This is a genomic window from Psychrobacillus soli (assembly GCF_006861775.1).
Taxonomy (GTDB): domain Bacteria; phylum Bacillota; class Bacilli; order Bacillales_A; family Planococcaceae; genus Psychrobacillus; species Psychrobacillus soli.
Map to the genome: position 1 here is coordinate 1 of NZ_VDGG01000027.1, position 51,622 is coordinate 51,622.

Genomic DNA, 51,622 nt, shown 5'->3' on the forward strand with positions numbered 1-51,622 from the left:
ACATCGTGTGGAGGTTATTCACATGGAGGGAGACAGCTATCGCATGAAAAACAGGCAGCACGTATTTTAAGCAAAAGTGTTCATTTCAAACGAGCAAAAACTGTATGTTTTCACTTGACGGTTACAAGATGATGGCACTGGCAGTTGCACCCTTCATTGATTGGGCAAATAGCCATGCTTTTCTACCCATCACGAATGGTTTAATGGAGCGCTCTGCTCTGTTATTATCGAGTTCAAGTCGCCCGTCTTTCATAAAGGCAATGAGCTTTGGCCATTGGTTTAAACTATAATTGATGGCGTCACCTAATTTGCTTTTAGGTGGGACTTGAGGACGTTTGGATTTTAGCCATACTAAATAAGCATCCAACACGGGTTGACTGCGTTTTTGACGTTGTTCTTTCCTTTGTTCTGGGCTACAATTTTCATATTCCTCTTCTATCTGTTTTTCAATTTTAAATAATTGCGTACAGAATTGAAGACCTTCAGCCGCGAGAGTCGTAGATTTGTCTATATTGGTAGGTAACGATTTGAGCGTTTCGTCATATTTTCTTCTAGCATGTGCCCAACAACCAACCAACTCCACGTCCTTCAAATCATGGTACCCCGCATAGCCATCGACATGAAGGTATCCCGCAAATCCCCTAAGAAATGCTTTCGGGTGCTTACTGTGGCGCGAAGTTTGATAGTCATATAAGACAATCGGCGCTACATCTCGACTAGATCGGTACAGCCACATATAGGATTTGGAATTTGCCGATTTTCCAGGTTCTGTTAAAATTTGAACTGTTGTTTCGTCTGCGTGCAGACGATCAAGTTGAAGTAGTAACTCGTGCAAGCGATTGTAAAGCGGTGAGAGCCACTTCGTTGCACCATATATTACCCAGTTGGCAACCGTTTGGCGTGATAGAAAGACACCAAGCCGTTCAAATTGTTTTTCAATTCGGTACAATGGCATCCCTTCTACGTATTTTTGATTCATTATATATGCCATTGAAGAAGGCGAAGCGAGACTTTTTGGAAAAACTGCCGCAGGCATTTTAGCTGTAATAATTGGCGTTTCTATACCTTCCCGTTCACATTGACGGCAACTGAAAATATGTTGAACATGTTCAATGACTGTCACTTGAGCGGGAACGATTTTTAATTCGCGTCTCTTTTCTGTGCTCATTTCGTGAACGGCTTCGCCGCAACACAAACAGACCTGCTCTTTATCAGGTAAACGATAATGGATCGTTTCCGTAGGCAGGTTTTCAAGTTTCGCATCTCGTTGTCCGACATACTTTTTTCGCTGGTAAGTAATCGATTCAAGTGTGGGTTCTTCGACCTTTTCATCCACTGATAGTTCAGCTTCATTAAAAAGGAGAAGTTCGATTTGATTTGGATTTGATTTTTCACTGGAAGCCCCAAATTTCTTTTGTTGGCTAAGTCGGAACTGTTCTTCCAACCATTTAATTTTTGCCTCTAGGACTTCTTTTTGTTTTTCTAAATCCGCATTTTTCGCTGCGAGTTCTTCAATTGTTTCTTGTAGTTGAGTCGTATTTTTTTCCATGAGAATATAGTACCATAAAGAGAGAAGACATGGGATGTCAATTCTCTCTAAATTATAAATTTTGCATCAATTTTTGGGTGGGCTTGTTTTTGTTCCATTGGAAGCCCATCGAGTAACCAATTTAATTGCCGTTGGCTAATTTTTAGTGGACTTGACGTTTGTGATTCAGGCCAATGGAACAGCCCTTCATCCAAACGGCGATAGTACAGCCAAAATCCATTGTGATCCCAGTGTAAGATTTTTAATTTATCCCGTTTGCGATTGCAGAACACAAAGAGATTAGATGAAAAGGGATCTAGTTGAAAACTCAATTGAACAATTGCCGCTAATCCATCAACCGACTTTCTCAAATCCGTTGGACCGCAAGCCAAGTAAACCTGATCAATTGGGGCTTTACTTAACATGATGTTGAAGGATTTCAAGCACTTCTTGGAAAAGTGCGCGATTAAAATCGTCTTGAATCTCAATAGAAACATTGCCTATTTGGATGCGAAGGGATGAGTTTGAATCGGAGTGTGAGTCAGACTCACTTAGTGCCATCCATTGTGTTGCAGATTGAACATCGATACTTGATTCTGAATTAAGTCTTTTCATCCATTGATACATACTTTGAAGACCAATTTGGTTGTGTTGACACCAGGCTTTTACATTGGGTTCATCACTTGCCTTGTAGGCATCGATCCGTTGCTGCCATAGTTGTTTTCGTTCCTCTGGGGACATGGAAAAATAAAACCTCCTAACATTTGATGTTATTGTGATTATCACAAAACATCGGAGATGTTAGAAGGTGTGGGTTATTTGACGCTTACGTAGAAACAGCATGGAAATCGCATTCAAGCCGTATATAATAATAAGTCGTTCTAGTTCAATTAACTGGAATGGCTTATTTTTTTCTATATCAAATTGGTGGATGTAGAATAATTAAATTAATAATGAAAATAAATTGAAAATAATAGTAAGTAGTCCACATTTTTGTAATGTTATTTTGTATAATTAAGTATAAGTCAAAGGGTATTGAAAAAAAGGGGGAGAATTTTCATGAACAATAAAACAACTAAGATAATCATAGCTTCAGCAATAGCTACATCAGCATTTGTTGCAACAATACCAAATCAAAAAGCAGATGCTTCAACAAATATTGAAAAATTAGTAAGTGATGCACAAAAAGCAGGAACTGTTTTGAAATGGGCAATTTCAATTGAGGGGTCTGCAGATGGAATAACGCAGCCATGGACTGAATTTAATGCGGCAAAAACGGCTATTGCAAAAGTCAAAGAAGCTATGAATGGAGTAAGTTATTCGGATAAATTAAAGTTTGAAGCTCAATTAATTGAGCCAAAAACTCAGCTACAACGAGCACAAGGGTATCTCGATGCAATTACGGCAAGTACTAAGATAGAAGAAAAGAAGACTGCACTTTCACAAGCTGTTGTTACAAATAATTTAGAACAGGTTGAAAGTGCATATCATGAAATGACTGCGGAATTCCGTAAGCAAACGATTTTATTGGATCGTGTATATGGTCAATCAACACGGGATAAAATTCGAAATGTAGTAAAAGGACCAGCAGAACAATTAATCAATTATGTAAAGAACGATGTCACTGTACATATGTATACGAAGGCTGCTGCTGCAGACATCCGAGCTGGTAAGTATGAAGAAGCTGCAAAAAAAGTTGCCGAAAGTCAAGTGATCCTTAACTCCAATATCATGGTTTGGGAAAATATTTTGAAAAATAATCTCGACGTTGTAACTAATTCTCTACCTGTTCAAATTGTTTCTATTTCTAGAGTGGATAACAATACTGTATCAATAAAATTGACTAAAGCAGTTTCTACAATTCATCTTTCAGAGTTTTCATTTGATAATTCTTTGACAGTTACGAATGCATCCTTAAGTAAAGATGGAACAGTGGTTACGTTAACGACAACTACCCAAAGTCCAGGGATAAAATATACGGCTAAGTATAAAGGGAATTCTGCTAGTTTTACAGCTCCAGGTAGCGTAGTACCAATTCAAGTAGGAAACCAAACGACTCAACATAGAGAGACATCCGAAGTGCTTACTATGGCAGCAAACTTTACAGAGTCAAATAGCCAGCCTTCTAAATCTACAGTTCGGATCGATATTCCAGCAGGGATCAAGTTAGTTTCAATAAATGGTATTGAGAATAATATTGTAGGAGCGAAAAGTATCAATGTAACGCCAGATAAAAATGGCACGGTAACAATTGCTTTTACTGCAAAAGATGTTAACGTTGCTGCAATTGATAATGTCATTACATTTAACAAAATGGAGAGCAATAAAGTAGCAGAAACGAAAACTTCAGCAAAATTAAACTTTTATGCTCCTGCTAAAGCTGGCTCTTTCTCCAATAAGAAAATATTTTATGTAGACATTTATAATAATTACTTCGTTACTACGGATGGATTGAAATACAATGTAAAAACTTCTGGTGACGTTTATAAGAATGAAGGAATCGCAGTCTCTTACGATTCATTTAAATCAGCGCTGGACATCGAAGATACAGTAAATGGAACATACCAACCAACAGCAACTTCGACGTTTGAAATTACGACAAATTTCTATTTTGTCGATCTTTTACTCGACTCTAAATTTGCATATAAACCTGGAACTGCTGGATACCGTATGGTTGGAAGCCGAATTGATCTAATCGGTACAGCGCAACCAAACTATGAAATATTCCTTTTCAAAAACTCGGGCACATACGTTGGAAAAACAAGAGTGAATGCAAACGGAGCATGGAGTTATTCAACAAACGTGGACCAAAATGCAATAACAGATTATTCATTTGTTCAACAGGTAGCTGGTAAAGCGACGCCTACAAGCGTTGGATGGGATGCTAAAACATTGAGAGTGGTAGAAGGAACTTTTGATCTTTTATCTATCAGCAATGGAACATCACTAGACAATGATTTGTCTAACGAAGAATTGACATTTACAATAGCTCCATTAAGTAATAAAAGTGGCTTAGTCTTAGCTCAAGATCAAGCAGTTACCGCATCCAATGCGACAATCATCGTTCAGGATGCAGATGGCACAAAAGTTAAATTCGCAAACAATCAGGATAACACCAGATTCAACCCAGTCAACAATGGCTTCCAAGTTAAATTCGGCACAATCGATACGACGAAAGGAACTGCTGTTATTATGACTAAAGGAAATGATGGATTATTAACAGGCGATTTAAAAGTTATTTCCATTGAAGGTGTTACTAATGCTTATGGATTGAATCTGAAAGTAAATGCAGGATTTGAGATTAAAGGATACTAATTTTAGAAAAAGTGATAGCCGTTAAAGTGAGACTCTTTAACGGCTTTTAGTACATATTGATGAAGGAGTTAAAAATGTTTACAAAAATATCTAAAATAAGTCTACCAATACTAATAACCTTAGGATTATTGATTACGATTCCAATAAATACGGCAGCAGCAACTAAAGTAATGTGGGGCAAAACCGAATTAAAGATTGGGCAAATTGGAAAGGTAACGATTCTACAAGACACACCACTTGTGAAAATAGAAAGCAATGGTTCTTTAACGATCGTTCGTATGTTAAAAAAAGACGAGGAGTTCCGTGTATATAGTTATAAAGGGCAAAATAGTGGGCTATATGGTGTAGGTGGGGGGAGTTTCATTCAAAAAAATACCGCTAAAGTAAAATATGAAACACCTTCAAAAGCAAAATTAGCGCTTGTATCTGGAATAAAGGATAATACAGCACTAGAGGTAGTGGATATACAATAGATTATGCCGCTGTTTCCAAAAACAAAAGCAGTTAAAGAGAAAACTCTTTAACTGCTTACTATTGTATTACAAAGTTTGAGGAATCATTTCAATTTTCCAAGAACTAAAATCTGGATTTTCTTTCATGAACACTTCTTTAGAGAACGATAAGCTAAGTGGGCGCGCTTGTTTGGAAGCAATTTCGAATTGGCCAATTGGGAATCCAAGTTTACATACCATATCACCAGTTGCATCAAACAATTGAATCGGAAGGTTTTCAATTGTTAATGATTCAGAAAATGCATTACGAATGATCACATAAACATTGACTGCTTCTTCTGATTCATGGAAATGGAATCCGACAACCGAGAGTTCGTTTTCTTTAATAGGTTCCAATGAAGCAACCAAATTGTGCACATATCCCTGTTGATCTTCTGTAAGACCATTCGACCAATTTTCATCTAAATATAGTTCGAAATCTTTTACTACTTTTTCGTAATATTCGAATGCCATTTCGAAATCCATTTCGTTTACTATCTCTTCGTAAGGAACTAGTAGATCATCGGTTTCAAATAGGAAGTTCCATGGTCTTGCGGTACATGGCTCTAACACTCCGAACAATTCCATATCAAATTGTTTTTTTGCTATTTCCTTACCTTCTTTATCTTTCACGATTAGCACTACTTGTTCAAGAAGTAATTTCTTCGGTAAAGAGTGTCTAATAATAGCCGTAACAATGATTCCAGTATCTACAGTATATAATTTTACTCCATGTACATGCAGTTTGTTGGCTTCTAAATCTTCTAATTGTTGATGGAAATATTGAAAAATATATTTCTCCTGTGCAGGTATTTCCCAGTCCGTAGAAAAATCTATTTCTGTTTTATATGTTTTAGGTGTATTTGTCATCATCTAATTCCTTTCGTTTCAAAATACCTTACCGATAGTATAGCACATTTATTTATAACTTATCTTGCTGTGAAGGATATACAAACTGGATGAATTTAGAAGGGCAACTTCTTTTGGGAATCGTTTATAGAAAAAATCGACTCGATTTTAGAAAACATAGATACATAGTAGTTTTAGACAATATTCATGATGTAGCAGTAAAAAGTAATATTATTGAATTTTTAGTAGATATGGACGGATAATGTTTTTTGTTTTCTCGTTATAAGACAAAACTCATCTCTTCAAATATTACAATAGTATTACTGGTACCTGGCACCAGTAATACTATTGTAATATTTCCTTTTTAGTAATGAATACATTTAGTGCAATAAATTTGAAGTTGTATAGTTTCCAGTTAAATAGTATTATTAAATTGTTGAAATATATTGGAAATTAATCAACAAATTATCCCAATAATGAGGAGGAGAAAAATGAACAAACGTTTATTAAAACAAACAGCAGCTGCGGTATTATTAACGTCATCAGTACTAGCGTTTTCACCGGTAGCGCTAGGGGCAACAACAGTTGACCAATCATTTGACAAGGTGAAGGCAGAGTTGAATAAAGCTACAACTCTTTATGTCTATCCATCACTGGAAGGGGAACTTGTTCCAAGTAGTTCACTTTATGCAACTTTAAACAGTGCTAAGAAAAGCTATAACGAAGTGACTAAAGCTATTAAAGCATCTAAACTTTCAGAAAAAGAAAAACAAGCAAAACTGAAGGAACTGGATGCATTGTACACGGAGAAAATTACAAAGGGTCTTGTTCCATATATTGATGCGTATAACTATGCAACGAAATATCTTGATCCAATCATGAAAGAAATTAAAGAAGCAGAAGCGAAAAATGATTTAGCAGCAGTTGAGAAAGCGTATCATAAATTATCTGTTCAACTAAAATCTAGAACTTCTATACTTTATCGTTTTTCTGGTAAGGCATCTCGTGACCTACTACTAGAAAAGTATAAATTACCAGCAGATGATAAACGAGAAGAATTAATGGTACCAGTTACGATTTATATGAAAGTAACAGAGGCTGCAAAGTTAACGGCTGAAGGAAAGACAGAAGCAGCACAAAAAGTATTAGATAGTATTCCCGCTTTAATCGAAAGACTTCCAAATCCAGATAAAAGCTCTTTCCTTAAAGAACTTATAAAAGAAGTTGAGAAAGTAGTAGCAGAAGTTAAACCAACTACACCACCAGTAGCTGGCGGAGGCGGTGGCGGTGGAAGCAGTGAAAATACACCAACACCTCAACAAACGTTAAATACGAAAATTACAGGTTTAGCAACTGAAGTTAACAAAATTTCAAGTAACATTGCTACAGCTGAAAGAACTGCTTCTAATACTTTAACTGTTACAGTAGTTAATGCAAATGCAACAATTGCAGAATTTTTAGGACAAGGGTTCTATCCAATGTTTACTAATCAACTAGGAGTTACTAAAGTGGATGGTCATGATGCATTATCGGCAGAGGCAGTAGCTTATATTGCATCTACAATCTCTTCTGATGCAACTACGCTTGCTGATTTGAAAGGTAAAACAATTAACCTACCTATCACAGTAAATAATGGTTCAGAACTAGCTGTAACCTTCTCACTTATATTTAAATAAGCAAAAATCCCTTCACATCGACAACATGTGAAGGGATTTTCTGCATTATCTGACTATATTCTCTACTCTTCTATTATTCTTCGTGCTAAACTAATGATATATATTGGTAAAGGAGAATTTTATGAAGAAACTTAAAATCTTTTTAATAGTAGCTTTAGTAATAATACTTGGAGCGGGGGGGTACTTGCTCTATATGTTTAAATTTAAAGAATATGATGTGGCAGATAAAGAAGTGAGTGAGATTGTTGGGGATCCATATAAAGTGGAACTGCCAGATGGAAGCACGCTTGTCATCGATGAAAAAGGAGAGATTGTCGAAGAGACTGCAACCTCTGAAGTAAATACAGTTGCGACAAGTGGCGAAAAGTTAGATGGAAAGACTGCTGAACCTGGCACCGATTCCACAACAAACACATCCTCTACTGAAAAACCAACAGTTGCATCGATAAAAGACAAATATAGACCGGCACTTGAAGGACTAGAAGCCCAAGCAGATTCCAAAATCAATGCTCTCATTGGACGAGCAGTAAGCGAATATAGCGGAAAGAAAGCAGATGGAGAAAAAGTAGATTTCGGCTATTTTTACAATAAATATACGGCGGCAGCAGGAGATTTGGAAGCGAGCACGGATACAGTTTTCCACGCAGTGCTTAAAGCGGTAGAAAAAGATCTTGCTGTAAATGGCTATGATAAGACGTACGCACAAAGCTTCAAAGATGAATATGAAGCGACCAAAAAAGCACGACGTGACGGTATACTAAAAAAAGCACTTGACAATAGATGATCAACTTAAAATCCCCACAGCTACACGTAGTAGTGAGGGGATTTTGTATTATTTGCCCGTAAAATAAGTAATCAGTGAGGAAGCCCAAGCTTTAGCTCCTTCACTATTCGGACTGTTGTCTTCAGTTAGAAAATTATCCAGTGCAGGGTCAGTGGTAGCTGGCCAAGCAGTCCAATGATTAATATAAGGATATCCTCTACGTGCGGCAAATTTCTCCAGTGAGTCAATCTGTATTAAGTAAAAATTGGCCTGGAAAAAAGGGTGTGAAGGTTGAAGAATCACAATTGCATCTGGCACTTCCTCTAACACTTTCTGTTCAAAAGCTTGGATATGTCTATGTTCATCTTCAATGATCACTTTCCCATTATTATGAAGCGTGAATGGTTCTAAAAGGACGAGATCGTATCCAATTGTCCAATCGATGTCTAGCATCTTTTCCTCTATAAATTGTTTGGATGTACCGTCAAACGGTAAAGCATCCGTTTCGATAAAGTCACCATATGTATCTGTTAAAGCATTTGTAAGTAATGTCGCGTAACCTGGTGCTCCGTCTTCCATCGAATTAGAGCCAACGATGAGAAGCTGAACTTTTTGTTTTGAATAAAATCGATTCAATACTAAGTTTTGTACATTTTCATCTGCGTTTTTTAGTGCACCCTCGACAGTTGTTCTACTTAATGAATCAGATCTATCTTTTGTAGGTGATACAATATCCTTTGTTTCTACTAGTTCATTTTGGGTAGAATCGATTATTTTTGCCCCTGCTTTGACATTATCTATTTTTGATTTCCACGTTAAAAAACTGAAAATAAGCAAAATAATACAAATAACGGAAATAACTATTGCGATAATTCGCTTATAATTCACTTAAACCCCTCCTTAACACCTATTTTGCTAATCTTACAAATCTTGTGGTTATATTATACTTCTCCTATGATAGAATAATAAAGGTAAAGGCGCAAAATGCCAATGTATGCTATACTATGTCGAAAGTAATAGAATTGATATTAAAGGAGTTTTAAATTTAATGGAAGAGACAATAAGCCTCCAAGATCTGTTTAAAACGTTGAAAAAAAGATTACTATTAATCATACTGACAACCGTAGTCGCAATTACGGCAAGTGGGGTAGTTAGCTTTCTTTTCTTAACACCGATTTACCAGTCTTCTACACAAATATTAGTCAATCAAGAAAAAACAGATATTAGTACATTCAACGCACAAGACATACAAACAAACTTGCAACTTATCAATACATACAATGTAATTATTAAGAGTCCTGCTATATTAAGTAAAGTAATTGAACAATTAGATCTAAACACAACACCAGCTGCATTAACCAATCAAATTACAGTAAAAAATGAACAAAACTCACAGGTAGTCAATATAACTGTACATGATGCAAACCCTAATGTAGCAGTTGATATTGCCAACACAACAGCTACTGTTTTCCAAAATGAAATTATAAAATTAATGAAGGTAGACAATGTAAGCATATTAACACCAGCTCTAATTGGAGAAAATCCATCACCAGTCAAACCGGATCCTATGCTCAATATGGCTATCGCAGCTGTTATCGGTTTAATGCTCGGAGTAGGGATCGCATTTCTATTAGAGTATTTAGATACGACAGTGAAAAACGAACAAGACGTGGAAGAACTTTTAAATCTACCTATTATAGGTTTAATCAGTCCAATTTCGGATCAAGAAATTCTAGATACAAAAGTACAAGTGACACAAAGAAGAAAGAGGTAATAATATGGCAAGAAAAAAAAGCAAAAAACATATTATTCAAAATGCTGCACGTAAACTTGTAACTAGTGCAAATACAAAATCTATTGTCTCGGAGCAATTCCGAACGCTACGGACGAACATTAACTTTTCTATGCCAGATAAAGAATTGAAAACATTTCTTATTACTTCTTCTTCTCCAGGAGAAGGGAAGTCAACCGTTTCAGCCAATACGGCTGTTGTATTTGCACAGCAAGGAAAACGTGTCCTCTTAGTGGATTCAGACATGCGTAAACCAACCGTTCACTATACGTTTCATCTGACAAATACATTAGGTTTATCCAATCTCCTAACACGGCAAGCTACTGTAGCGGAAGTAGTAAAAACGAGTGAGATTGAAAATTTACATATCATTACATGTGGTCCGATTCCTCCTAACCCAGCAGAATTACTAAGTTCTCAAACAATGAACAAAGTAATAGAGGAAATGAAAGAAAGTTACGACATTATCATTTTTGATGCACCACCACTACTCTCGGTAACAGATGCTCAAATACTTTCCAATAAATGTGATGGTACAATATTAATTCTAAGTGCGGGAGAAACAGAAAAAGAAGGGATACTAAGAGCGAAAGAAGCTCTGGTTTCTTCTAAAGCAAACATTATTGGGGTAGTCATGAATAACTTCCAATTACATAAGGACCATTATTACTATCAATATTACGGAAGTGCTGAATGAATAGGTAGTTATGCCTATTCGTTCTTTTTTTTGATTAACCTATAGGAAAAAGGGGTAATAATAATGATTGATATACATGCACATATTCTCCCAGGAGTAGATGATGGAGCCCAAACGTTAGCAGAATCGATGAAGCTATTGGAGCAGGCCGTAAAGGAGGGTATTACGGATATTATTGCCACACCGCATGCTTATAACCCTCACTTTGATGTACCGCAAAGTATCGTTTTAGAAAAAGTAGAATTATTAAATGCAGAGATAAAAAAACAAAATTTACCGATCAACATCCATTCAGGACAAGAAATAAGAGTACAAGACTCCACTATAGAAAAGTTAGCATCCGGAGAAGCACTTACGCTTGCAGATTCGAAATATGTCTTACTCGAGTTGCCAACTGCGAATATACCAGCTTACACGGTTCAAATCATTCAAGGTATCTTAAATTTAGATAAAGTGCCAATAATTGCTCACCCCGAAAGAAATCGAGCAATTGCAGAAAAACCAAGTAGACTATTGAAACTAATAAACCACGGGGCACTAGCTCAAATCACTGCCGGTAGTTTAGCGGGTCATTTCGGTAGAAATATTCAAAAACAATCACTTCAACTGGTAGATGCTAATTTGGTGCATACATATGGTTCTGACGTTCATCATGCGAAAACACGTCCCTTTCTATTTGACGCTGGACTCCGTTATTTGGAAAAGCATAAAAGACTCGATGCTGTCGACATTTTTCTAGAAAACAATGCAAGAATAGTAGAAAACATTGAAGTAATAATTTTAGAGCCAAAAGAACTAGAAAAGGCTAAATGGTGGAGATTATTTGCGTAATTTTATAAGAATTAATAGATTTATCTGATATTGATAAAAAATAGATAAGGTTAAATCAATACAAAACGTGAAAGAAGTTACAACGAAGATACTTTTGAACTATTCAATTTCCATTTTTAAATAATGCACTAAATAAAATAAACCAACCAATTTTAAAAGTGCTATAATCATTTATGGAAACTAATATACAAATTGTATAAAGAATAGGTGGGTGTTAGATGTCGTTGAGAAAAAGAATGTCGATGTTAGTATTGGTCGATTCTTGTATAGTATTATTTTCTATTTATATAGGATACTTTTTACTGCATCCAATAGACAATCCTTTTACGGATACTTTTTTGTTGATAAGTTCACTTACTATATTTTTAGCACATCATGGTTTTGCAATGCATTATGGACTTTATCGAAAAGTATGGGAATATGCATCAGTAAGAGAGTTAGTATCGATTTTTAAAGCAGTATCATTATCTATCATAGCAGTTGCACTTATTCAATTTATCGTAAAAGGGGACATCCTGTATCGTGCATTATCCATTACATGGATGCTTCATATTCTACTTATTGGTGGCACAAGGCTTTCATGGAGAGTTTTCCGTGATACATATATATCTAGCGATCAATTCGACAAGAAACAAAAGCGAACCCTCATCATAGGAGCGGGTTCAGCAGGAACAATGATTGCCCGCCAGTTGTTGAAAAATATCGAATCTCCACTAAAACCAATCGCTTTTTTAGATGATGATGCACAGAAAAAAGGATTAGAAATCTTTAATATGCGCGTATTAGGTGGAGCAGATATTATGGCAGATGCAGTAAAAGACTTAAGTATAGAACACATCATCATAGCAATCCCCTCACTCGATAAACAAACAAGTGCAATGCTCATGCAACAATGCATAGACACTGGCATTCGAACACAAATAATGCCACTTATAGAAGACTTACTGACGGGCAAAGTATCTATCAATGAAATCAGAGATGTAAGAATAGAAGATTTACTCGGAAGGGAAGAAGTGGAACTAGATTTGGAGTCGATTTCTATAAAACTGACAAATAAAAAGATTCTTATAACAGGAGCTGGCGGCTCAATTGGTTCAGAGATTTGTCGCCAAGTAGCAAGATTCGACCCAAAACAGCTTATTCTACTCGGTCACGGTGAAAATTCTATCTATACTATAGACATGGAATTGCGCCAAAAGGTTTCACAAAGTACAGAAATAATTCCAATTATCGCGGATATCCAGGATCGTAACCGCATTTTCGATATCGTATCCGAATTTAAACCAGACGTGATTTATCACGCTGCAGCACACAAACATGTACCATTAATGGAATACAATCCAATGGAAGCAGTCAAAAATAATATCTTCGGTACAAAAAATGTTGCAGAAGCAGCTGATATGTTTGGGATTGGCTACTTCGTTATGATTTCAACCGACAAAGCAGTGAATCCACCGAACGTGATGGGTGCGACGAAGCGTTTTGCTGAGATGATTGTTCAGAATCTTGCGAGAAAAAGTGAAACGAAGTTTGCAGCAGTACGTTTTGGTAATGTACTAGGATCTAGGGGTAGTGTTGTACCACTATTTAAGAAACAAATAATGGCTGGTGGGCCAGTGACAATAACGGATGAGCGTATGACAAGATACTTCATGACCATCCCGGAAGCTTCAAGACTAGTTATTCAAGCTGGAACACTTGCAAATGGAGGGGAAGTATTCGTCCTCGATATGGGAGAACCAGTGAAAATTGTCGATTTAGCTAATAATCTGATTCGATTGTCTGGTTACGCAAAAGGCGAGATTGAAGTGAAAGAAACAGGAATTAGACCAGGTGAAAAATTATACGAAGAATTGATGAATGAAAATGAAAGACAGAGTGAGGTTGTGTTTCCGAAGATTTATATCGGGAAGGCTACGCCGATTACGAATATAGAATTAGATCATCTATTAGATACGATTCCTACACTTTCAATAGATGAGTTAAAGGATACTTTAGTAGGTATAGCTAATAAGAAAAACCTTGAAGTAAATAAACAAAGGGTAGTAAGTATGTAACATATAACTGCATGTTAATTCGGTACTGAAAACCTGTATTTTAGATTGGAGAATAAGATGAGTACATTAAAGTTACAAACAAACTATTTAAAGTCTTATATTCAACAGGATGAATTACTGTTATTAAATGAGTCAGTTAAAAGTATTCATGATGACATGCATAATAAAAGCTCCATAGGAAACGAGTTTTTAGGGTGGTTAGATTACCCGCTAGAAAACCATGAATCTCCAATAGAAGAGATGTTGGAAATAGCTAAAGAAGTGCGAAATAATGCGAAAGTATTTGTAGTCATTGGAATTGGCGGATCTTATTTAGGGTCTAAAGCAATTCAAGACGCACTAAGTCCTTACTTCCCAGTGGATGATACGTTCCCAGAAGTAATTTATGCAGGCCAAAATTTGAGCGGTCGCTATTTGAATCAATTATTACAGTTTCTCCAATATAAAGATGTGTATATAAATGTTATTTCCAAATCAGGTACTACGACTGAACCTGCAATTGCTTTTCGTATTTTAAGAAAATACATGGAAGAAAAGTACGGAGAAAAAGCAAATGAACGAATCATTGTCACGACGGATAGTGAAAAAGGAGCCCTTCGCGAATTAGCGAATGAAAAAGGCTATCGCTCATTTATCATCGAAGAGACAATCGGTGGCCGCTATTCTGTTTTTACTCCAGCGGGATTATTACCACTTGCGGTCCAAGGATATGATATTCAAGCATTAATGAGTGGAGCAAAAAAAGCAGCGATTGATTTACAAGCAAATGATATTTTTACAAACCAAGCTTATCGATACGCGGCAACTCGTCAACTACTGCTTTCAAAAGGGTATGAAGTGGAAGTTTTAGCTTCATTTGAACCAGCATTGAAAAACCTTCACGAGTGGTGGAAACAATTATTTGGAGAAAGTGAAGGGAAAGGGCATGACGGAATATTCCCCGCAGCGGTCTCCTTTTCCACAGATCTTCACTCGATTGGACAATATATTCAAGATGGAAAACGTTTCTTATTTGAAACATTATTACACTTCCACGAGGTAGAGGAAGATTGTGAAGTTCCATATGACAGTCAAAATAAAGATCAGTTGAACTATTTAAGTGATAAAACACTAAATACCATCAACGATATTGCAACTCAAGGTACAGCAATGGCCCATGTAGAGGGCGGTGTACCTGTCATTAGTATCGAAGTTGAAAGATTGGACGAGTACCATCTAGGTTATCTCATGTTCTTTTTCATGAAAGCCTGCGCAATGAGTGCTTACTTACAAGGTGTTAATCCATTTGACCAACCTGGTGTAGAAGCGTATAAATCGAAGATGTTTGAATTACTTGGGAAGAATATTAAAATAGTAAAATAAATCGGGCAATAGGTGATGACAAATGAAAAAAGTGAGAAAAGCTATTATTCCAGCTGCTGGATTAGGAACACGCTTCCTTCCTGCGACAAAAGCAATGCCGAAAGAGATGCTGCCGATTGTGGATAGACCTACTATTGAATATATTGTGGAAGAAGCAATCGCATCTGGCATAGAAGATATTATTATTGTTACGGGAAAAGGAAAACGTGCGATAGAAGATCATTTTGATCGTAATTTAGAGTTGGAAGAAAACTTGATGGAAAAAGGCAAGTTTGACCTACTAGAAAAAGTAAATCAATCTTCTAAAGTTGAAATCCACTACATACGCCAAAAAGAACCTAAAGGATTAGGACATGCCGTATGGTGTGCACGTAACTTTATCGGGGATGAGCCATTTGCTGTATTACTAGGTGATGATATCGTACAAGCTGAAAAACCTTGTCTTAAACAATTGATCGAACAATATGATGAAACTGGATCATCCGTAATTGGTGTTCAAACAGTTGCGAATGAAAATACGCATCGATATGGGATTATTGATCCGAGTTCAAAAGAAGGTAGACGTTATCAAGTTAGTAATTTTGTGGAGAAACCGGAACAGGGTACTGCACCTTCTAATTTGGCTATTATGGGTCGGTATATTTTGACTCCTGAGATTTTTGAGTTTCTGGAAAAGCAGGAAACGGGTGCTGGTGGAGAGATTCAGTTGACGGATGCAATTCAACATCTTAACCAAGTGCAGGATGTGTATGCTTTTGATTTTGAGGGTAAGCGGTATGATGTTGGAGAGAAGTTAGGATTTATACAGACTACTATTGAGATGGCTTTGCAGGATGAAGGGTTGAGAGATGAGTTGTTGGTTTATTTGGATGAGCTGATGACTGGGCGGTTGGTCGTTTAGGGGATAGAAAATCTGGGCCAATTGATTAGGCTTAGTGGTTTTAATATAGGATGAATGTCTTGGTTATTTATTACTAAATTGGATTAATTGGAATCGAATTATGGAGTAAATTACTAAAGAAACCAAGGAGTGAAACAAAGATGTATATGAAAATTAAAAGATTGATAGATATTATTCTTTCATTAATTGGTCTTATTATTCTATCGCCAGTATTCTTAATTGTAATTATAGCAATCAAATTGGAATCCAGAGGTCCAGTGCTTTTTAAACAAAAAAGAATTGGCATCTATAAAACGCATTTCAATATATTAAAGTTTCGTACTATGAGAATAGATACGCCAATGGACACTCCTACACATTTACTTACTAACCCGGAGCAATACATAACAAAAACAGGCAAGTTTTTAAGGAAAACTAGTTTAGATGAGTTGCCTCAAATATGGAATATCATTGTTGGACAGATGAGTATTATCGGACCAAGACCAGCTCTTTGGAACCAGTATGATTTAATAAAAGAAAGAGATAAATATGATGCGAATGATGTGCTGCCGGGACTGACAGGATGGGCTCAGATTAATGGTCGGGATGAGTTGCCTATTGATGTTAAGGCTAAGTTAGATGGGGAGTATGTTAAGAAAATCAGTTTTTGGATGGATGTTAAGTGCTTCTTTGGGACAATTGTAAGTGTTGTTAAGAGTGATGGGGTTATTGAAGGCGGGATTGGAGATCAGAAGAAGGTTTCGGGTACTAAGGAGAGTATTTTAAAATGAAAAAAATACTAATAACAGGAGCAAGTAGTTATGTAGGCACAAGCCTAGAGAAATGGCTGGAAAATTCTCCAGAACAATATTCTGTAGATTCCATTAGTTTAAGGCACGAATCCTGGAAAGGAAAAAACTTTTCGTTGTACGATGCTGTAGTACATGTGGCTGGAATAGCGCACATTAAGGAAACAAAAGACAATGCAAAATTTTATTATAGTGTGAATCGTGATTTGGCATATGAAACTGCTAATAAGGCAAAAAACGATGGTGTTAAGCAATTTATATTCTTAAGTTCGATGAGTGTTTATGGGGTAGAAAACGGAGTTATAAGTAAGGATACTCCACTTAAGCCCAAAAGTAATTATGGAAAGTCAAAGTTTCAAGCAGAAGAATTAATTTGTACTTTGAGAGATGATTCATTTAAAGTAGCTGTTCTTCGACCGCCGATGATTTACGGTAATGACTGTAAAGGAAATTATACTAGATTGGCAGGTCTGGCTCTCAAAACACCGGTGTTTCCTAATATAGAGAATAGAAGAAGCATGATTTATATAGATAATCTAACTGAATTTATTAAACTTCTAATTGATGATTGTAGAAACGGCTTATTCTTCCCGCAAAATAGTGAGTATTTAAAAACAAGTGAGATGGTTAGGCTGATTGCTGAAGAACATGGGAAAAAGATTAAGATGATAAAGTTTTTTAATCCCTTATTAAGATTGCTCAAAATTGGTACGGTTAATAAAGTGTTTGGTGACTTAGTGTACGATAAATATATGTCTGAATACAGGATTTCATATGATGTATGCGATTTTAAGTCTTCGATTCTTTTAACTGAAAGGGGACGTTAATATGAAATATTTAAATAAAGAAGAGACTTTAGTAAGTATTATAATGCCTGCATATAACTGTGAAATGTATATAGAAGAAGCAATTAATTCTGTTATCGAGCAGACATATCAATTATGGGAACTAATAGTAATAGATGACGAGTCAAGTGATAAAACGGTAGAAATTTTAGAAAAACTGTCAATCAAAGATGAACGTATACAGTTTTATATTAATGAGAAGAATCAAGGTGTATCAGCTACTAGAAATAGAGGAATATCGCTTGCTAATGGTGACTGGATCGCATTTTTAGATAGTGATGACATGTGGGATAAAACTAAATTACATAAACAGATAGCACATGCAGAAATAAGAGCTGCTGAATTTATATTTACAGGTTCATCTTATATAAATGAAAATGGGATAGATTATCAAGGCGTTTTTGAAGTTCCTAATAAGGTAACTTATAAGAACTTGAGAACACATAATGTTATTTCGTGTTCATCAGTACTGATAAAGAAGGAATTTTTCAGAAATATAAAAATGGAAAATGATGATATGCATGAAGACTATGCTGTTTGGTTAAGAGTTTTAAATACTGGAGTTTGTGCTTATGGTATAAATGAACCTCTGCTTATATATAGAATTTCACGAAATTCTAAGTCGGGAAATAAAGTAAAGACGATTAAAATGACGTACAAAGTGTTTAGATTTATTGGTTTGAATCCGATTAGTTCAATATATTTTATGACAAGTCATATACTGAAATCAGTAAAAAAGTATAGAAAGATAAAGTTTGTAAACTAGTTACTTTTGGAGATATAAGGGGAGGCTATTATGAACCTACAAGTTTTAGTATCAACTATGTATCAAGATGATCATAGTTTACTTGAAAAAATGAATATTCAATCGGATGCCATATTTATTAATCAATGCAATAAGAACGATTTTCAAAATTTTGTATATAAAGGAAATGAAATAAAATTTTTATCTTTTGCTGAGCGTGGAATTGGCTTAAGTAGAAATAATGCGCTTATGAGAGCTACAGCTGATATATGTTTATTTGCGGATGATGATGTTACTTATGTCGACAATTATAAAGATATAATAATAAATGCCTTCAAAAGTAACCCTAAAGCAAACATTATTGTTTTTAATGTCCAAAGTACGAATCCTGAGCGAGAAGAATATATTATACATGATGAAAAAAGATTAAGATTTTATAATTGTTTAAGATATGGAACTTTTAGGGTAGCAATAAGAACGGAAAGTCTACGAAAGAAGAATATATATTTTTCACTTCTATTTGGTGGAGGAGCAAAATATGGAAGTGGGGAAGATAGTATATTAATAATGGATAGCTTAAAAAAAGGATTGAAAATTTATGCATCCCCTGAAAAAATAGGTACTGTAACCCATAAGGAATCTACTTGGTTTAATGGCTATACAGATAAGTTTTTTATAGATAAAGGCGCTTTGTTTTATAACATTTCGAGAAGGTGGGCAAGTCTGCTATCTTTACAATTTGTTATTAGAAAACGCAGTCTTTTTAAAGATGATAAGAAAATATTAGAAGCATTTAAATTACTAATTAAAGGTATTAGAAACTATTAGAGTTGAATATTAACATGTATATTATGTACTAAATTAGGTTCTATTGAGCAACAAAACATTGATTCTAAGTGGAGTAACAAGAAATATAGCATAAATTAGTAATATAATAAGGCAAAGAAAGAGTAATAATTCATTTTTAAAAGGATGCTAACAAAAGAAGAAGTTCTACCGATTGTTTAAAAGCTATAGAGGTCTATTTAAAATAGTGCCAAAGGTTTTAAATTAAAAAAGAATTAGGGGGCAAGTAGTGAAACGTTTACATTTTTTCTTTTATTCACAATTGATTGAAGGGTTTGGAGGCGTTGAAACTTGGGCTGATTATTTCTTTCCAATTCTTTCTGAGAATAAAAATATAGAAATTAATATTTACTATGTTCATGACGATAATAACGTGAATAAAAAATTAGTTACAAAGTGGTCAAACGACAAGATTAGAGCGAAATTAAAACCAATAAAAATTAATAGTCCTGAAAAGAGATTCTTTTTATTAAACTATATTGCATACTCTGAACAAGTAGAAAAATACATATCAAATAAAGATATATCAAATGATTATTTTATATTTATTGGATCTATAATGGGATCTTTTTGTAATAGTTATCTTAGTTGGAAAAATATAAATTATAAAAGTTCGAAAAAAATAGTATGGATTAGAAGTAAGAGTGTTGGTGAAGTAGGAAACGCGTTATTTGGGATTAAAAAAAGAATAGCGGGATTCTTAGAAAAGAGCTTATTGAAAAAGAGTACTAAAATTATAACCAATGGTTATGACACCAAACAATTTTATGAAATGATGTATCCAGAGATTGCTAATAAAATATTATGTATTCCTAATGCAATTCCACATAATTTTAATTATCTAGCTATTAATACTGATCGACTAAAAAAACAGTATACAATTGTATATGCAGGGAGACTTCATGAAAGTAAGGGCTTTTCTTATTTTGAAAGAGTTTCTCAGCAAAGTAGTATAAATAAAAAGTTTATTGCATACGGGGATGATACGCATTTACAGAAAAGATTACCTACAATTAATTATCAGGGAAAGTATAAATTTACCGATCTAGAATCGATATTTCAAACAGGAGATATCTTCTTGTTTTTAAATATCTCTTCTATGGCTGGAGGCTTATCACATAGTTTATTAGAAGCGATGTCAGCTGGAAAAATCATAGTTGCTTGGAACAATGACGTACATAAACAAGTATTAAATGACTCGAATTCTTGGTTAGTAGAAGAAGGTAATAGTAAGAAATTAATTGAAGTGATAGAAAAAATATGCGTTTACTCACATGAAGGAAATGGAATTATAGACGACAAAAGGAGACAAGCGAGAAATAACAGCTTAGAATTTAATCCAAACTTTCACGTGGATAAATTTATCGAAATATTATAATTTTAAATTAGAAAAGAAATGAATTCTTGATTGGGGGAAACATAATTTAGATAGTCTATAAATAAAGGAGATTTTAATGCAAGTGAAAAGTATACAAAAGTTTTTTATCTATTTATTTTTTTTCACAGGACCCTTTGTAGTGTCTTCTATATATCAAAATGTTTCAGTAATACCTACTAGTTTACTTGTATCAATACTTCTAATAATAACCAGTAGTATTGTAATTTTTAAAAAAGGCCATTTGAAAATTGATTCATTATCAAAGTCTGTTATAGTTCTCTTTTTTTTACCAATATTTTTATCTACTATTACTATTATTTTGAATATCTTTTTTATAGAGGATCTCGATTATAAGTCCTTTTTAGAGACAGATTTTGTGAATAGATTAATAAATGTATTGGTTTATTTCTTTGTAACTTTTTTATTAGTAGACTATATAAATAATGAAAATAAAAACAAAATATTTAAAATGATTAGTCTATATCTATTTGGTTGTATTTTTATGCTAGCGTTTGGGGTTTGGCAATTACTTCATTTCGTCTTTGGAATTCCATTCTTAGAGTTAGATACACGCTCCTTACTGCATAGTGTTGATGTTTCGATAGCACAGTTTAATTTTCGATTAACATCTTTAGCTAATGAGCCTAGTTTTTTCGCACCTTTTATCATCGATTCCATTATTTTGAGTTTCTTATTTATCAAGAAAAGTTTATATAGAATATTATTTATTTTATTTGCAACTATGGTTCTCTTTTTCACTTTTTCAGGAGGTGGTTATGTAAATCTATTGTTAGTAGTTGTTAGTCTTTTAGTTATTCTAAATATAGGTATTTATAATAAATTTAAATATAAAACTGTTTTACTTGCCTCATTCCTGACCATTTTATTCTCTATATTAGGTGTTTTTATATTTAATATTTTTAATGTTGGAAAAATTTTATACCCTGTATTAGGTAGATTTGATACAATGTTTGATTCAACTGGGTCTGCAAGAACTTATATGGTAACCCAACCCTTTAAGTGGATATTTGAATATAAAGTATGGAATATACTATTTGGTTTGGGACCTAATTCTTTTGAATACTTAAAGTATGTAAAAAAATTACCGTCAGGGGAACCTATACATAGTACCTCTAACAACCTATTTACTGACTTTACATTTGAAAATGGATTTGTAGGTTTAATATGTGTAATCTCTATATTTATTATTATCATGAGACGAGTTTTAATAAATTTAAAAATAGAAGTTAATAAATACTCAGTAGTCACATATATGCTTTTAGTACATTTATTTATAACTAGTATGTATAGAGCTGATTATCTTTCACCAAGATTTTGGATTATTATTCTTATAATTATATACCTAGTAAAAAATTTCAAGGAGTTAAAGTATTTTGAAGATAAATAATTAAATAAATAACACATCAATACTTAGTATTATTATCGGCCCTTCTATCATTAGTGAAAAAATATAAGGCGAAAGATAGTTTCAATTTTTGGTTGCTGTATTAAAAGTTATAAAAAAAGGATGGATATTTTTGGGAATGAAAAATAACCTTAAAGATATTACTGATTTTATTAAGGATATTGAATTAAAATACAATCTTTTTGAGCATGAAATAGATGGAATATATTTTTGGAAAATACTTAGATTCCAAGTATACACTATTTTAACTAAAAAACTTGGACTTTATGGCGATCCACATCCAAGTAATAATATTAGTAATCTAAAAAAAATTATTGAAGTTACAAAAAAAGAAATTGATATCTATAAATATAATGCTTTAAGATCCAAAGAGAAAAAGGGTATTCTTGTTTTTCAAAGTCCTAGAAAAGGAAATTATAATGGGAAAAAAACAGATATTTACACATATTTTTTGAGAGATGCGTTTAATGAACTTGACTTTTATGATTACGAATTTCTTGAAGTTGGAACTAATAATAAAGAATACTATGATTCTAATTCTACAAAAATTGCCCTTAATTCATTATACAAAATGAAAGTATCCAGTTTTTTTGTCAAAATACGTTTTGGAGAGCAAGATAAGCAATTAATAGAAAGAATAAAAAGAGAAATATATGAGAGTTTTAATTTGGAAATAGATATATTATTGATGACAAAAAAGAATATTCATAATTTTAAGCAAACATATAAATACTATTGCAAATTGTTTGATAGCTGGAAACCCAAAAAAATTATTTTGATTTGTTCTTACGGACAAGAGCCATTGATTGCTGCTGCCCAAGATAAAGAAATTACAGTAATTGAATTACAACATGGTATAATGACGAATTACCATTTGGGTTATAGCTTTCCTGTAAAGAAAAAGATACCTTATTTTCCAGATAAAATATTAATTTTCGGAAAGTATTGGAAGGATTCTACTGCTATACCTTTAAAAGAAAAAAATATTAACATTATGGGATATCCATATTTATCAACCCAGTTGGATAAACTTAAAGATACAAAGAAATCACAAAAGACTATTGCTTTTATTTCGCAAGGAACAATTGCAAAGGAATTAATTCATATTGCATATGAATTTGCAAGGGATAATATAGATTACAAAGTAAAATATAAGCTGCACCCCAGTGAATATAAACTATGGAGAGAAATATATCCTGAATTAATACAAGCAGATGGTTTGGAAAATTTCACAATTATTGATAACAACAAAAGAAACTTATATCAAATATTAGCGGAATCAGAATTTCAAGTTGGTGTATACTCTACTGCCATTTATGAGGGAATAGTATTGAATTGTAAAACTGTATTAATTAATTTCTCTGGGATAGAAGAAATGGAATTTTTAATAGAAAAAGGTGTTGTCATGTTAGCAAAAAATGTCGAAGAATTAGAAGATTGTATAAAGAACTTTAAAACTATTTCATATTCTACTAGCGATTTTTTTGCAGATAATGTTAACAGAATAGAAATAATTACGCCTTTGCTAAATTAAGCAAAGTTAGAGATAATATAAAAATTTATAATAAAATGTATCAGAAAAAATGAAAATTCAAATATTCACAATGCCCCCACTGTTAGGATAGAAGAAGTTGTAAGAGGCTAACATCCTTAACTCGTTGTAAATGACTTGTATAAAGTGTTTTTTTTACATAAAATATAAGTTTTATGGAATATGATTTTATATATAAATAACTACAAAAAAAGGGTAGTAAAATACCTATAGTAAGTTGGTATAATATTGAATAAAATGCTAAATAATAAAATACTAATAAATATTGCATCACTTGGAACTGCAACATTAATTAATGCGGTATTGGCTTTTGTACTTGGAATTGTAACCAGGAATATATTAGGTCCAGAACAATTCGGTTACTGGTTAACAGTATCACTGATTTTTACTTTTATTCCCTTATTTCAACTTGGAACTTTTAATGCAATGAATAGGGAAATTCCTTTTTTTTTAGTGAGAAAAGACTATAAAAGAGTCATAGAAATAAGAGAAACTGTATTTTCCTTTATTTTTACTATCCCTCTTTTATTAGTGTTATTGCTGATAGTTAGTAGTTTAATTACTTTTTTTACACAAATAAAAATTGAATATAAAATGGGATTATTATTAGGGTCGATTATTAGTGGATTTACATATTTATCTGGTTATGTGGATATGTATTATAAATCTGAACAAAACTTCAAGAGAGCTTCAACTTTAATTTCTATCAAAAGTATGTCTCAGACAATTATTACAGTAATCTTGGTCTTTTTTTATGGATATATTGGTCTTTATTTAGGAATGCTATTTTCCTTATTAATACATACTTTCATGGGTAAAAAGGTATTTCCTAAAATTAAAAGTTTGCATACTATTTACGAGTATAAGCGATTGGTGAAAATTGGATTTCCTATCCTGATTGTTGGAATTATTTGGAGTATAATGATTGCAATTGATCGAATAATTATTTCAATTTTTATGACACCAAAGGATTTAGGGAATTATGGTGTAGGGATGATGGTTTTCAGTACAATGATGCTTTTTCCACAGGTTATTAGTCAAGTTATGTATCCAAAAATAGTGGAGTTAGTAAGTATTGGAGATTATTCTAAAATCAAAAGATTATATTGGAAAGTCAATACTATATTAGCTATTAGCATGATTTTTGTGATGATAATAGGGTACATATTATTACCATACTTCATTACTTGGTATATGCCAGAATATAATGATGGAATTAGGGCTGCCCAACTATTATTAATGGGGTTATATCCTTTAACTTTAGTAAATTTAGCTGCTGCTTATTTTAATTCAACAGATAATCAAAAAGTATATATGGCAATTCAGGTAGTGAGTATTCTTATTAATATTGCACTAAGTATAGTTTTTTTGTATTTTAATAAGTCAATTACATCAGTTGCAATTGCAACTTCGATAAGTTTTATCATATATTCGATATTGATGAATACTGTCTTTTTATTAAAAATTAAAGGTAAGTAAGGATAATTAGAAATATTAGTAGTATGAATACTAGAAGACTAGCATTAAATATATTACATTAATAAAAAAATCATAATAACGATTAAAAATGGATGGTGACTAGTTAATTGGACATATTAGTAATTATACCTGCTCGAGGTGGGTCAAAAGGGATTCCAAGAAAGAATATTAGGCTAATGTGTGGAAAGCCTTTAATTAGCTATAGTATAGAAAATGCCTTGAATAGTTCATTTAAATTAGATGTCGCTGTATCTACTGATGACGAAGAAATTGAGGGAATTGCTGAATTGTATGGCGCAATAGTAATTAAAAGATCTGCTGAGTTGGCAACTGATAAAGTTACATTAGATCCTGTAATCCATCATACTTTATTAGAAATGGAAGAAGAGAAGGGTTTTAATTATGATTATGTTATTACGATGCAACCTACTTCACCATTATTAACAACAGCGACGTTAGACGCTGCTATCTCTTATTTCTCTAATAATGATTTTGATACAGTAATTAGTGGTATTAATCGTCCACATCTTTCTTGGACTGAAAAAGACGGGGAAATTATACCACTTTATAAAGAAAGACTTAATCGTCAATACCTTCCTAAAAACTTACATGAAACCGGAGCATTTGTTATTACTAAAAGGGAATTTGTAAATGAACAAAGTAGACTTGGTCCTAATGTGTCAATCTATGAAGTTCCAGAAAAGGAATGTATTGATATCGACAACCCACAAGATTGGTGGGTAGCCGAAAAGGAACTATCTAAGAAAAGTATTTTAATAAGAACTGATGGGTATGCAGAGATTGGATTAGGGCATATTTATAGATGTTTACTTCTAGCATATAATCTAATTGATCATGATGTGAGATTTGTTTTATCAAGTCGTTCAAACATGGGAATAAAAAAAATTCAAGATAGTCATTTCAAATATGACATCATAGAAGATAATTTTGATATTGATGGGCTAGTAGAAGAATATAAATGCGATATTCTAATAAACGACATTCTCGATACAACAAAAGAATATGTAAATAATTGTAAGGGATTAGGAGTTCGTGTTGTAAACTTTGAAGATCTTGGAACAGGGGCACCTTACGCAGATGCAGTTATTAATGACCTTTATGATAAGAGGAATGAATATCAAAATCATTTTTGGGGAAGCAGTTATTATTGTATAAGAGATGAGTTTCTACTTGCAAAACCAGCTGTATTTAATGAAGATGTTAAAGAAATATTGATTATATTTGGAGGAACCGACCCATGTAATCTTACATCTAGAATATTTGAGGCTATAAATTTAATACCTAATAATTATATTCATTACACTTTTATCTTAGGTATGGGTTATAAACACAGTGAGGAATTAATTTCTGCAGCTAACGATTCAGATTTAAATATTGATATTGTAAGAGATGTAAAACGTATGACAGAATATATGAGTAAAGCTGATATTGCATTATCGTCTCAAGGAAGAACAATGCTTGAGCTCGCATCGATGGCAGTCCCTACAATACTTTTAGCCCAAAATGAAAGAGAATTACACCATGAATTTGGATATTTAGAAAATGGGTTTATTAATTTAGGGCTTGGTAAAAAAGTAGAAGATCGTACAATTAAAGAAACTTTACTTTGGTTAATTAATAGCCCACAAATAAGAAAACAGATGAAAGAGCAAATGTTAAAAAGAGACCTAAAGAGTGGGGTTCAAAGAGTTATTAATTTAGTACTTGATCGAAATTTGTAATGGAGGGTTAAAATGAAGAGTCGAATTTTAGAAAGAGCAATGGCAGGGAAATTTGTACTGATTGCAGAAATTGGTGTCAATTATTATGACATCGCTAAAAAATTGAATATAACAACTATGGAAGCCGCAAAATTAATGATTAAAGAAGCAAAGGAAGCAGGCATCCATGCTGTTAAATTCCAATCGTATAAGGCAGATACATTAGCAGCTAAAGAGTCACCATCTTATTGGGATACAAATGAAGAGTCTACAACTTCACAATATGAGCTATTCAAAAAATTTGATAGTTTTTCATATAAGGAATATAAAGAGTTGTTCGAATATTGCGATTACTTAGGTGTGGAATTTTTATCTACGGCATTTGACATTGAATCTGCTGATTACCTCTCTGATTTGATGGTGGTTTATAAAATTTCTTCATCAGATTTAAATAACCTTCCATTTGTTGAATATCAAGCAAAAAAGGGGAAACCTATTTTACTTTCTGTTGGAGCTTCAAACGAAGACGAAATCGAAAGAACCCTGCGAGTGATCAGAGCACATAATAATGAACCAATTGTTTTACTCCATTGTGTTCTGGAGTATCCTACTCCATTCGAACATGCCAACTTAAATAAAATCGTTACACTAAAGAATAATTATCCTGATGTTATTATTGGGTATTCCGATCATACAAAACCTGATGTGCACGCAGATATTATTAAAACAGCATATAACTTAGGTGCAATCGTGATAGAAAAACATTTCACTTTGGATAAAACTTTACCAGGTAATGATCATTACCATGCAATGGATCCAAATGATGCGAGCAAAATCATTAGTGGTATAAGCTTTATTGAAACAATAAGAGGATCTTACGATATAAAGTGCTTAGATTCAGAAATAGTATCAAGACAAAATGCACGAAGATCTTTAGTAGCAAATTGCGATATTGAAAAAGGAGATACGATTACCAAAGAGATGCTTACTTTTAAAAGACCAGGTACTGGAATTTCACCATCGGAGATTGATAAAGTACTCGGAAAAGTTGCGAAAGAAGCTATTACTGAAGATTCTATTTTACAATATGAAATGATTAAAGGATAAAATTTCCTTATTGGTGGCTATGCTGTAAAAATAACCGAGGATGCAGCTTAAATAAATTAAAAAGCGTCTCTCTGCAAGAAGTAATTCCAAGCTATTCTGACAACTAACTATAATTTATGTTTGATACTGACACTTAATGAAATGGAGGTCATCTAGTGAATATTCTAGTAACAGGTGGTGCAGGATATATTGGCTCACATACATGTGTAGCTTTGCTAGAGGCTGGCCATTCTGTGATTATTGCAGATAATTTATGTAATAGTAGGCGTGAGGCTGTTGAGATAGTTAAGCAAATTGTAGATAAAGAAGTTACCTTTCGTGAGATTGATGTAACGGATGCTGAAGCAGTTGATACTTTATTTAAGTCTCACAAGATTGATGGCGTCATTCATTTTGCGGGTTTGAAAGCAGTGGGTGAGTCTGTAGAGAAACCAGATGCTTATTATTTTAATAATCTTGTCAGTACTATAATTGTTGCCAAGGCTTGTTTAAAGTATGGTGTTGAGCGATTTGTGTTTAGTTCATCGGCAACCGTGTATGGGGATAATACGGTACCGTTTATGGAGACAATGGATTTATTACCTACGACGAATCCCTATGGTGAAACGAAAGCAATGTGCGAACGAATATTAACTGATATTGCAAAAGTGAATCCGGGTTTTGGTGTTTCACTACTCCGGTATTTTAATCCAGTAGGTGCTCATGAAAGTGGCTTAATCGGTGAAGCACCTAATGGGATTCCAAATAACTTAATGCCTTATATTACACAAGTGGCAACAGGTAAGCTTTCGAAGTTGAGAGTGTTTGGTGATGATTATCATACTGTGGATGGCACGGGAGTACGTGATTATATTCATGTCGTTGATGTGGCTGAAGGACATGTAGCGGCCCTAGATCATCTAAAAGAAGGTTTACATATTTATAATCTTGGTACGGGTCGAGGAACGAGTGTACTAGAGTTAGTACATGCTTTCGAAGAAGCGAATGATATTGAAGTACCTTATGATATTGTGGAGCGACGTTCTGGTGATATTGCTTCTTGTTACGCGGATGTTTCAAAGGCAGAGCGAGAGTTAGGGTGGGGAGCTAAGCGTGATATTGTGGAGATGTGTCGTGATGCTTGGCGGTTTGAGACGAATTATAGACAGAAAGAAGAACTTAATAAAACTGTAAAGAGTTCTATCTAGGGCATTGAATCTTAATTTTTGGTTTAAGGTGCTAGTTATTTACACAAATCGCTTTAAGAAAGATAAGCTCATTCATAGTTTGACTGAATACTATGAATGGGCTTTCCTTGCGGAAATGAATTTTTTTGTCTTTAATTGACTAAATATTCGTTTCATTTAACTGGAATGCTAGAATCCGACTCAGCCCCCAATCAAACAACGCATATAAATCACGTAGCACCTCCTGGTACGATACATGTATCAATCTAAGGAGATGCTTTTTTTATGCCACATCAAAAATTAACAATCGTCCCCGTTAAGCTTCATCCAGTTAGTGAAAATTCTTTACCGTTTACTCCCTTGGACTCCCTTTTCCCGAGCATTTGCACGATTAAAACGGCACATGCAGAAATTTCCTTCTATAGTGGCGTAGATGAACGCATCATCCAAACCGTTATGAGGGAGTTGAGACATCTATGAAACAGGATTATACAAGCGTGAAAAACATCTGCATCGTTTTTGGAAAAACGGATATGCGAAAAGGAATTGATGGATTAGCCACACTAATCCAGGATTCTTTTAAAAACGCGTCCCTGTGTTAGGAACTATTCTGACAATTTACTACAATTCACTATTAAACAGTAATTAGTAATCATATGTAAGCAAAGGAAAAGCAGTCGAAATTGAAATCTTGTGCTTCATTTTTTGGGCGATGGTCAATCGAAAGCCCAGTAGTAGTCGGACAGCGAGACCCGAAAAACTCGCCCCTACAATGTGTTAGAAACAAATGAAAAAAAGCGAGGTATTCGAGGATTGAATCGTCGAATACCTTGATAAGTTAAACTATCTGGACTTTTTCAGTGCCCTCGGCTTAATAGGATAATTACTGAAAATCTCTTTCTAGTTGACTTAACCACTCTTCTAACATTCGATATCCAAAGCTTCATAGTTACTGGATAATAGCTTGAATGCACATAATAAATCATCTCCTAATTTGAGATGGACACCGCCTCGTAATCTATTTCTAACTCTGATTTTGTTTCTGTTTTCTTTTTGAGATTCGTTTCACAGCATCTTCGGATTTCTTCGCATTGGTTTCAACTCTTTTTTCAAGTTGTTTCAGTGTGATTGTCGGCATGTGCTCATCACCTTTTTTCCGTTTTTTCATATCCTCAGACCCCATGTTCTTTTTGTAGACAGTATATGTATCTTGTAGTTTTATTTTCTGAAAACAATTTTCCAACTATGCAATGTCGTGTACGAGGTTCTCGAACAATTCAGAATTCAATATGAAGCTGGTACCTTTCGCCATAGCATGAACAATTTTGATCAATATATATGTCAAATTTATCATCAGAAAAGTGTACAGTGCACTTTTACTGATGATTTTTTGTTTTATATATTCAGAATAAAAGGAATTATATAAAAATAATATTGAACTGGGATACAGTATGTCATATAATTAAAAAAAGGAGATAATGTTATGAAAATATTAGATAATCCACTCATAAGAGAAAGCGCTTTCAATCAATTACGTAAAATGATCCTTTCGCAAGAAATAAAGCCGGGGGAAAAGCTAAATGAAAAGGAGGTGGCTGAACAGTTAGGTGTAAGTAGAACTCCTGTTAGAGAAGCGTTACATAAGTTGGAGTTAGAAGGTCTCGTTGAAATTTTTCCCAGAAGATATTGTCTTGTTAAAGGCGTAACACATGAGTGTATAAGAGAAATTCATTTAATAAGGTCACAATTAGAGCCAATTGCTGCATCCATCGCGGTGAATAACCTGACGAATGAAGATTTGGAACGTCTGGATAACCTGATAAAACTTTCGGTGGAATTTGCATCTAAGGGTAATGTAGAAAAGATCATGGAAGCAAATGATGAATTTCACCAGATTATTAATAGAGCATCCAATCTATCAAGAATCATAGCAATTCTTGAAAACATGCATGATTATGTTGAGGCATTCAGGTATTCATTTATGTCACGAACTGATTTGGTCAAGAGATCGATTGAAGAGCACCAAGAAATTTTGGCTGCATTGCAGACAAGAGATAAAGAATTAGTCAAAAAAATTGTAACCAAGCATTTGGAAGGCATTACTGAATACGAGGAAGTCATTTTGGAAGATATGAAACAATCACTGAAAGTCTTTGACGATGAGCTTCATAATAAATAGGTAAGGGAGTAGATAATATGAAAAAGAAGAGTATAAGTTTGCTAGTTCTTATTCTATTTTTAAGTAGTATTTTGTTGAGTGCCTGTAGTGAAGACAGTAAAGCATCAGGTGGTAGTAAAAGCATAACAACCTTAAGTTTTGCCTATGAGTTGCCAGACGACCACCCTTGGGGAGAAGGAGCTAAAAAGTTCAAGGAAGTCGTTGAAGAAAAAACAAATGGTGAAGTGAAAATTGAAATATACGGTAACGGTTCACTGGCTGGTTCAGGTAGAGAAATTCAAGAAGGAGCCAAAATTGGAACAATAGATATCGGCATATCATCTACACCAATGTCCTTGATGAATCCGTACCAAGATCTATTTTCACTGCCATATATTTTTAGTAGCCGAGAAAATGCTTGGGAAGTGCTCGATGGACCAATCGGGGATAAGGTAGGTGAAAAGTTAAGCGCTCATAATTTGACCCATCTAGCATATTGGGAAGATGGATTCAGACAAATTACCAATAGTACCCGTCCAATCACGAAAATCGAGGACTTTAAGGGATTAAGGATTCGTGTGCCGGAAAGTGAAGTTAGAATAGAATCTTTTAAAGCATTAGGTTCTAGTCCACTTCCAATGGCATGGTCTGAAGTGTTTACAGCCCTTCAACAAGGAACCATTGATGGACAGGAAAATCCGTTGTCTGTTATCAATAGCTCATCCTTTTATGATGTACAAAAATACTTAACCATTTCAAACCATGTGTATTCACCTGCCACATTGTTTATCAATACTTCGAAATGGGATTCATTAAGTAAGGAACAGAAGGAAATCGTATTAGAGGCGGCTAAAGCAGGTAGGGATTTAAATCGTCAGTTGAATGAAGAACAAGACTCTGAATTGGTAAAAGGACTTGAAGAAAAAGGGATGGAAGTTACAGTGATTGACGAGAATAAGCCATTCCAAGAAGCTACAAAGTCCGTGTGGGAAAGTGTAGTAAATGACATTGGCGGTGATGCACAGGAAATCGTTGATGAAATAAATAAGTCACAGTAAAAGGTTGAGATTAAATGGAGAAAATTAGGACTTTCATTCATTCAACTATTAAGCGTTTAAATATTTCAGTCATATTTTTAATGTTTTTGGTTTTAATTATTCAAGTTATAACAAGAAAATTATTTAATGATCCATTACCATGGCCAGAAGAATTGTCATTAATCGCAATGATTTGGATTACCTTTTTTGGAGCGTATCAATGCACAATTGAAGAAAATCATCTGAAAATGGATTTCTTACAAAGCAAAATTTCTGAAAAGATGAAGCCTTTTTTATCCATTGTTGCAAAAGGATTCGTCGTTTGGTTTTTAATTGTCACCTGTTATATGGGATTTTCGTTTATTCAGCAAGCAGGAAATATTAAAATGCCGGTTTCAGGACTCCCTATGTGGATTCCATATTGGATTATTTGGTCCAGTTTCTTTCTAATGCTGATTGAATTTATTGCCCAAATTATTTTGCATATTAGGGAAATAGTCAGTCCGTCAAAGCAAAAAGGGGGGGATGAAGAATGCTCCCAATCTTGATGCTCTTGGTTATACTAGTTCTTCTAGCAATTGGGGTGCCTATTGCATTCACTTTAGGAATCACAGCTACAGTTTTCTTAATCATATATGCGGATATTCCGATGGTTGTAATTATTCAACAACTTTATTTGGGTACAAACAGTTTTCCTTTGTTGGCAATTCCGTTATTCATGTTAGCGGGATCATTAATGAACTATGGAGGTATTTCTGTACGTCTTATCAATTTTGCCCTATCCATTATAGGGATGGTAAAAGGCGGTTTAGGCATGGTCAATGTGGTGGCATCTGTATTTTTCGGAGCCATAACTGGAACTTCAGCAGGTGCTAGTGCTGCTGTAGGTCAAATCATGATACCTGCAATGAAGGAAAAGGGGTATTCTGCGAGCTTTTCAGCAGCCGTCACCTCTGCTGGTTCATCGCTCGGAATCATCATACCGCCTAGTGTGCCGATGATTCTTTACGGATCGATATCGGGGCTTTCGGTAGCAACCTTATTTTTTGCGGGAATCCCGATAGGTATTGGCATAGCAATTGGTTTTATGATTGTTGTATATATTATTTCTGTCAAAAAGAAATATGATTTTAAAGAACAACCATTCTCTTGGAGACTAGTACTTAAAACGTTTGTTAGCGCAGTGCCGGCTCTTTTAGTACCAGTCGCAATTATGGGTGGAATTGTAACAGGATTCGCTACACCAACCGAGTCTGCTGCAATTGCCGTTATTTGCGGCATCATTGCAGGAATTATTTATAAACAGTTAACCTGGAGCGGATTTAAGAAGGCGTTGAATGAAAGCGTCGTGAATACAGCACTGGTAATGTTAATTGTTGCGACAGCCAAAATTCTAGGCTTCTCATTTTCAGCACTTGGAATCGGAAGAATGATAATGGAACCGTTAATGGCATATGCTGAAAACCCTATTATCTTGATGCTTTTGGCAAGTTTGATTCTATTTATTGGAGGTTTCATATTTGACGGTACCGTAATGGTTCTAGTAATCGTGCCATTGTTTCTCCCATTGGTTGAAGCTACCGCGATTGATCCCCTACAATTTGCAATGGTAGTCATAATTGTTTGGGCAATCGGTCAGCAAACGCCACCAGTAGCAAGCGGACTTTACATAACAACCGCTATTGCACAAGTAAGTATGCTTCAAGTAAGCAGATACAATATTTGGTTTATATTAGTGTTCTTTGTGGCTTTAATGGGGATGATTTTCATTCCTGATGTCATGCTTTATATTCCAAGAATTATTATTCCATAATATAACGAGAAGAGGAGAATGAAAAAATGAACTTTACAAACGTTATTCAAACTATTGAGACACACACATTCGGGGAACCGACTAGAGTTATAAACGGAGGATTATTGAAATTAAAAGGTAACACAGTAGCAGAACAGCGTGATTATATGAACGAGCACTATCAGTGGTTCCGCAATTCTCTTATCCAGGAGCCAAGAGGCCACCGAGATATGTTCGGGGCAGTTCTTTTACCGCCATTACAAGAAGGGGTCGATTTTGGGGTTATTTATATGGATAATGCGAATTTTTTGAATATGTGTGGACATGCGACAATTGGTGTAGCTACTGCAATTGTAGAAACTGGGCTTGTTCCAATTACGGGTGAAGTAACAGAGCTAGTCTTAGAGACTCCCGCTGGACTTGTGTATCCACGAGTGAAAGTTGAAAATGGAAGAGTTTCATCAGTCACCTTTAAAAATGTTCCTGGATTCCTTGAGAAAAGAGATGTAGTAATTAACGCAGGTGAACTAGGAGAAATCAAAGTGGACATTAGCTTTGGTGGGAATTATTTTGCTTGGGTAGACATTGAACAACTGAATGAAATTATTCATGTTTCGAATGGTTCAAAACTGAAAGCAATGGCAAAAGTTATTAAAGAAGAAGTCAATAAAGTAGTAAAGGTTCAACATCCTACAAAGCCTTATATTAATCACATTGATATCGTCACTTTTTACGGTAAACCATCCATTTACCCTGAAGCGACGTATAAAAACGTTCATATATTCAGTGAAAATCAAGCGGATCGCTCACCAGGCGGTACAGGAACAACAGCTATGGTTTCAAGAATGGTAGGTAGAGGAGAACTTGAAATTGGTGAAGAAGTTATTTGCGAAGGATTTGTAGGTGGCAGATTCTACGGGAAAGCCATCGAAAAAACACAGCTTGGAGACAAAGAAGCATATGTAACAGAGGTTACAGGCTCTGCTTTTATTACAGGATTCAGTAACATACTAATAGATCCAAATGATCCATTCAAACATGGCTTTATGGTTGACTAATATCAAAACGCGTCCCTGTGTTATGAACTATTCTGACAATTTACTGCAATTCACTTGAAAAAGGCAAGCATGAAATAACGCCCACTTAATTAACAAGTGGGCGTTACTTTGCGTTGAAACAAATAATTCATAACTTTATTTACTTTCTTTAAAATCGCGTCCCTGTGTTAGAAATTTAATGGTCATGTCCGTACGTGAGAGGACACGCGAAATTGGCATTCGAAAAGCGCTGGGTGCAACAACAGTTGAAATAATGGGTCAGTTTTTCTTTGAAACATTGCTGTTATGTGTCATAGGAGGCGCAGTTGGCATCGGGCTCGGCTATGCATTTATAGAAGTATGGAACAGCAACATCGACATATTTGCGCTCGTCTTGCCGATATGGGCAGTGAAGTTAGCTTTATACACATCAATTGGAATTGGAAGCTTGTTTGGGATATACCCAGCATTGAAGGCAGCAAGGATGAATCCGAGTAAGGCACTACGGTTTGAATAGTTAGGATACGACTCGGACTAGCGTAGTGTCACGTCGCTTTGTTAGAAGCAATTCTATACTAATCTGATAATCAACTAGAATTTATAGAGAAAAGTTAACCATGCAATTATTAGTGGTTTTCTATCTGTCGTAAAGTTTCCAATAAATAGCACATGCATCACTCTCTCATGTTCTAATTCTGTTCAAGTCCTTTTGATGTCAAATATTTTAATAAATTTATAGATTGCGACTAATTTCGATATTATATTTAATGAGTCTTTGTTACAATAACTGGAGATTCTATTATTTATTAATGGATATAACATGTTGTGAAAAACATAGGAGGTATTGTTGCATGACAACGGCAGAATTACAAGAAGAATTCAAGCGCATTTTAGAATATGGCTATCTTCGAGGTAATGAGAATGATTCGATTAAAACGGATGATATTATTAGAGAGTTATCCGAGCAGCTGAGAAACTTGCTGGATAAGAATAAAGTTTAATAAGGATGAAATAGAAGAACTAAATCAAGAATGTGTTATAAGATAAAACTTTTAGAAATAGTGATATCAATGTGTTTAAACCTAAAAGATGGTGGGCGGAAAAGTCTAAACCGGATATTACGTTTAGAGAAGTTGGATTTGTAAGATGTTAAAAACGTGTACTTTTTAGTGCAGTCGCTATTTTATGGACAATATAAAATTATCCATTAGCTAGCTGAATTTTTTAACTTGAAGTAACCTGTAGGAGTAAAAAGCCCCAGTCTTTTTGACAAGGATTTACTTTAAAATATGTGATGTATAAGAGAAAATCTTGCGATAGCTATCGCCATTCATGTGAATTATCTCCACACGATGTAAAAGACGTTCAAAAAATCGCGGTAGTGATTTAACAGGTATCTGTGTAAAAAACTATTCGGATTATGTACTGCAATTTCCAATAAATTTATTGGAATCCTCAACTAAGAAAGTGTTGGATTCTTTTTGTATAAAGATGAAATGTTTAAGTTGTCCTAAATATAAGGATGCCACTCACCTTAGGCATAAAAAAAAGCAAGCTTCGAAATCACATGACTTCGAAGCTTGCTTTTTTTAAGATAGAGTCCTTTTCTTTTAGATAATGTTTCATCGTATGGATAAACGTGTTTGTAATGGGTGTGGTAGTGTTTTTGTTCCAGGTAATGTACAAATCCATTTCTTGCGGGCTACCTTTTAAAGGTTTATAGACAACACCTTTTTTGGGATATTCTTGCTTGGCGGCTTCCGTCACGAGCGTTACGCCGATTCCTGCGGAAACTAGTGAAAGGATATGGGTAACTCCTTCAGCTTCCTGATAGATCACAGGGCTCATACCTCCGTTTAGGCATATAGAAATAATCATGTCATAATAGCCGGGTTCCAATCTCCGAGGTGCCATAATAAACGGTTCATTCTTTAATTCTTTGATTTCAATAGGTCCTGACCTGGAAGCTAAAGGATGATTTATTGGTAAAGCCGCCACAAACCGAGCGCTGTATATATGCTGAAAACCTAAAGAAGGATTGGTGATAGGCGGACAGAGAAATCCGAAATGGATTTCTTTATTAGTAAGGGCCTTTAATTGATCTGTGCTTGACATAGGATGCAAAGTCACTTTGACGTCGGGATAGCTTTCGCGATGCAGGTTGATTATCTGAATCAGGTATGAGTTCAAGGAGCCAGTAAAAGCAACTTTCAAGGTTCCAGCCTCTCCCATGTATATTTTTTGAGTATCCTCCACGCTTGATTTGACTTTTGCGAGTATTTCATAAACTTCCTCTAAAAAATACTTGCCCGCCTGCGTTAACTGGACTGATCGGTTTGTTCGTTGAAAAAGTTTGACGCCCATTTCTTTTTCCAAGTGAATGATCTGCTGGCTAAGAGGTGGTTGGCTAATATTCAAGCGGTTCGCTGCTTTTCCGAAATGCAGTTCTTCTGCCACTGCTACAAAGTAATGAAAATGTCGAAGTTCCATTACAATTCCTCCTCAAATGGATTAAGACGTTAAAGATCTCAATCGGTTTCTTTTATATATTAGACTAAATTAAGTTCCGTTGATAGTATTTTCTTAATAATTAGATTAATTTGAAATAATGAAAGAAAGCGCATTCATAAAATGGAGGATTAGATATGAATTTAACTTCACTTGTATTAAATGAACTGGTTAAAAACAGTTTAAAGAATAATGCTGGCAAAAAAGCACTGCATGTCAACGGGTCTAGTTTTACTTATAAAGAATTGCATACTGCTGCGAACCATACGGCACAGGCTTTAAGAAAAAAAGGTATTGTTCAACAATCACGCGTCGCATTATTACTTCCCAATTGTTACGAGTATGTGGTAAGTGAAATAGCGATTTATTATCTAGGAGCGACGAAAATCGCTCTTAACTCGATGGTCAGTGAATCGGATGTCCGCTATATCCTAGAAGATGCAGAAGCGGAGTTATTAATCGTAGAAAATCGCTTCCTGCCAATGATTAAAAAAATTAAATCTCAGTTGCCCAAACTCCATACGGTTATCGTGCTCGGTGCAGAAGAGACTGAGTTCGATGAATTGATATGTTGGGAAGATTTTCAAGAGGGTGGTTCAGATGAAGAAGTTTATGTTAAAAGTGCGCCATCAGATTTTTCTTTTATCTTATATACGGGTGGAACCACAGGCAAGCCAAAAGGTGTCGTTCATACCTATGAAACTACTAGCTTGACGTTCATCTCAATCATCATCGAAGCGAATATTCAAAGCGATGAGAAAATTCTTGTGACTACTCCTTTGCCTCATGCAGCTGGCCTGTATTTGTTTGCTGGATTAATAAAAGGTGCTGAAATCTTTATTGAAGACAAGTTTGAAATAGAAACGGTGGTTAGGCATATTGAAGAAAACCGTATCACTTACTTGAGCTTGGTGCCAACAATTTTATACAGAATGCTAGATTACTTAGAACGAAAAGAGGTGGACGTTACTTCGATCCGGACAATTCAATACGGAACAGCTCCTATAACTGCTGAGCGCTTGAAACAAGGCTTGTCAATTTTCGGACAGGTGTTTTTACAAATTTATGGACTGACAGAAACACAAAGTGCAGCAACTTGGATGAAGAAAGAGTTTCATAGTATCGAAGAAGGATCCTTACATTTATTGAAGAGCTGTGGAAGGTCTACGATTTTCTCTCAAGTAAAAGTTGTAGATGCCAACGGAAAGGAAGTTGCTGTTGGTATGGAAGGAGAGGTTGTGGTAAAGGCGTTTACAAATATGATTTGCTACCTTAATCAGCCAGAAAAGACAGCGGAGGCACTGAAAGACGGTTGGCTGTACACGGGAGACATTGGCACGATGGACGAACAGGGATTCCTGTATCTTCTCGACAGAGCCAAAGATATGATTATCAGCGGAGGAATGAACGTTTATTCGTCAGAAGTCGAAAATGTTATTCAAGAACATCCTGGAGTAGGACAGGTGGCGGTTATAGGCGTGCCTGATCCCGACTGGGGAGAAGCCGTCACAGCATTTTTAACAACGAAAGTTGAAAACTTGGAAATTGCCGAAGTAATGGCTATTTGCAAATCGAAACTTTCTAAATATAAGAACCCAAAAGAGATTCATATTGTAGAAGCTCTTCCGTTGACGTCTTACGGAAAAGTAGACAAGAAAAAGCTGCGTGAACCTTTTTGGGAATTGGCTGAACGACAAATTTGACAGCATGATAGAGAGAAAGGAGTGCGCTATATGAAGAAGTATGAAACCTTGATTGTCGAATATGTAGAACCAACACTTTCTATTACATTTAACCGTCTCGACAAAGCAAATGCGATGAACTATCAAATGGATCAAGAATTAAATGAATTAATTTCAGAAGTCAGTTCAGATAAAAAATATAAATTTATTATTTTCACAGGAGCAGGAAAGGTTTTTTCGGCGGGAGCAGATATCAAAGAAGTTGGAAAAAGTATAGAAGAAAATGAGGAAGATTCTTCTTGGATACGAAAAGATCAAATTAGCCGACAGGAATTTCTAAGAAAGTTAGATGCTCTTGACCAAATTACCATCGCCGCTATCAATGGACCCGCTTTCGGCGCCGGACTGGCCCTTGCGATGTCTTGCGATTTTCGAATCATTGCCGACGATGCGACACTGAGCTTGCCTGAGATTGACCGGGGTATGTTTTTTTCCGGAGGGGGAACCCCACGTTTAGTGAATTTGATTGGTGCTTCGAAAGCGAAAGAGCTTATCATGCTAGGCGATATCATTACGGCAAAAGAAGCGAAAGATATTGGGTTGGTAACGAAAGTGGTGGCAAGGGAAGAACTTTCCACTACGGTGGATGAGTTCCTAAAGAAACTAATAAAGAAGCCATTTGATCCTTTACGAATTACCAAGAAAATCGTCCATGCCTCTGTTCCAAGATTTGAAAATCTGCTCTATTATGAAGCAGAATTGCAAGAGCAAATGCTGCTTGGGGGCGGAACGCTTGAAAAGATAAAGGAGTTTGTCGGTAAGACAAAAGAAGGCTGAATAGAAGAATGAATTTGGAAGGTTTACGTAGCCAGCTAGATAAGATGAAAAGGGGATGAGTCGTATGAAGAAAAGAAAAATGGTGAAATGGTCCTTATTAGCGGGAGTTACATTGTTGTTGACAGCCTGCGGTAGCGGTGAAGCGACAAATAAAGATAGCGTATACGAACTGAGTTTTAATATCCAAGTACCATCGACTCACAAATTCCATACGGAAGTAGTGGAGCCCTGGGCAAAGCTTGTCGAGGAAGAGACAGAAGGAAAAGTGAAAGTGAATATTTATAATAGTGGAGCCCTTGGAACCTTGAGTACAGCTTACGAAGATATACAGGGGGGCGTTTACGATATTGGATATGTTAGTCCGAGCTTGCATCCAGATACAGAGTTATTCCCATTATCAATCGGAGACTTGCCTTTTGGAATATCGGATCCATTCGACAGCACAGCTGTCTTGAAGCCTTTTATGGAAAAGTATATGGCTGAGTCTCTCGAAGAAGTGATTCCGGTCGGGATATCTGGGACTGATTCATACCAGTTATATAGTGAAGATCCTGTTGAAACGATTCATGACGTGAAAAACAAAAAAATCATTGCTTCTGGTTACCAACGTGTAGATTTAATTGAATTATGGGGAGGGGTTCCGGTTTCCTTGGGGCTAGAAGAAATCTATACTTCGCTCGACCGTAATACCGTAAACCAAGCTACTTACACATCGATTGGTGCAGTGGGATTGAAATTATATGAAGTGTCTCCTTACCTAACAAAAATCGATATGGGAAATACGGCACTTCTTTTCTTAATGAACAAAAATTCGTTTAAATCTCTACCAGCAGATCTTCAAAAACTGTTTGAAGATGAACTAGGACCGAAATTCGAAACTATGAACAGTGAGTTGTACAGCAGTGCATCAGAAAATGCGATAAATGAATTTGATAAAGCCGTGTCAGAAGACGGTGGACGTGTTATTACTCTAAGTGAAAAAGATCTGCAGTCATTTAAAGAGCCTGCGAAGGTAGTTTGGGATGATTGGGTTAAACTAGCGAATGATAAAGGATTTGATGGCCAAGAAATGATGGACTTCTTTACGAAGACCTTAGAAGAAGAAGGGTTGACTCTACCTTATTAATCTCTTATGTGAAAGTAGGTGGAAATGTGAAGTATTTTACTTGGATTGTTAGAACTATAACCAATTTGACGAAATGGATTTCGTTTTTCATGTTAATCATTTTGGTTCCATTAGTAACATTTTTTTCAATATCTCGGAGCTTTGGCGTTCCAATTCTCGGCGATATCGAACTCGTTCAATTTAGTATGGTTGTTTTAATTATGGGTTCGTTAGCATATACCGAAGCAACGAATTCTCATATCTCCATTGGACTACTGGTTGATAAGTTCCCTGCTAAAGTACAAATTGTATTGGATTTTATAGCCCAACTTTGTACAATCGTCTTTGCCTTTATCGTTTGTTGGGCTTTCACTACAAAAATAAATTTGACGCAAATGTCCGATATGCTAAATATTTCGTTTGTGCCTTTTAAAATTTTCTTAGTGATTTGCTTTATCGGCTGGGCACTGGAAGCTCTATTGAAATTTATAGGAATTGTGGCGAATTACAGGACAGCTGAGAAAAGTGAGTAAAGTGAGGGGAAGACTTTGTCTAATGAAATGATAGGCGTTTTAGTTATTATTACAGTGTTTGTACTTATGTTTTTACGTGTTCCCATCGCCATCTCGATGGTTATACCAGCAAGCATCGGAATCATCTACCTCAAAGGGTGGGATACATTATTAACTGCTATCAATAGTGTGGTTTGGAGCCAGAGCTACCATTATACGTTAAGTACAATCCCGCTATTTGTGCTAATGGGACAATTGTTATTTTATTCAGGAGTTACAGATGATTTGTTTAAAACCTTTAAGAACTGGTTTGGTAACATGAAAGGCGGTCTAGGGATTGCTACAATTGGAGCTTCGGCAATGTTTGCGACTGCTTCTGGATCTAGTGTAGCGACTACTGGTACGATGGGCGTTATTGCCACAAAGGAAATGCTGAAGGCTGGATATAGCAAAAGCTTAACTGGTGGTTCTATTGTAGCCGGAGGGGCATTGGGAATTCTGATTCCGCCAAGTACAACCTTCATCATCTATGGAATGATCACCGAGCAATCCGTGGGGAAATTGTTGGCAGCTGGAATCGTACCTGGAATTATCCTGACTTTATTTTTTATGCTGACGATTTATATTTGTATCTTGATTAAACCGAGTTTGATCTCAGCTCCTACTAATTACGTAGTGAGCTGGAAAGAGCGATTTTCTTCATTAAGCTCAAATATTTGGATTATTTCATTATTCCTCTTAGTGATGGGCGGTATTTACCTAGGATATTTTACTGCCACTGAATCTGCAGGAGTAGGTGCATTCGGCGCATTTATCATTGGTATAGTTCGCCGCCGTTTAACCTTAGAGAATTTTAAAGATGCCGTTATGGGGACTTTAAGAACAACAGGATTTCTATTTGCGATTGTATTAGGGGCTTTCATCCTTAATTATGTCCTTGTTTTGACGAGAGTTCCTAATTTGCTGGCAGAATTCTTCATAACATCGAATTTATCCACCACGACAATTTTCATCTTAATCGTCTGCCTCTTCATCTTGCTCGGAGCGATTATGGATTCCCTGGCGATGATGGTTGTTACTATACCAATCTTGTTACCGATCCTAGAAATTCAGAACTTTGACTTAGTATGGTTCGGCGTCATAATCGTATTAGTGGTGGAACTCGCTTTAATCTCACCTCCTATTGGTATGAATGTATTTGTCTTAAAGGGGGTAACGAATGAATTGGAACTTGTTGATATTTTCAAAGGAGCTGTGATTTTTATCATTCCGATTCTTGCCCTCGTCACGCTTCTTTATATTTTTCCAGATATCGCGATGTTCTTACCAAATTCGATGGACTAGGCAATTAAAATAAAAAAACAGAATGGAGAATACTAAATATGAACCTAACAGAAAACAAAAACCTATACGAGAAAAATAACTTCGCTCGCCTTCCTGAATTTGGAAAGATTGCTCCAGAAGTATTTAAAGCTTTTGTCCAATTTGATAAGATTGCACTGAAGGAAAAAGCACTATCCGCAAAACTGAAGGAGCTGATCGCGGTAGCGGTAGCACATACAACCGGTTGCCCGTACTGCATTGACCTTCATGTCAAAAATGTCAAAAAGCTTAATGCCACAAAAGAAGAAATGGCCGAGAGCATAATGGTGGCGACCGCTTTAAAAGCTGGCTCAGCCCTGGCCCATGGGGTCAATGCCTTAAATGCATATGACGAAACAGCGGATGAAGAACTCTATAAAGAAGTTTACTTTAACCGCCTATCGGAATTCTCAAAGCTTAACGGAGAAGTATTCAGCGCTTTCATCAACTTCGATACTTTATCGCTAAAAGAAGGACTCTTATCAGTGAAAGAAAAAGAACTAATTGCAATCGCTGTTGCTCATACCACTGGCTGCCCATACTGCATCGCTTTGCACGTGAAAGCCGCAAAGAAAAAAGGAGCTACTAAAGAAGAAGTGGCCGAATCTATCTTTGTTGCCACAGCCTTAAAAGCTGGCTCAGCTTTAGCCCATGGGGTCAATGCTTTGAATGCATTTGATGAAGTTTGAGATAGATAATCTAATGGAAACGCGTCCCGGCGTTAGGGGAGATTACACTCTATTATGACAATTAATTATTGAAAAGTAAGTGGTAAATAACACCCACCTGATGAAAAGGTGGGTGTTATTTTGTCTGAAAATTGAAATTTAATATCTAATTGTAAAAGTAGTGTGTTATAATTTGATGATATTTAATTAAATATTCTGACTCTTCGAAAGGATATTCTGATCGATTTTATGCTCCCACGTTTCTGTGAAAGCAAACAAACTATTAGAATCTTTCCAATCTCTATTTAAGTTTAATATTGAATGTAAGGGATAAAGAAAATTGGGGTGTTTACAGTGAATTTAATGGATATTCAGCCTGTTGTGCAACAAATAGCGGATGCTATAGCAGCTGTTTTGAAAATTGAAGTAGAAATTGCAAACCATCAATTTATTCGAGTTGCAGGTACTGGAGAAAATAAAGTAGGTGTTCTCCGTAAAATGGAAGGGGATTTCGTTTATCAATCTGCGATTCGTACTGGACAACCAGTAATTATTGAAAATCCAGGATTTGAAAAAGTATGTGAGAGGTGTACATTTTATAAAAATTGTTCAGAAACTGGAGAAATATGTGCTCCTATTACTTATCAAAATCAAGCAGTAGGCATAATTGGTTTATTGGCATTTGACAGTGAACAGAGAATGCGATTGTTCGAGAATACAGATGGGATATTAACTTTTCTAAATAAAATGGCTGAACTTTTAGCAAGTAAATTACATGAACACGAGATGATAAAAGAACTTACAAGAAGTTCTGAAAAAATGGTAAAAGTGATCAATCTTGTCGATCAAGGTATTATTGTTTTAAATAGTATAGGAACTCCCCTCGAGATGAATATAAAAGCCGAATTATTGCTTGGAATTAAGGAAAGGGGCAAGTATCCAGCGCAGATAATAAACTTGTTCTTAGATTTGGTTGAGCAAACAGATACATTAAATCATACATTTACTTTGGAAAATAACAATAAAGAAAGAACGCTTTTTATTACGAAAACAAAGATTGCTATTGTAGGGCAATATCCAGAATATCTTATTAGTATACAAGATGTAAATGACATTCAAAACTTGGCAGAAAAGGCAACCGAAGAACATAAGAGACCTTTCCAACAAATTATTGGAGTGAGTTCAAAAATTAATGAAGTGAAAGAATATGCATTTAAAGTTTCTCAATCAAATTCTACTGTATTAATTCAAGGCGAAAGTGGTACAGGGAAAGAAGAATTTGCCAAAGCTATACATAATGCAAGCTTTAGAAAAGATAAACCGTTTGTAACCGTGAATTGTGGTGCAATTCCAGGAAATTTGCTGGAAAGTGAGTTATTTGGATATGAAAAAGGTGCGTTTACTGGAGCGAACGATAAAGGAAGAATAGGAAAATTTGAATTGGCCAATAAGGGATCTATATTTTTAGATGAAATCGGAGAAATGCCAGCCCTTCTACAAGTGAAATTGCTTCGAGTATTACAAGAAAGAGAGATTGAACATCTAGGTGGCAATGGTCCTATTGCTGTAGATGTACGTGTTATAGCCGCTACAAATAAAGACTTACAACAAATGGTGAAAGACGGAAAGTTTAGAGAGGATTTATACTTTCGCTTAAATGTAATCCCTATTACTATTCCCCCCCTTAGAAGTAGAAAAGAAGATATTGTAGCTTTAAGTGAGTACTTTATTTCAGAATTTAATAATACTTTTCATTCCAAAGTGTTGGGTCTAGATAAGGGCGTGAAAGAAATTGTATTAAACTATCCGTGGAAAGGAAATGTTCGCGAATTAAAAAATTTTATAGAATATCTATTCAATTTTATTGATAGTGGTTGGATAACGCTGGAGGAACATGAAGAGTTAATTATTCGCAAATTAGAAATTAAAAAAACGGATTATTATATAAATCCACCTTCATTTTCCCTCGTAAAAATGGAAGAAGAGTTGATTAGGAAAGCACTTAATTATGTAAAGGAACATAATTTAAACGTCGAAGATGCTAGTAAATTATTAGAAATAGGAAGAGCAACTTTATTTAGAAAAATAAATAAATATCAAATTGATACCTAATACCAAATTGATACTTTTGTATTCTAACTATACGCCTCTCAGTTATCTGAAAAAATAAAATCCATCTAGTCTCATTTAGATACTAGATGGATTTTATTTTTATTGTTAAATGCTATAAATGCTCAGAAAAAAAGTTGGCATGGCTCTTGCAATATAAATAAGTGTAAACCAAAAGGAGGGAGAAATTTGATTAAACAAATTCAAGCGACTAAAGCATCAGCTGCTGTCGGACCATATTTGCAAGCTATTAAAGCTAATGGTTTTGCATACTTATCAGGGATGCTTCCCTTTGGTAGTGAAAGTGGGTAAATGGAAGGAAATACAGCAACTGAGTAATTATGGAAAATATAAAAGGTTTACTTTCGGAGATCAATTTAAGTCTCATATATATTGTGCAGACGACAATTTTTCTAGACACCATGGATTCATGTCAGAGTGTTCATGATGTAATTGGCACATATTTCACTATACATTAACGAGTAAAAAGTTGTGTAGAAGTGCAGCTGTTCCAAAAGAGCTTTAATAGGAATAGAGATAATAACTAAATTTAAATAGGGGGATTGGATATGCAGAATAAAATAGATCGAAATTACATTAAATGGGTTAAAAATAAATTTAAATCAACATTATTCAATGAAGAGGAATTGTCTTTTTTTCAAGAAGAAGAGATCAAAAAGGTTCTTGCTTTTCAAAAAACACATAGTTTATATACGAATACGCCATTATACAATTTACGAAATCTAGCGGAGTATTTAAACGTCGCAGATATACGAGTAAAAGATGAATCCTATAGATTTGGGTTAAACGCATTCAAAGTAATGGGAGGTATCTATGCAATTGGAAGATATTTAGCAGAACAATTAGGGGAGAACATGGAGGATTTATCCTTTGAGAAATTACGCTCTCCTGAAAATAGAAAGAAGCTTGGAGAATTAACTTTTATTTCCGCTACAGATGGAAATCATGGAAGAGGTGTCGCATGGGCAGCGAGGGAACTTGGCCATCAGTCAAGCATATACATGCCGAAGGGATCATCCATGCAGAGACTTACTTCTATTCGTAATGAAGGAGCGCATGCCGAAATTACTGAGTTTAATTATGATGATACTGTACGAATATGTGCAGAATTGGCAAAGAAAAATGGATGGATAATGGTGCAAGACACAGCGTGGGAAGGCTATGATGATATTCCTCTTTGGATTATGCAAGGATATGCATCAATGGGATTAGAAATTGTGGATCAATTAAAGGAAGCTGATGCAAAGCCACCCACGCATATTTTTCTTCAGGCAGGTGTTGGTTCGTTTGCAGCTTCTATTGCTGCATATATGTTTCAACATTATAGGGAGAATCCGCCTATTGTAATTGTAGTGGAACCTGAAAAAGCAGAGTGTTTTTATAAATCTTTTTCTACTGAAGATGGACATATAGAAATGGTTGGTGGTGAAATGAACACAATAATGGCGGGGTTAGCTTGTGGAGAGCCGAACGCTAGGGCATATGGAATACTTCGACAATATGCTAAAGGTGCATTTTCTTGTCATGATAATATTGCTGCACTTGGGATGCGTGTCTACGGTAATCCATTAAAAGATGATCCAAAGGTTATTTCGGGAGAATCTGGCGCAGCTACCCTAGGTTTACTTTATTACTTAAGAAGTTTAGAACAAGGTAACGAGATGAATGGAAAAATTTCGCTAGATTCAAATTCAAACGTTTTATTAATAAGTACAGAAGGGGACACAGACCCGGAGCATTATAAGAAAATAGTATGGGAAGGTTCGTATCCTAACTGAAACTTACCAAAAAGAAAATGGTAAAGAGGGATTGGAGGAGTTCGACATGTTGTCAGAAGCAAGAAAAGAAGAGGTTATTAGTCTTTGTCAATCACTTGTTAGACTAAAAAGTTATTCTGGGGAAGAAAATCTTGTTGCATCTTATATTGAAAACTATGCCAAACGAAACGAGTTTGATGATGTAATAGTGGATGAATATGGAAATATCTTATTAATCATGAAAGGAAATGAGGAAGGACCGACAGTAGTTTTTGATGGACATATTGATACGGTACCAGTTCAACCTAGCCAGTGGGAACTAGATCCATTTTCAGGAGAAATAAAGGATGAAAAGATTTATGGGAGAGGAACATCCGACATGAAAGGCGCTGTGAGTGCAATGATTACAGCGGCTATATCTTTTGCTGAGGATACAAATAAATCATTTAGAGGGGAGGTTGTAGTTTCATGTAGTGTTCATGAAGAATGTTTTGAGGGAGTAGCAACACGAAAAGTAAGTGAACATGTTAAACCAGATTTTGTAGTAATTGGAGAAGCGACAAATTTGAATTTAAATAGAGGCCAAAGAGGCAGAGCAGAAATAGCGCTTGAAACGTTTGGTAAAACAGCCCACTCTTCTAATCCGGATAAAGGAGTCAATGCCGTATACCAGATGATGAAGTTGTTAACCGCTATTAGGGAATTACCAATTCCAGAGCATGAAGTGTTAGGTAAAGGAATTCTTGAATTGACGGATATTAAATCATTTCCGTATCCAGGGGCATCTGTTGTTCCTTCTAACTGCAAAGTAACTTTAGATCGTCGATTGCTTGTTAATGAAACGAAAGAATCTGTACTTGCACCAATCTTATCCCTTATAGAGCAGATGAAATTGGATGACGAGGAGTTTAAGGCAGAAGCAAGTTTTTCAATAGGAGAAGAAAAGTGTTATACAGGTGCTCTTATCAAGGCAGAAAGATTCTTCCCTGGTTGGTTATATAGTGAGCAAGAACAATTCGTAGATCAAGTATATAAAAATTTACTAGCTATTAATCCGGATACTAAATTATCACACTACTCATTTTGCACGAATGGCAGCCATTTTGCGGGGGAAGCAAACATTCCGACGATTGGATATGGACCTTCTGCAGAAAACCTAGCGCATATTGATAATGAATATATTGAGATTGACCAATTGACTAAAGTGACAGAGGGATATATCACAATTATGAAAACGCTTTCTTCATTATAAAAAACGAAAAAGGGGATGCATTTATGTTTGATCTACTCATTCGAAATGGAAAAATAATTGATGGTACGGGGTCACCTTGGTTCTATGGTGATATTGGAGTAAAAGACGGTATCATAAAAAAAATTGGAAAACTAGATACACTTTACGCTACTGAGGTAATTGATGCTAAACAACAAGTAGTGTCACCTGGATTTATCGATATGCATACTCACTCAGATCTTGTCATTTTAGATGAACCGCTAATTGAAGCTAAAGTACGTCAAGGAATTACAACAGATCTTCTTGGTCAAGATGGTATCGCGGCTTCTCCTCTCCCGGCTCAATTTGTGTCACCTTGGAGGAAAAATATGGCTGGATTAAATGGAACGCCTCCAATTGAATGGGACTGGGAAACAGTTGGAGATTATATTCGTAAAATCGAAGCTAATAATCCTAGTTACAACTTAGCAGTATTGGTTCCTCATGGGAATATCCGTATGGAAGTGATGGGTCTTGATAATCGTCCCGCTACTGATGAAGAAATTATAAAAATGCAAACTGTACTTCGTCGTTCTTTAGATGAAGGTGCCGTTGGATTGTCGACAGGTTTAATCTATCCTCCTTGTTGTTTTGCAGAAATGAAAGAGCTAGAGGCTCTATGTCAAGTCATTGCGGAATATGGTGTTCCTCTTGTTATTCACCAACGAAGTGAGGGAGATGAAATCTTAGAGTCAATGCAAGAATTGATAGATATGATGAAGAGATGTGGAGCTCATCTACACTTTTCGCATTTGAAAAACTGCGGAAAAGATAATTGGCATAAGACTCCGGATGTACTAAAGAAAATTGATCTCGCTAGAGAAGATGGTTTAGAAGTGACTTTTGATCAGTATCCATATACTGCTGGAAGTACAATGTTAAGTGCTACTTTACCTCCATGGGCGCATGATGGTGGAAGTGAAATGATGTTAGAGCGATTGAAAGATTCAAATTTGCGTAAAAGAATGATTAAGGAAATGTCTTCTGCGTTAAAGGGATGGGATAGTATCTCTAAATGGGCCGGTTGGGATGGCATTATTATTACTTCAGTTGACTCTGATGATGCGAAGAAATACGTAGGGAAAACGATTAGAGAAATCGGAGAAATGATAGGAACCACTGATTATGGCAATCTAGTATTAGATTTAATTTTACAAGAAAAAAATGCAGTAGGTATGATTGATTTTGTGATGAATGAAGAATCGGTTAAAGCAATACTCGCTCATCCAGCTGGCACTATTGGTAGTGACGGATTATTAGGAGGAGAACCACATCCGCGTGCATACGGTTCTTTTCCAAGAATATTAGGGAAATATGTTCGTGAACATAATGTTCTACTATTAGAAGATATGATACGTAGAATGACTTCACAGCCAGCAAGAATTATTGGTCTACAAGATAGAGGGATCTTAAGAGAAGGAATGGCTGCGGATATTGTCATTTTTAATCCGGATACTATCATAGACCAAGCAACGTTTGAAAAGCCACGCCAATTTAATATAGGGATTGATAAAGTAATTGTAAATGGACATATCGTCATAAATGGACATAATGCATACCGTAAACCTGCAGGGAGAGTGTTTAAAAGATCTTATCCTCAAATTCAATCAGAACTAGTTAAATAGTCACCTGATATTATTCATCAACTGTATTGTACGAAGGGGCATGTACATTAAAGGGGAGGTAAGAAGATGGGAATAATTTGGACAATAATTGTAGTGTATATGATTGCGATGATAGGGATTGGGTTTTATGCAAAAACAAAAATTAAAGATTCAAATGATTACCACCTAGCGGGTAGAAGATTAGGGCCGATAATGCTTGCAGGTACGCTCGCTGCAACTGAAATAGGTGGAGGAAGTTCAATTGGTGTTGCTTCTAAAGCTTATGGAGAATGGGGACTTTCAGCGGGATGGTATGTTGTTTCAGCCGGGATTGGAATCATATTGGTATCGTTTATTGCACCATTTATGCGAAAGACAATGGCAACAACTGTCCCGGAAATTATCGGCAGAAGATATGGGAAGAATAGTTATGCTATTTCCAGTATTTTATCTCTAATTGCTTCCACTGCTTTGGCAGCGGTTCAAATCACTGCAACAGCTACAATTGTGCATGTTTTAACTGGTTTTGATTTAACGTGGGCAATCTTAATATCAGGACTTGTAGTTGTTTTCTATACATTTCTTGGTGGAATGTGGAGCGTTACACTTACAGATTTTGTTCAATTTTTTATCATTGTTTTTGGTTTTGCTATTGCAGTTCCATTTGCACTTTCGAATGCAGGAGGATATGAAACTGTTATAGCCAATATCCCTCCAGAACGAGGGCACTGAAAAAGTCCAGATAATTTAACTTAGCGAGGTATTCGACGATTCAATCGTCGAATACCTCGCTTTGTTCATTTATAATAGAATTATTAAATGCAGGTGGTGTTCCAGATGATTTCAAA

Annotated in this window: 48 protein-coding genes and 1 pseudogene; 42 read left to right on the top strand and 7 right to left on the bottom strand. The window is 35.2% G+C overall.

Annotated features, from left to right (window positions below):
- Window positions 1-127 precede the first annotated feature (127 nt).
- The 3 genes and pseudogenes from tnpC to tnpA all read right to left on the bottom strand — a co-directional run.
- Window positions 128-1,549: pseudogene (gene tnpC, locus FG383_RS13205) on the bottom strand (IS66 family transposase); the annotation flags it as partial.
- Window positions 1,550-1,596: 47 nt separating this feature from the next.
- Window positions 1,597-2,025 (bottom strand): IS66 family insertion sequence element accessory protein TnpB, encoded by a 429-nt coding sequence (gene tnpB / locus FG383_RS21660; protein ID WP_142607863.1) that lies wholly within the window; start codon window positions 2,023-2,025, stop codon window positions 1,597-1,599.
- On the bottom strand, window positions 1,943-2,269 hold the full coding sequence (gene tnpA / locus FG383_RS20950; protein WP_185907940.1) for an IS66 family insertion sequence element accessory protein TnpA: 327 nt from the start codon (window positions 2,267-2,269) through the stop codon (window positions 1,943-1,945). Before tnpA ends, tnpB begins: the two co-directional genes overlap by 83 nt.
- Window positions 2,270-2,587: 318 nt before the next feature.
- Here tnpA and FG383_RS13215 point away from each other — a divergent pair, with 318 nt between their 5' ends.
- Both FG383_RS13215 and FG383_RS13220 read left to right on the top strand, forming a co-directional pair.
- Window positions 2,588-4,843 carry a hypothetical protein gene (locus tag FG383_RS13215; RefSeq protein ID WP_142607864.1) on the top strand — a complete coding sequence of 752 codons (2,256 nt, stop codon included), beginning with the start codon at window positions 2,588-2,590 and terminating at the stop codon, window positions 4,841-4,843.
- 74 nt (window positions 4,844-4,917) lie between these two features.
- Window positions 4,918-5,316, top strand: coding sequence for a hypothetical protein (locus tag FG383_RS13220; RefSeq protein WP_142607865.1), 399 nt, complete (start codon window positions 4,918-4,920; stop codon window positions 5,314-5,316).
- Between the two features lie 66 nt (window positions 5,317-5,382).
- On the opposite strand, the gene FG383_RS13225 is transcribed toward FG383_RS13220, so the two are convergent.
- A complete protein-coding gene (locus FG383_RS13225) occupies window positions 5,383-6,204 on the bottom strand; it encodes an SLAP domain-containing protein (protein ID WP_185907941.1) in 822 nt (273 codons plus the stop codon).
- A 113-nt stretch (window positions 6,205-6,317) separates the two neighbouring features.
- Here FG383_RS13225 and FG383_RS21490 point away from each other — a divergent pair, with 113 nt between their 5' ends.
- The 3 genes from FG383_RS21490 to FG383_RS13235 all read left to right on the top strand — a co-directional run bounded on the left by FG383_RS21490 (window position 6,318) and on the right by FG383_RS13235 (window position 8,643).
- On the top strand, window positions 6,318-6,446 hold the full coding sequence (locus FG383_RS21490; RefSeq protein ID WP_281285323.1) for a hypothetical protein: 129 nt from the start codon (window positions 6,318-6,320) through the stop codon (window positions 6,444-6,446).
- A gap of 228 nt (window positions 6,447-6,674) precedes the next feature.
- On the top strand, window positions 6,675-7,859 hold the full coding sequence (locus FG383_RS13230) for a hypothetical protein (protein ID WP_142607867.1): 1,185 nt from the start codon (window positions 6,675-6,677) through the stop codon (window positions 7,857-7,859).
- Between the two features lie 121 nt (window positions 7,860-7,980).
- Window positions 7,981-8,643, top strand: coding sequence for a hypothetical protein (locus tag FG383_RS13235; protein ID WP_142607868.1), 663 nt, complete (start codon window positions 7,981-7,983; stop codon window positions 8,641-8,643).
- Between the two features lie 48 nt (window positions 8,644-8,691).
- Here the strand turns inward: FG383_RS13235 and FG383_RS13240 are convergent, their stop codons facing one another.
- Complete coding sequence (locus FG383_RS13240) at window positions 8,692-9,510, bottom strand: SGNH/GDSL hydrolase family protein (protein ID WP_142607869.1); 819 nt, start codon at window positions 9,508-9,510, stop codon at window positions 8,692-8,694.
- Window positions 9,511-9,670: 160 nt separating this feature from the next.
- Here FG383_RS13240 and FG383_RS13245 point away from each other — a divergent pair, with 160 nt between their 5' ends.
- The 18 genes from FG383_RS13245 to FG383_RS13330 all read left to right on the top strand — a co-directional run bounded on the left by FG383_RS13245 (window position 9,671) and on the right by FG383_RS13330 (window position 29,795).
- Complete coding sequence (locus tag FG383_RS13245; protein WP_142607870.1) at window positions 9,671-10,396, top strand: YveK family protein; 726 nt, start codon at window positions 9,671-9,673, stop codon at window positions 10,394-10,396.
- 4 nt (window positions 10,397-10,400) lie between these two features.
- Complete coding sequence (locus tag FG383_RS13250) at window positions 10,401-11,111, top strand: CpsD/CapB family tyrosine-protein kinase (protein ID WP_142607871.1); 711 nt, start codon at window positions 10,401-10,403, stop codon at window positions 11,109-11,111.
- 63 nt (window positions 11,112-11,174) lie between these two features.
- Window positions 11,175-11,942: a tyrosine-protein phosphatase gene (locus FG383_RS13255; protein WP_142607872.1), complete on the top strand. Its 768-nt coding sequence runs from the start codon at window positions 11,175-11,177 to the stop codon at window positions 11,940-11,942.
- A gap of 218 nt (window positions 11,943-12,160) precedes the next feature.
- Complete coding sequence (locus tag FG383_RS13260; protein WP_142607873.1) at window positions 12,161-13,999, top strand: polysaccharide biosynthesis protein; 1,839 nt, start codon at window positions 12,161-12,163, stop codon at window positions 13,997-13,999.
- 57 nt (window positions 14,000-14,056) lie between these two features.
- Entirely contained in the window at window positions 14,057-15,361 is a 1,305-nt protein-coding gene (locus FG383_RS13265) for a glucose-6-phosphate isomerase (RefSeq protein ID WP_142607874.1), read from the top strand.
- Between the two features lie 22 nt (window positions 15,362-15,383).
- On the top strand, window positions 15,384-16,262 hold the full coding sequence (gene galU / locus FG383_RS13270; protein WP_142607875.1) for a UTP--glucose-1-phosphate uridylyltransferase GalU: 879 nt from the start codon (window positions 15,384-15,386) through the stop codon (window positions 16,260-16,262).
- 140 nt (window positions 16,263-16,402) lie between these two features.
- A complete protein-coding gene (locus FG383_RS13275) occupies window positions 16,403-17,032 on the top strand; it encodes a sugar transferase (RefSeq protein WP_142607876.1) in 630 nt (209 codons plus the stop codon).
- Entirely contained in the window at window positions 17,029-17,877 is an 849-nt protein-coding gene (locus FG383_RS13280) for an NAD-dependent epimerase/dehydratase family protein (RefSeq protein ID WP_142607877.1), read from the top strand. Before FG383_RS13275 ends, FG383_RS13280 begins: the two co-directional genes overlap by 4 nt.
- Before the next feature lies 1 nt (window position 17,878).
- On the top strand, window positions 17,879-18,661 hold the full coding sequence (locus tag FG383_RS13285; RefSeq protein WP_142607878.1) for a glycosyltransferase family 2 protein: 783 nt from the start codon (window positions 17,879-17,881) through the stop codon (window positions 18,659-18,661).
- A 30-nt stretch (window positions 18,662-18,691) separates the two neighbouring features.
- Window positions 18,692-19,468: a glycosyltransferase family A protein gene (locus FG383_RS13290; protein WP_142607879.1), complete on the top strand. Its 777-nt coding sequence runs from the start codon at window positions 18,692-18,694 to the stop codon at window positions 19,466-19,468.
- Between the two features lie 247 nt (window positions 19,469-19,715).
- On the top strand, window positions 19,716-20,864 hold the full coding sequence (locus FG383_RS13295; RefSeq protein WP_142607880.1) for a glycosyltransferase family 4 protein: 1,149 nt from the start codon (window positions 19,716-19,718) through the stop codon (window positions 20,862-20,864).
- A gap of 76 nt (window positions 20,865-20,940) precedes the next feature.
- Window positions 20,941-22,272: an O-antigen ligase family protein gene (locus FG383_RS13300; protein WP_142607881.1), complete on the top strand. Its 1,332-nt coding sequence runs from the start codon at window positions 20,941-20,943 to the stop codon at window positions 22,270-22,272.
- A 130-nt stretch (window positions 22,273-22,402) separates the two neighbouring features.
- A complete protein-coding gene (locus FG383_RS13305; RefSeq protein WP_142607882.1) occupies window positions 22,403-23,824 on the top strand; it encodes a hypothetical protein in 1,422 nt (473 codons plus the stop codon).
- Window positions 23,825-24,079: 255 nt separating this feature from the next.
- Window positions 24,080-25,321, top strand: coding sequence for a lipopolysaccharide biosynthesis protein (locus tag FG383_RS13310; RefSeq protein WP_246097002.1), 1,242 nt, complete (start codon window positions 24,080-24,082; stop codon window positions 25,319-25,321).
- Window positions 25,322-25,428: 107 nt separating this feature from the next.
- Window positions 25,429-27,063 carry a cytidylyltransferase domain-containing protein gene (locus tag FG383_RS13315; protein ID WP_142607884.1) on the top strand — a complete coding sequence of 545 codons (1,635 nt, stop codon included), beginning with the start codon at window positions 25,429-25,431 and terminating at the stop codon, window positions 27,061-27,063.
- Between the two features lie 12 nt (window positions 27,064-27,075).
- Complete coding sequence (locus FG383_RS13320; RefSeq protein ID WP_142607885.1) at window positions 27,076-28,149, top strand: N-acetylneuraminate synthase family protein; 1,074 nt, start codon at window positions 27,076-27,078, stop codon at window positions 28,147-28,149.
- Window positions 28,150-28,304: 155 nt separating this feature from the next.
- On the top strand, window positions 28,305-29,336 hold the full coding sequence (galE, locus tag FG383_RS13325) for a UDP-glucose 4-epimerase GalE (RefSeq protein ID WP_142607886.1): 1,032 nt from the start codon (window positions 28,305-28,307) through the stop codon (window positions 29,334-29,336).
- Window positions 29,337-29,600: 264 nt separating this feature from the next.
- Window positions 29,601-29,795 carry a hypothetical protein gene (locus tag FG383_RS13330; RefSeq protein WP_142607887.1) on the top strand — a complete coding sequence of 65 codons (195 nt, stop codon included), beginning with the start codon at window positions 29,601-29,603 and terminating at the stop codon, window positions 29,793-29,795.
- Window positions 29,796-30,339: 544 nt separating this feature from the next.
- Here FG383_RS13330 and FG383_RS20960 read toward each other — a convergent pair.
- Window positions 30,340-30,483 (bottom strand): hypothetical protein, encoded by a 144-nt coding sequence (locus FG383_RS20960; RefSeq protein ID WP_185907943.1) that lies wholly within the window; start codon window positions 30,481-30,483, stop codon window positions 30,340-30,342.
- 315 nt (window positions 30,484-30,798) lie between these two features.
- Between FG383_RS20960 and FG383_RS13340 the strand changes: the two genes are divergently transcribed.
- The 7 genes from FG383_RS13340 (at window position 30,799) to FG383_RS20965 (ending at window position 36,340) form a co-directional block, all read left to right on the top strand.
- The gene (locus tag FG383_RS13340; protein WP_142607889.1) at window positions 30,799-31,494 is read left to right on the top strand and encodes a GntR family transcriptional regulator; all 696 of its coding nucleotides are present in this window, start codon (window positions 30,799-30,801) and stop codon (window positions 31,492-31,494) included.
- A gap of 17 nt (window positions 31,495-31,511) precedes the next feature.
- Window positions 31,512-32,531, top strand: a complete 1,020-nt coding sequence (locus FG383_RS13345) for a TRAP transporter substrate-binding protein (RefSeq protein WP_142607890.1) — start codon at window positions 31,512-31,514, stop codon at window positions 32,529-32,531.
- Window positions 32,532-32,545: 14 nt separating this feature from the next.
- A complete protein-coding gene (locus FG383_RS13350; RefSeq protein ID WP_142607891.1) occupies window positions 32,546-33,058 on the top strand; it encodes a TRAP transporter small permease in 513 nt (170 codons plus the stop codon).
- Entirely contained in the window at window positions 33,043-34,323 is a 1,281-nt protein-coding gene (locus FG383_RS13355) for a TRAP transporter large permease (protein WP_142607892.1), read from the top strand. Before FG383_RS13350 ends, FG383_RS13355 begins: the two co-directional genes overlap by 16 nt.
- A 26-nt stretch (window positions 34,324-34,349) precedes the next feature.
- A complete protein-coding gene (locus FG383_RS13360) occupies window positions 34,350-35,360 on the top strand; it encodes a proline racemase family protein (protein ID WP_142607893.1) in 1,011 nt (336 codons plus the stop codon).
- Window positions 35,361-35,538: 178 nt separating this feature from the next.
- Window positions 35,539-35,856, top strand: coding sequence for an ABC transporter permease (locus FG383_RS13365; RefSeq protein WP_342782144.1), 318 nt, complete (start codon window positions 35,539-35,541; stop codon window positions 35,854-35,856).
- 334 nt (window positions 35,857-36,190) lie between these two features.
- A complete protein-coding gene (locus tag FG383_RS20965; protein ID WP_185907944.1) occupies window positions 36,191-36,340 on the top strand; it encodes a YwzD family small protein in 150 nt (49 codons plus the stop codon).
- A gap of 562 nt (window positions 36,341-36,902) precedes the next feature.
- Here the strand turns inward: FG383_RS20965 and FG383_RS13370 are convergent.
- Window positions 36,903-37,829: a LysR substrate-binding domain-containing protein gene (locus tag FG383_RS13370; protein ID WP_142607894.1), complete on the bottom strand. Its 927-nt coding sequence runs from the start codon at window positions 37,827-37,829 to the stop codon at window positions 36,903-36,905.
- 155 nt (window positions 37,830-37,984) lie between these two features.
- Here FG383_RS13370 and FG383_RS13375 point away from each other — a divergent pair, with 155 nt between their 5' ends.
- From FG383_RS13375 to FG383_RS13425, 12 genes are all read left to right on the top strand, one after another.
- Window positions 37,985-39,550: a class I adenylate-forming enzyme family protein gene (locus FG383_RS13375; protein ID WP_142607895.1), complete on the top strand. Its 1,566-nt coding sequence runs from the start codon at window positions 37,985-37,987 to the stop codon at window positions 39,548-39,550.
- A 30-nt stretch (window positions 39,551-39,580) separates the two neighbouring features.
- Window positions 39,581-40,366, top strand: coding sequence for an enoyl-CoA hydratase/isomerase family protein (locus FG383_RS13380; RefSeq protein WP_142607896.1), 786 nt, complete (start codon window positions 39,581-39,583; stop codon window positions 40,364-40,366).
- A gap of 64 nt (window positions 40,367-40,430) precedes the next feature.
- Window positions 40,431-41,492 carry a TRAP transporter substrate-binding protein gene (locus FG383_RS13385; protein WP_185907945.1) on the top strand — a complete coding sequence of 354 codons (1,062 nt, stop codon included), beginning with the start codon at window positions 40,431-40,433 and terminating at the stop codon, window positions 41,490-41,492.
- Window positions 41,493-41,518: 26 nt separating this feature from the next.
- Complete coding sequence (locus tag FG383_RS13390; RefSeq protein WP_142607898.1) at window positions 41,519-42,004, top strand: TRAP transporter small permease; 486 nt, start codon at window positions 41,519-41,521, stop codon at window positions 42,002-42,004.
- Between the two features lie 15 nt (window positions 42,005-42,019).
- A complete protein-coding gene (locus FG383_RS13395; RefSeq protein WP_142607899.1) occupies window positions 42,020-43,327 on the top strand; it encodes a TRAP transporter large permease in 1,308 nt (435 codons plus the stop codon).
- A gap of 38 nt (window positions 43,328-43,365) precedes the next feature.
- On the top strand, window positions 43,366-44,034 hold the full coding sequence (locus FG383_RS13400) for a carboxymuconolactone decarboxylase family protein (protein ID WP_142607900.1): 669 nt from the start codon (window positions 43,366-43,368) through the stop codon (window positions 44,032-44,034).
- A 342-nt stretch (window positions 44,035-44,376) separates the two neighbouring features.
- Window positions 44,377-46,125 carry a sigma 54-interacting transcriptional regulator gene (locus tag FG383_RS13405; RefSeq protein WP_246097003.1) on the top strand — a complete coding sequence of 583 codons (1,749 nt, stop codon included), beginning with the start codon at window positions 44,377-44,379 and terminating at the stop codon, window positions 46,123-46,125.
- Window positions 46,126-46,311: 186 nt separating this feature from the next.
- A complete protein-coding gene (locus FG383_RS21495; RefSeq protein ID WP_281285325.1) occupies window positions 46,312-46,434 on the top strand; it encodes a RidA family protein in 123 nt (40 codons plus the stop codon).
- 257 nt (window positions 46,435-46,691) lie between these two features.
- On the top strand, window positions 46,692-47,921 hold the full coding sequence (gene dpaL, locus FG383_RS13410) for a diaminopropionate ammonia-lyase (protein WP_142607902.1): 1,230 nt from the start codon (window positions 46,692-46,694) through the stop codon (window positions 47,919-47,921).
- A 46-nt stretch (window positions 47,922-47,967) separates the two neighbouring features.
- Window positions 47,968-49,152: a YgeY family selenium metabolism-linked hydrolase gene (locus tag FG383_RS13415; protein WP_142607903.1), complete on the top strand. Its 1,185-nt coding sequence runs from the start codon at window positions 47,968-47,970 to the stop codon at window positions 49,150-49,152.
- 23 nt (window positions 49,153-49,175) lie between these two features.
- Window positions 49,176-50,795, top strand: a complete 1,620-nt coding sequence (locus FG383_RS13420; RefSeq protein ID WP_142607904.1) for an N-acyl-D-amino-acid deacylase family protein — start codon at window positions 49,176-49,178, stop codon at window positions 50,793-50,795.
- A gap of 66 nt (window positions 50,796-50,861) precedes the next feature.
- Window positions 50,862-51,506, top strand: coding sequence for a sodium:solute symporter family transporter (locus tag FG383_RS13425; RefSeq protein WP_142607905.1), 645 nt, complete (start codon window positions 50,862-50,864; stop codon window positions 51,504-51,506).
- Window positions 51,507-51,622: the final 116 nt, after the last annotated feature.

Bases quoted from the DNA above. Each gene is read 5' to 3' on its own strand.
- tnpB (WP_142607863.1), bottom strand. From the start codon at position 2,025: ATGTTTCTATTGAGATTCAAGACGATTTTAATCGCGCACTTTTCCAAG.
- tnpA (WP_185907940.1), bottom strand. From the start codon at position 2,269: ATGTCCCCAGAGGAACGAAAACAACTATGGCAGCAACGGATCGATGCC.
- FG383_RS13215 (WP_142607864.1), top strand. From the start codon at position 2,588: ATGAACAATAAAACAACTAAGATAATCATAGCTTCAGCAATAGCTACA.
- FG383_RS13220 (WP_142607865.1), top strand. From the start codon at position 4,918: ATGTTTACAAAAATATCTAAAATAAGTCTACCAATACTAATAACCTTA.
- FG383_RS13225 (WP_185907941.1), bottom strand. From the start codon at position 6,204: ATGACAAATACACCTAAAACATATAAAACAGAAATAGATTTTTCTACG.
- FG383_RS13230 (WP_142607867.1), top strand. From the start codon at position 6,675: ATGAACAAACGTTTATTAAAACAAACAGCAGCTGCGGTATTATTAACG.
- FG383_RS13235 (WP_142607868.1), top strand. From the start codon at position 7,981: ATGAAGAAACTTAAAATCTTTTTAATAGTAGCTTTAGTAATAATACTT.
- FG383_RS13245 (WP_142607870.1), top strand. From the start codon at position 9,671: ATGGAAGAGACAATAAGCCTCCAAGATCTGTTTAAAACGTTGAAAAAA.
- FG383_RS13250 (WP_142607871.1), top strand. From the start codon at position 10,401: ATGGCAAGAAAAAAAAGCAAAAAACATATTATTCAAAATGCTGCACGT.
- FG383_RS13255 (WP_142607872.1), top strand. From the start codon at position 11,175: ATGATTGATATACATGCACATATTCTCCCAGGAGTAGATGATGGAGCC.
- FG383_RS13260 (WP_142607873.1), top strand. From the start codon at position 12,161: ATGTCGTTGAGAAAAAGAATGTCGATGTTAGTATTGGTCGATTCTTGT.
- FG383_RS13265 (WP_142607874.1), top strand. From the start codon at position 14,057: ATGAGTACATTAAAGTTACAAACAAACTATTTAAAGTCTTATATTCAA.
- galU (WP_142607875.1), top strand. From the start codon at position 15,384: ATGAAAAAAGTGAGAAAAGCTATTATTCCAGCTGCTGGATTAGGAACA.
- FG383_RS13275 (WP_142607876.1), top strand. From the start codon at position 16,403: ATGTATATGAAAATTAAAAGATTGATAGATATTATTCTTTCATTAATT.
- FG383_RS13280 (WP_142607877.1), top strand. From the start codon at position 17,029: ATGAAAAAAATACTAATAACAGGAGCAAGTAGTTATGTAGGCACAAGC.
- FG383_RS13285 (WP_142607878.1), top strand. From the start codon at position 17,879: ATGAAATATTTAAATAAAGAAGAGACTTTAGTAAGTATTATAATGCCT.
- FG383_RS13290 (WP_142607879.1), top strand. From the start codon at position 18,692: ATGAACCTACAAGTTTTAGTATCAACTATGTATCAAGATGATCATAGT.
- FG383_RS13300 (WP_142607881.1), top strand. From the start codon at position 20,941: ATGCAAGTGAAAAGTATACAAAAGTTTTTTATCTATTTATTTTTTTTC.
- FG383_RS13310 (WP_246097002.1), top strand. From the start codon at position 24,080: ATGCTAAATAATAAAATACTAATAAATATTGCATCACTTGGAACTGCA.
- FG383_RS13320 (WP_142607885.1), top strand. From the start codon at position 27,076: ATGAAGAGTCGAATTTTAGAAAGAGCAATGGCAGGGAAATTTGTACTG.
- FG383_RS13330 (WP_142607887.1), top strand. From the start codon at position 29,601: ATGCCACATCAAAAATTAACAATCGTCCCCGTTAAGCTTCATCCAGTT.
- FG383_RS20960 (WP_185907943.1), bottom strand. From the start codon at position 30,483: ATGAAAAAACGGAAAAAAGGTGATGAGCACATGCCGACAATCACACTG.
- FG383_RS13340 (WP_142607889.1), top strand. From the start codon at position 30,799: ATGAAAATATTAGATAATCCACTCATAAGAGAAAGCGCTTTCAATCAA.
- FG383_RS13345 (WP_142607890.1), top strand. From the start codon at position 31,512: ATGAAAAAGAAGAGTATAAGTTTGCTAGTTCTTATTCTATTTTTAAGT.
- FG383_RS13350 (WP_142607891.1), top strand. From the start codon at position 32,546: ATGGAGAAAATTAGGACTTTCATTCATTCAACTATTAAGCGTTTAAAT.
- FG383_RS13355 (WP_142607892.1), top strand. From the start codon at position 33,043: ATGCTCCCAATCTTGATGCTCTTGGTTATACTAGTTCTTCTAGCAATT.
- FG383_RS13360 (WP_142607893.1), top strand. From the start codon at position 34,350: ATGAACTTTACAAACGTTATTCAAACTATTGAGACACACACATTCGGG.
- FG383_RS13365 (WP_342782144.1), top strand. From the start codon at position 35,539: ATGGTCATGTCCGTACGTGAGAGGACACGCGAAATTGGCATTCGAAAA.
- FG383_RS20965 (WP_185907944.1), top strand. From the start codon at position 36,191: ATGACAACGGCAGAATTACAAGAAGAATTCAAGCGCATTTTAGAATAT.
- FG383_RS13370 (WP_142607894.1), bottom strand. From the start codon at position 37,829: ATGGAACTTCGACATTTTCATTACTTTGTAGCAGTGGCAGAAGAACTG.
- FG383_RS13375 (WP_142607895.1), top strand. From the start codon at position 37,985: ATGAATTTAACTTCACTTGTATTAAATGAACTGGTTAAAAACAGTTTA.
- FG383_RS13380 (WP_142607896.1), top strand. From the start codon at position 39,581: ATGAAGAAGTATGAAACCTTGATTGTCGAATATGTAGAACCAACACTT.
- FG383_RS13385 (WP_185907945.1), top strand. From the start codon at position 40,431: ATGAAGAAAAGAAAAATGGTGAAATGGTCCTTATTAGCGGGAGTTACA.
- FG383_RS13400 (WP_142607900.1), top strand. From the start codon at position 43,366: ATGAACCTAACAGAAAACAAAAACCTATACGAGAAAAATAACTTCGCT.
- FG383_RS13405 (WP_246097003.1), top strand. From the start codon at position 44,377: ATGGATATTCAGCCTGTTGTGCAACAAATAGCGGATGCTATAGCAGCT.
- dpaL (WP_142607902.1), top strand. From the start codon at position 46,692: ATGCAGAATAAAATAGATCGAAATTACATTAAATGGGTTAAAAATAAA.
- FG383_RS13415 (WP_142607903.1), top strand. From the start codon at position 47,968: ATGTTGTCAGAAGCAAGAAAAGAAGAGGTTATTAGTCTTTGTCAATCA.
- FG383_RS13420 (WP_142607904.1), top strand. From the start codon at position 49,176: ATGTTTGATCTACTCATTCGAAATGGAAAAATAATTGATGGTACGGGG.
- FG383_RS13425 (WP_142607905.1), top strand. From the start codon at position 50,862: ATGGGAATAATTTGGACAATAATTGTAGTGTATATGATTGCGATGATA.